The 43,812-nt window shown below is 73.1% G+C and carries 35 protein-coding genes; 14 read left to right on the top strand and 21 right to left on the bottom strand.

The window, feature by feature from the left end:
- Positions 1–194: 194 nt before the first annotated feature.
- Entirely contained in the window at positions 195–1,580 is a 1,386-nt protein-coding gene (locus ACFQ53_RS13840) for an ABC transporter permease (protein ID WP_377860626.1), read from the bottom strand.
- A 143-nt stretch (positions 1,581–1,723) separates the two neighbouring features.
- Between ACFQ53_RS13840 and ACFQ53_RS13835 the strand changes: the two genes are divergently transcribed.
- On the top strand, positions 1,724–2,326 hold the full coding sequence (locus ACFQ53_RS13835) for a TetR/AcrR family transcriptional regulator (RefSeq protein WP_377860624.1): 603 nt from the start codon (positions 1,724–1,726) through the stop codon (positions 2,324–2,326).
- A gap of 72 nt (positions 2,327–2,398) precedes the next feature.
- Here the strand turns inward: ACFQ53_RS13835 and ACFQ53_RS13830 are convergent, their stop codons facing one another.
- The gene (locus tag ACFQ53_RS13830) at positions 2,399–3,742 is read right to left on the bottom strand and encodes a glycoside hydrolase family 76 protein (RefSeq protein ID WP_377860622.1); all 1,344 of its coding nucleotides are present in this window, start codon (positions 3,740–3,742) and stop codon (positions 2,399–2,401) included.
- Between the two features lie 206 nt (positions 3,743–3,948).
- Here ACFQ53_RS13830 and ACFQ53_RS13825 point away from each other — a divergent pair, with 206 nt between their 5' ends.
- Positions 3,949–4,941, top strand: coding sequence for an NAD(P)H-quinone oxidoreductase (locus ACFQ53_RS13825; protein WP_377860620.1), 993 nt, complete (start codon positions 3,949–3,951; stop codon positions 4,939–4,941).
- A gap of 25 nt (positions 4,942–4,966) precedes the next feature.
- Positions 4,967–7,582, top strand: coding sequence for an excinuclease ABC subunit A (locus ACFQ53_RS13820; RefSeq protein WP_377860618.1), 2,616 nt, complete (start codon positions 4,967–4,969; stop codon positions 7,580–7,582).
- A 12-nt stretch (positions 7,583–7,594) separates the two neighbouring features.
- On the opposite strand, the gene ACFQ53_RS13815 is transcribed toward ACFQ53_RS13820, so the two are convergent.
- Together ACFQ53_RS13815 and serS are read right to left on the bottom strand one after the other, a co-directional pair.
- Complete coding sequence (locus ACFQ53_RS13815) at positions 7,595–8,482, bottom strand: HAD family hydrolase (RefSeq protein ID WP_377860616.1); 888 nt, start codon at positions 8,480–8,482, stop codon at positions 7,595–7,597.
- Positions 8,483–8,603: 121 nt separating this feature from the next.
- Positions 8,604–9,866: a serine--tRNA ligase gene (gene serS, locus ACFQ53_RS13810; RefSeq protein ID WP_377860614.1), complete on the bottom strand. Its 1,263-nt coding sequence runs from the start codon at positions 9,864–9,866 to the stop codon at positions 8,604–8,606.
- A gap of 437 nt (positions 9,867–10,303) precedes the next feature.
- Between serS and ACFQ53_RS13805 the strand changes: the two genes are divergently transcribed.
- Positions 10,304–11,839, top strand: coding sequence for an HNH endonuclease (locus ACFQ53_RS13805; protein WP_377860612.1), 1,536 nt, complete (start codon positions 10,304–10,306; stop codon positions 11,837–11,839).
- A 47-nt stretch (positions 11,840–11,886) separates the two neighbouring features.
- A complete protein-coding gene (locus tag ACFQ53_RS13800; protein WP_377860610.1) occupies positions 11,887–13,128 on the top strand; it encodes a diacylglycerol/lipid kinase family protein in 1,242 nt (413 codons plus the stop codon).
- On the opposite strand, the gene pheA is transcribed toward ACFQ53_RS13800, so the two are convergent.
- From pheA to ACFQ53_RS13780, 4 genes are read right to left on the bottom strand one after another with little or no spacing between them, the layout of a single operon-like run.
- Positions 13,112–14,071, bottom strand: coding sequence for a prephenate dehydratase (gene pheA, locus ACFQ53_RS13795; protein WP_377860608.1), 960 nt, complete (start codon positions 14,069–14,071; stop codon positions 13,112–13,114). The two genes, ACFQ53_RS13800 and pheA, sit on opposite strands and share 17 nt — an antisense overlap.
- A 49-nt stretch (positions 14,072–14,120) precedes the next feature.
- The gene (locus ACFQ53_RS13790) at positions 14,121–14,693 is read right to left on the bottom strand and encodes a GNAT family N-acetyltransferase (protein WP_377860606.1); all 573 of its coding nucleotides are present in this window, start codon (positions 14,691–14,693) and stop codon (positions 14,121–14,123) included.
- The gene (locus ACFQ53_RS13785) at positions 14,690–15,460 is read right to left on the bottom strand and encodes a GNAT family N-acetyltransferase (RefSeq protein ID WP_377860604.1); all 771 of its coding nucleotides are present in this window, start codon (positions 15,458–15,460) and stop codon (positions 14,690–14,692) included. The genes ACFQ53_RS13790 and ACFQ53_RS13785 overlap by 4 nt, the downstream gene beginning before the upstream one ends.
- 49 nt (positions 15,461–15,509) lie before the next feature.
- A complete protein-coding gene (locus tag ACFQ53_RS13780) occupies positions 15,510–15,809 on the bottom strand; it encodes a Dabb family protein (RefSeq protein ID WP_377860602.1) in 300 nt (99 codons plus the stop codon).
- Between the two features lie 219 nt (positions 15,810–16,028).
- On the opposite strand from ACFQ53_RS13780, the gene ACFQ53_RS13775 reads away from it, so the two are divergent.
- Together ACFQ53_RS13775 and ACFQ53_RS13770 are read left to right on the top strand one after the other, a co-directional pair.
- Positions 16,029–18,239 (top strand): hypothetical protein, encoded by a 2,211-nt coding sequence (locus ACFQ53_RS13775; RefSeq protein ID WP_377860600.1) that lies wholly within the window; start codon positions 16,029–16,031, stop codon positions 18,237–18,239.
- Between the two features lie 211 nt (positions 18,240–18,450).
- Positions 18,451–20,343, top strand: coding sequence for a hypothetical protein (locus ACFQ53_RS13770; protein ID WP_377860598.1), 1,893 nt, complete (start codon positions 18,451–18,453; stop codon positions 20,341–20,343).
- A gap of 65 nt (positions 20,344–20,408) precedes the next feature.
- Here ACFQ53_RS13770 and ACFQ53_RS13765 read toward each other — a convergent pair whose 3' ends face one another.
- From ACFQ53_RS13765 to ACFQ53_RS13750, 4 genes are read right to left on the bottom strand one after another with little or no spacing between them, the layout of a single operon-like run.
- Positions 20,409–22,322 (bottom strand): glycosyltransferase, encoded by a 1,914-nt coding sequence (locus ACFQ53_RS13765; RefSeq protein ID WP_377860596.1) that lies wholly within the window; start codon positions 22,320–22,322, stop codon positions 20,409–20,411.
- The gene (locus ACFQ53_RS13760; RefSeq protein ID WP_249478625.1) at positions 22,319–23,149 is read right to left on the bottom strand and encodes a DUF5926 family protein; all 831 of its coding nucleotides are present in this window, start codon (positions 23,147–23,149) and stop codon (positions 22,319–22,321) included. Before ACFQ53_RS13760 ends, ACFQ53_RS13765 begins: the two co-directional genes overlap by 4 nt.
- Before the next feature lie 10 nt (positions 23,150–23,159).
- Positions 23,160–23,639 (bottom strand): hypothetical protein, encoded by a 480-nt coding sequence (locus ACFQ53_RS13755; protein WP_377860594.1) that lies wholly within the window; start codon positions 23,637–23,639, stop codon positions 23,160–23,162.
- Positions 23,636–24,175: a DM13 domain-containing protein gene (locus tag ACFQ53_RS13750; protein WP_377860592.1), complete on the bottom strand. Its 540-nt coding sequence runs from the start codon at positions 24,173–24,175 to the stop codon at positions 23,636–23,638. Before ACFQ53_RS13750 ends, ACFQ53_RS13755 begins: the two co-directional genes overlap by 4 nt.
- A gap of 201 nt (positions 24,176–24,376) precedes the next feature.
- Between ACFQ53_RS13750 and ACFQ53_RS13745 the strand changes: the two genes are divergently transcribed.
- Positions 24,377–25,159, top strand: coding sequence for a response regulator transcription factor (locus ACFQ53_RS13745; RefSeq protein WP_377860590.1), 783 nt, complete (start codon positions 24,377–24,379; stop codon positions 25,157–25,159).
- Positions 25,153–26,295, top strand: a complete 1,143-nt coding sequence (locus ACFQ53_RS13740; RefSeq protein WP_377860588.1) for a sensor histidine kinase — start codon at positions 25,153–25,155, stop codon at positions 26,293–26,295. The genes ACFQ53_RS13745 and ACFQ53_RS13740 overlap by 7 nt, the downstream gene beginning before the upstream one ends.
- A gap of 384 nt (positions 26,296–26,679) precedes the next feature.
- Here ACFQ53_RS13740 and ACFQ53_RS13735 read toward each other — a convergent pair whose 3' ends face one another.
- Entirely contained in the window at positions 26,680–27,135 is a 456-nt protein-coding gene (locus tag ACFQ53_RS13735; protein ID WP_152351466.1) for an Lrp/AsnC family transcriptional regulator, read from the bottom strand.
- A 136-nt stretch (positions 27,136–27,271) separates the two neighbouring features.
- Here ACFQ53_RS13735 and ACFQ53_RS13730 point away from each other — a divergent pair, with 136 nt between their 5' ends.
- The gene (locus ACFQ53_RS13730) at positions 27,272–28,306 is read left to right on the top strand and encodes an ornithine cyclodeaminase (RefSeq protein ID WP_377860628.1); all 1,035 of its coding nucleotides are present in this window, start codon (positions 27,272–27,274) and stop codon (positions 28,304–28,306) included.
- A complete protein-coding gene (locus ACFQ53_RS13725) occupies positions 28,303–29,334 on the top strand; it encodes an arginine deiminase-related protein (RefSeq protein WP_377860586.1) in 1,032 nt (343 codons plus the stop codon). The genes ACFQ53_RS13730 and ACFQ53_RS13725 overlap by 4 nt, the downstream gene beginning before the upstream one ends.
- Positions 29,335–29,391: 57 nt before the next feature.
- Here the strand turns inward: ACFQ53_RS13725 and ACFQ53_RS13720 are convergent, their stop codons facing one another.
- From ACFQ53_RS13720 to ACFQ53_RS13690, 7 genes are all read right to left on the bottom strand, one after another.
- Positions 29,392–31,530 carry an iron ABC transporter permease gene (locus ACFQ53_RS13720; RefSeq protein WP_377860584.1) on the bottom strand — a complete coding sequence of 713 codons (2,139 nt, stop codon included), beginning with the start codon at positions 31,528–31,530 and terminating at the stop codon, positions 29,392–29,394.
- A gap of 7 nt (positions 31,531–31,537) precedes the next feature.
- The gene (locus ACFQ53_RS13715) at positions 31,538–32,623 is read right to left on the bottom strand and encodes an iron-siderophore ABC transporter substrate-binding protein (protein ID WP_377860582.1); all 1,086 of its coding nucleotides are present in this window, start codon (positions 32,621–32,623) and stop codon (positions 31,538–31,540) included.
- A 164-nt stretch (positions 32,624–32,787) separates the two neighbouring features.
- Positions 32,788–33,693 (bottom strand): ABC transporter ATP-binding protein, encoded by a 906-nt coding sequence (locus ACFQ53_RS13710; protein ID WP_377860580.1) that lies wholly within the window; start codon positions 33,691–33,693, stop codon positions 32,788–32,790.
- Between the two features lie 137 nt (positions 33,694–33,830).
- Positions 33,831–34,808, bottom strand: a complete 978-nt coding sequence (gene glsA / locus ACFQ53_RS13705) for a glutaminase A (RefSeq protein WP_249478615.1) — start codon at positions 34,806–34,808, stop codon at positions 33,831–33,833.
- Positions 34,809–34,942: 134 nt separating this feature from the next.
- Complete coding sequence (locus ACFQ53_RS13700) at positions 34,943–35,782, bottom strand: GNAT family N-acetyltransferase (RefSeq protein WP_377860577.1); 840 nt, start codon at positions 35,780–35,782, stop codon at positions 34,943–34,945.
- Positions 35,783–35,793: 11 nt separating this feature from the next.
- Positions 35,794–37,122 (bottom strand): uracil-xanthine permease family protein, encoded by a 1,329-nt coding sequence (locus ACFQ53_RS13695; protein WP_377860575.1) that lies wholly within the window; start codon positions 37,120–37,122, stop codon positions 35,794–35,796.
- Between the two features lie 107 nt (positions 37,123–37,229).
- The gene (locus tag ACFQ53_RS13690) at positions 37,230–39,107 is read right to left on the bottom strand and encodes a hypothetical protein (protein WP_377860573.1); all 1,878 of its coding nucleotides are present in this window, start codon (positions 39,105–39,107) and stop codon (positions 37,230–37,232) included.
- 220 nt (positions 39,108–39,327) lie between these two features.
- Here ACFQ53_RS13690 and argS point away from each other — a divergent pair, with 220 nt between their 5' ends.
- Positions 39,328–41,067, top strand: coding sequence for an arginine--tRNA ligase (gene argS / locus ACFQ53_RS13685; protein ID WP_377860571.1), 1,740 nt, complete (start codon positions 39,328–39,330; stop codon positions 41,065–41,067).
- Between the two features lie 151 nt (positions 41,068–41,218).
- Positions 41,219–41,923 carry a lysoplasmalogenase family protein gene (locus ACFQ53_RS13680; protein WP_377860569.1) on the top strand — a complete coding sequence of 235 codons (705 nt, stop codon included), beginning with the start codon at positions 41,219–41,221 and terminating at the stop codon, positions 41,921–41,923.
- Positions 41,924–42,011: 88 nt separating this feature from the next.
- On the opposite strand, the gene ACFQ53_RS13675 is transcribed toward ACFQ53_RS13680, so the two are convergent.
- On the bottom strand, positions 42,012–42,923 hold the full coding sequence (locus ACFQ53_RS13675) for an alpha/beta hydrolase fold domain-containing protein (protein WP_377860567.1): 912 nt from the start codon (positions 42,921–42,923) through the stop codon (positions 42,012–42,014).
- Between the two features lie 70 nt (positions 42,924–42,993).
- Here ACFQ53_RS13675 and mtnN point away from each other — a divergent pair, with 70 nt between their 5' ends.
- Positions 42,994–43,773, top strand: coding sequence for a 5'-methylthioadenosine/S-adenosylhomocysteine nucleosidase (gene mtnN / locus ACFQ53_RS13670; RefSeq protein WP_377860565.1), 780 nt, complete (start codon positions 42,994–42,996; stop codon positions 43,771–43,773).
- Positions 43,774–43,812: the final 39 nt, after the last annotated feature.

Raw genomic sequence — 43,812 nt, 5'->3', positions numbered from 1 at the left:
GTCGTGCCCCTGCACGGGTGACCGAATCCGGCCGTGACCTGCGGTGTCGGGACAGTTTTCAAGACCACCACATTCGGCCGCTCTGTCATCCCTCCCGGAGGCGGACCCACGGGCCTCGCCGCCAGGAAACCTTATCGGATGATGACTGCGAGGCCGGGGCCGTCGACCCGGAGCCGTCAGCCCGGGCCGCACCTTCAGGCCGCCGCCGGCTCCTGCTGCGCGTCGCGCCGGCTCGGCTCGCCCTTGTGGGCGTGCCCTCCCGTGCGATGGTGTCCGAGAATGATCAGCAGGAGCCCGACGACCACCCAGCCGCCCAGGACGAGCCAGGGCTGCACGAGGCTCGCATCGGGGAAGTAGGAGAGGTCCCGGACCAGGGTCCCGGTCGCGCCGGGCACGAAGAGCTGGCCGATCTCGCCGAAGGGCCCGGGCAGGAACTCCTTCGGGGACTGCGCGCCGGAGATCGGGTTGCCGATGAGCATCGTGATCAGGGCGCCGACGCCGATGCCCGCGCCGCCGATCAGACTGTTCAGCCCCACGATGAGCCCGACCGTGCCGGCGAGGCTCAGCGTGACGGCCGCCCAGAGCTCGAAGGCGGGGGCCGGCGCGAAGCCGAACCAGGCGTCGAGGATGAGCACCATGGCGAGCCCGCCGACCACCGCGTAGACCACGACGCCGAGCAGTCGACGCCAGCTGCCCTTGAGCCCGAAGGACATGAGAGAGCCGCCCACGATGCCGCCGATGGTCAGCGGCAGGGAGGCCACGGCGAGGCCCGCGCCCTGCGGGTCGTCGTCGGAGAGCGGCACGGCGTCGGTGATCGTCGGACCCTGGAGACCCGCCTGCGCGGCGCCGATGATCGAGCCGAGCTGCTTCTGCATCTGCTCCTGCATGGCCGAGGGGTCGCTCGCCTGCTGCGTCTGCTGGTCGCCGGACTGCTGGGAGGATCCGTCGGACATCTTCTCCTGCGCCTGGGCGAGACCGGCCTGTGTCTGTGCGGCGACGATGCTGCGCCCGGTCTGGCCGAGCATCGTGGAGACCGAGGTGTTCGCCGCCGAGGCGGTGAGCACCTCGAGCTTGTCGTCCTTCGAGGCGGGCAGCACGAAGGCGCCGTAGGCCTCGCGCTCCTTGATGTGCGTCACCGCGTCGGAGCGGTCGTCCACCCGCGTGAACTCGAAGGGCAGGTCCTGGCCGTTCTTCTCCGCGGCATCGCCGACGGCCTGCGTGAAGTCCTCGAAGTCCGACTGGGAGGCGACCACGTCGACCGTGACGTCCTTGGCCTTCGACTCGTAGGTGGGCCAGAGGAAGGCCAGCAGCACCACGGTGATCAGGGCGGAGGCGATGAGACCGAGGCCGACGGCCTTCCCCCACGGTGTGGGGGCGGGCTTGGAGGGTGCGTCGTCCGAGCTCGTGGGGGCGGTGTCGACCGGCGCGACGGGTGCGGCCCCGTCATGGGCCGACGAGGTCTGCGACGAGGCCGACGACGACTCCGGCGCGCGGTGGGTCGCCTCCTCGTGCTGCTGCGCGGCGGCGTCGCGCTGCTGCTGCGCCGACACATCCTTGCGGTGCGTGTGCTCCTGAGCCATGCATCTCCCCTGATCTGCTGTCGAACGGCCACCACCGGGCCGACGCCGGGTTCCGGGGGGACCGTTCTTCGAATGAACGTTCTGAGTATGAGGTCTGTCCTGCGGCCGCACAACCAGAACGACCGTTCTCTATGATGGGCATCATGCCGAGGATCACCGAGGAGCGCCGTGCCGCCCAGAGAGCACGGATCGTCGACGCGATGCGGGACGCCGTCCGCGAGAAGGGCATCAGCTCGGTCTCGATGTCCGAGGTCATCGAGCGCTCGGGGCTCTCCGCCGGGGCGATCTACGGATACTTCCCCTCCAAGGACGACATCCTGCTCGCCGTCGCCGAGGGCCTTGCGGCCGATCGCCGCACCGAGCTCGAGCGCGTGATCGCCTCCTCCCCCATCCCTCCGCCCTCGCAGGTGCTGCGCCTGCTGCTGACGACGATCCCGGAGTTCGCCCGCGACGGCACGCTGGTGCTGCAGGTGTGGGCCGAAGCGGCTCGCGATCCGCGCGTGCGCGAGGTCTTCGTGGGCGTCCTCTCCACACTGCAGTCCACGATGGAGGAGTATCTGACCTCCTGGTTCACCCAGGAACAGCGCCCGGACCCGACGGCCGACGCGCGCGCCTCGACGCGCGTGATGGCCGCGCTCGTCCAGGGCTTCCTGGCGCAGTCCGCGCTGCTCGAGCAGACCGACGCCGTCGCGTTCTCGCGCGGCGTCGCAGCCCTCCTCGGCGAGGAGCCGACGGAGGCGGACTGATCCGACCTGCGAACCCGTCGTCCCGCAGTCCCTCGGTCCCACAGCCCCCTCAGCTCTGCAGTCCTCGCGCTCTCAGCACAGCAGGCGCGCGTGCTTCTCCCCGATGGCCGCGACGGCCAACGCCCGCGCATAGCCCGCCTGGTCCAGCAGGTGCAGACGGTCCCCGCCCTCGCGCTTCTCCCCGTCGTAGAGGTCCGTGCCGGGATCGCGGCGCGACCACAGGCGATCGGCATAGGCCTGGGCGATCGCGCGGCCGGGGATCCGGTCGCCGATCACGGCCTGCGCCATCACCAGGTTCGCGGTGAGGATCGCGGCGAACTGCAGGGGCTGGTCGTCCAGGCCGCCGCCGTCCTCGAAGGGCGCGTATCGGCGCACGACCGCATCGGCGAGGTCGACGGCCCGGTCGCGGTGGGCCCGCCGTCCGGTGATCTCGAAGAGAAGGGCCTCGGTGCCCAGCGGCACCCCCTGGTTGTAGCTCCAGAAGGTCCTGTCGATGGTGCCGTCGGGCGCGATGTTGTCCCAGAACAGCCCCTCGTCGGCCAGCAGGGTCCCGCGGGCCCAGGACACCCAGCGCTGCGCGTCGCGGAGCATGGTCACGTCCCCCGTGATCTGGTGAAGTCGCAGGGCGAGCTTCGCCGAGGGGATGGTGGAGACGGTGTTGCGACCGCTCTCGTCGCCGGCCTGGGTCCAGAAGATGCCGCCGGGGCTCGGTGCATCGGGGTCGGTGTCCTCCCCCGAGCGCAGCAGCTCGAGGATCGCCCGCGCCCGCTCGAGGTTCCCGCGACTGCCGCCGGCGATCAGATGCTCCTCGACGTCCTGCAGGCCCACCCAGGCGTTGTCGTCGTAGTACATGTCACCGTGCGGACCCTGCTCCCGATCGCACGCGGCGGTGCACCCGGGCAGGCCCGTCTCGCCGCCCGCCGCGTACCAGTAGGCCTGCTGGGCGTCCTCGAGCGCACTGCGGAACCGGCGGTCCTGCGCGGGTTCGGAGGCGAGGGCGTAGGAGAGCTCGCAGGCTGCGGAGCGGGCCTGGGACAGCGGCCAGCAGTAGGAGAAGTCGGGGTCACCGTCGCGGCGGGGGTAGAGCTCGGAGAGCATCGGGCTCGGCGCGGGGAGCGAGAAGTTCAGCTGCAGCGCGCGGACCGCACGGCGTGCGCGTCGACGGCGCTGTCCCGTCGAGAGGCGATCCCCGGATCTCTCCGGCCGATGCGGCGAGGCGGGGGCTGGACCGCCCGTCGGGGCCGCGCTGCCCGTCGGAGCCGCGACCGCCGCCGCAGCCGGCAGCAGGGCGCCCGCGCACACCGCGGCTCCCAGCAGGGCGCGGCGGCCCGGATAGCGGCCCGGACGGCCGCCCGCGCCGGAGGGCTCCTCGGCCCGGGGATCGTGCGGGGCGGGGTCGAAGGTCTGATCTGCCACGGCGGACTCCTCATCGAGTGCGCGGCGCACGGCCGGGCGCCGCATCGCCGCTCACGCTAGCGACCCGTCGGCCCGAGGTCCCGGCTTCGGGGGAACCGTTCCGATTCGTACCGATACGCCGGTGCTCGGATCGGAGCGCGCGGGCAGATCGACTTCCCGTGGCCCGGCATCGGCCGACGCCGCGGCCGCCGCGTACCGTGGATCCCATGCGCGCGATCACGATCACCGAGGACCACCGCCTCCAGCTCAGCGACATCCCCGAGCCCGTGCCCGCCGACGGCGAGATCCTCGTGGACGTCGTCGCGACCGGCGTGAACCGCGCCGACCTCGCCCAGACCGCCGGGCACTACCCTCCGCCTCCCGGGGCCTCGGAGATCCCCGGCCTCGAGGTCTCCGGTCGGTGCCGGGACACCGGGGAGGAGGTCGTCGCGTTGCTGGCCGGCGGCGGATACGCCGAGGTCGTCGCGGTGCCCGAGGCGCAGGTGCTGCCCGCCCCGTCGGCCCTGGACCTGCACGACGCCGCCGGTCTCATCGAGGTCGCGGCGACCGTCGTCTCGAACCTCGTCGTCGAGGCGGACCTGCGCCCCGGCGACCGCACGGACAACCCGTGGCCACGACTGCAGGGCGAGCCCGCTCCCGGCCCGCAGACCCTGCTGGTCCACGGCGGCACGGGCGGCATCGGCTCGTTCGCGATCCAGTTCGCCCACGCGCTCGGCGCGCGGGTGCTCACGACCGTCGGCTCCGACGACGCCGTGCGCACGGCGCAGGAGCTCGGCGCGGACCTCGCCTGGAACCGGCACACGACCGACGTCCCCGCCGCAGTGGGCGAGGCCGGCGGGGCCGACGTGATCCTCGACGTCGTCGGCGGGCCGACCCTCCGCGACAACGTCGGGATGCTGCGCGAGCACGGCCGTCTCGTCGTGATCGGCACGATCGGCGGGCCCCGCGGCGAGCTCGATCTCGGCGCCCTGATGGGCCGACGGGCCCGCGTCATCGGCACCACCCTGCGCTCGCGACCGGTCGCGGAGAAGCACCTCATCGTGCAGCTCACCCGCGAGCTCGTGTGGCCGATGCTCGAGGACGGCTCCGTGCGCCTGCCGGTGCAGGCGCGACTCCCCCTGGCCGATGCCGAGAAGGCCCACCAGATCCTGAAGGACGGCGGCCACCTCGGCAAGGTCATCCTCGACGTCAGGGACTGACGGCCCGCCCTGTTACGGTCCGACCATGCCCGATGCCCACGATGACCTGGTCCGCGTGCACGACGCGCACCTGCACAACCTGCGCCATGTGAGCACGTCCTTCCCGCGGGGGACGCTCGTCGCGTTCACCGGCGTGTCAGGTTCGGGGAAGTCCTCCCTCGCCTTCGGCACGATCCACGGCGAGGCGCAGCGCCGCTACCTCGAGTCGATCGCTCCGTTCGCACGCCGCCTCATCGGCAGCGCGATGGACCCCCGGGTCGAGAGCCTCCACGGCCTGCCGCCCACGGTCGCCCTCGAGCAGCGCACGAGCGGCGGCGGCGCACGCTCCACCGTCGCCACCCTGACCACGCTCTCCCACGCGATCCGCCTGCTCTACGCCCGCGCCGGCGAGCATCCCGCCGACGTCCTCACCCGCGGCCACCCCGCTCACGGCGGCCGGCTGCTCGCCGAGGCGTTCAGCCCGAACACGACCGAGGGCATGTGCCCCGTCTGCCGCGGCACGGGCGTGCTGCACGAGCCCACCGAGCGCTCGATGGTCCCCGACCCCTCGCTCAGCATCGACGACGGCGCGATCCAGGCGTGGCCGGGCGCCTGGATGGGCAAGAACTTCCACGACATCCTCGCCACGCTCGACGTCGCGCCGATGGACGTGCCCTGGCGCGACATCCCCCGCGAGGCGCGCGAGTGGATCCTGTTCACCGACGACCAGCCCGTCGTGACCGTTCATCCGGTGCGCGGGGTCGACCAGGTGCAGCGCACCTACGAGGGCCGCTGGCAGTCCGTGGCCCGCTACCTGCGGCACGCGGTCTCCGCGGCCGGTTCCGAGAAGACCCGCGAGCGGGCCCTGCGCTACCTCGACACGTCCCTGTGCCCCGCGTGCGAGGGGCATCGTCTCAACGCCGACGCCCTGCGCGTCACCTACCTGGGTCTGCCGATCTTCGATCTGCTCTCGCGCAGCGCGCAGCAGGTGCTGGCGATGTGCGAGGAGCGTGCGACGCAGCTCGGGATGGAGCACGGCACGGAGGATGCGGCCACCGACCGCGACGACGTCTCCCCCGAGGCGGAGGCCGAGCGCCTGCTGCTGCCGAACCTACTGCCGGTGCTGCGCACGATGGTGGGCCTCGGGGTCGGGCACCTCACGCTGGACCGGCCGGCGCGCACCCTGTCCACGGGCGAGCTGCAGCGTCTGCGCCTCGCCTCGCAGCTGCGCGCGGGCCTGTTCGGCGTCGCCTACGTGCTCGACGAGCCGTCGGCCGGACTCCACCCGAGCGAGAAGGGGATGCTGCAGGACCTCTTCGACCGCTTCCTCGAGGAGGGGAACTCGGTGCTGCTCGTCGAGCACGACATGTGGCTCATCGAGAAGGCCGACTGGGTGATCGACATGGGCCCCGGGGCGGGCGTCGAGGGCGGCAGCATCCTGCATTCGGGCCCGGTCGCGCAGCTCGCGGACGCCCCCGGATCCCGCACGGCCGCGCACCTCAGCCGACCCCTGCCGCCCCTGCGCACCCGTGATCAGGCCCGCCGGCCGACGGGCGGACTGCTCCTGACGGGCGTCGAGGCGCGGACGATCCATGACATGGACGTCGAGGTGCCCCTGGGCTCCTTCACGGCGATCACCGGCGTCTCCGGTTCGGGGAAGACCACGCTGATCAGCAACGTCATCGCGCGGGTCCTCGCCGGGACGGTCCGCACCAGCGTGGACGACGACGAGGAGGTGGGCGGCGCGGAACCGGGCTCCCGGCTCTCCGGCGCCGAGCTCCCTGGTGCTGAGGTCCCCGGTGCTGAGGCCCCCGACGCCCAGCTCCCCGGCTCCGAACGGCCTCCGCGCGTCCGGGAGGTCCGCGGTGCAGAGCAGATCGATCGACTGGTGCGGATCACGCAGAAGCCCATCGGACGCACTCCCCGTTCATGCCTGGCGACGTACACGGGCCTGTTCGACAGGGTGCGCCGGCTGTTCGCGGACACCGACGAGGCGCGGCGGCGCGGCTGGGGCGTCGGCCGCTTCTCCTACAACGTCACCGCGGGCCGCTGCCCCACCTGCCAGGGCGAGGGCCAGATCGAGGTCGAGCTCGTGTTCCTGCCCGGCACCTTCACCCCGTGCCCCGACTGCCACGGCGCCCGGTACACGGACGAGACCCTCGAGGTCACGTGGAACTCGCTGACCATCGCCGAGGTCCTGGACCTCTCGGTGCGCGAGGCCCGCGGGGTCTTCGCATCCGACGCCCGCATCATGCGCGCCCTCGACGCCCTGGAGGCGATCGGACTGGGCTACCTCACGCTCGGCCAGAGCGCCACGGAGCTCTCCGGCGGCGAGGCGCAGCGCATCAAGCTCGCGACCGAGCTGCAGCGCACCGCGCGCGGGCACACCGCCTACCTCCTGGACGAGCCGACCGCGGGCCTCCATCCGGCGGACGTGGACCTGCTGGTCGCCGAGCTGAACAGGCTCGTGGACGGCGGCTCGAGCGTCATCGTCGTCGAGCACGACATGCGCGTGGTCGCGCAGGCCGATCACGTCATCGACCTGGGCCCGGGCGCCGGCGAGGACGGCGGGAGGATCGTCGCCTCGGGCACCCCCGCGCAGGTCGCGCAGTGCCAGGGCTCCGCGACGGGGCGGTGGCTCGCCGCGCACACCGCGGGCTGAGGGGGCCCTCGCTCAGTCGACCACGGTGCGCAGGACCTCGGCGGCCCCGTCGTTCCAGACGTCGAGGGTGACGAGATCCGCGCTGTCCTTGACCCCGTCGACCGCCTGGCCCATGGCGATGCCCACGCCGGCCCAGCGCAGCATCTCGACGTCGTTGAAGCCGTCGCCGATGGCGACGGTGCGCGAGGTCCCGATGTCCAGGCGCGACCGCACGGACTCCAGCGCGGTCGCCTTGGAGACGCCCGGCGCGGCCATGTCGAGCCACGCCGTCCAGCCGATCGCGTACTGCACCCCGTGGACGCCGGACTCGTCGATGAGCTGCGCGAACTCCTGCGGGGTGAGGTCCGGGACGTGGACGACCACGCGCACCGCCTCGAGGACCAGCAGCTCGTCGAGGTCGGTGGGGATCGCCTCGACGCCGAAGCTCGCATCCTGGAACCCGGGCGTCGCGTAGAAGGCGCCACCGACCGTCTCGACCGCGTAGTGGGCGTTCGGCGCGACCTCGCGCAGGGTGCGCAGGGCCTCCTCCGGCTGGAAGGCACGGGTCTCGAGGACGCGCCACCCCTCGTCGGCCGACGGGTCGAGCTCGATCGTCACCGCGCCGTTCGAGCACACCGCGTACCCGCGCTCGACGCCGGCCATGCGGGCGATCGGGAGCGTCGCGCCGAGCGAGCGCCCGGTCGCGATCACCACGCGCTGCGCGGACGCCGCGGCGACCAGGGCGTCGTGCACGCCGGGCGACATCTCGCCGTCGTGGTCCACGAGGGTCCCGTCGACGTCGAGGCCGAACAGGACGCTGCCGTCCTCAGCGCCCCGCAGGGGCGCGAGCGCCTCGCCCAGCCGGGTGCGCACGTGCTCGACGCGGGCGATGCGGTCGTTCTCGGTCTCCGTCACGGTCATGGCCTCGAGCCTGTCAGGTGCGTCTGACGAACGGGTGAAGGGCAGGCGACGCAGGCCCCTGCCCAGGCGCCGGAGCGCGCTCGGCAGCAGCCCCGAGGTGCGGGAGCGTCCACGCCCCATGTCAGGACTGCACCTCGAAGACCTCGCGGCCGCCGAGGTACGGGCGCAGACCCTCCGGCACCACCACGGAGCCGTCGGCCTGCTGGTGGTTCTCGAGGATCGCGACGATGAAGCGCGTGGTCCCGAGCGTCCCGTTGAGGGTCGCGACGGGCCGCAGTCCGTCCTCGGTGCGCTCGCGGATGTTCAGCCGGCGCGCCTGGAACTGGGTCGTGTTCGAGGTCGAGGTGAGCTCGCGGTAGGTGTCCTGGCTGGGCACCCAGGCCTCGCAGTCGAACTTGCGGGCCGCGCTCGTGCCGAGGTCGCCGGCGGCGGTGTCGATGATGCGGTAGGGCACGTCGATCTTCGCCATCATCTCCCGCTCCCAGTCCAGCAGACGCTCGTGCTCGGCGTAGGAGTCCTCGATCCGGCAGAACGAGAACATCTCGACCTTCTGGAACTGGTGGACGCGGATGATGCCGCGGGTGTCCTTGCCGTAGCTGCCGGCCTCGCGGCGGTAGCAGGTCGACCAGCCGGCGTAGCGCAGCGGCCCGTCGGAGAGGTCGAGGATCTCGTCGCGGTGGTAGCTCGCGAGCGCGACCTCGCTCGTGCCCACGAGGTAGAGGTCGTCGTCCTTGTCGAGGTGGTAGACCTCGTCGGCGTGCTCGCCGAGGAATCCGGTGCCCTCCATCGACTCCGGGAGCACCAGGGTGGGGGTGATCATCGGGGTGAAACCGGCCTTCGTGGCCTGGTCGATCGCCGCGTTGAGGATCGCGAGCTCGAGCTGCGCGCCGATGCCGCGCAGGAAGTAGAAGCGGGCGCCGGAGACCTTCGCACCGCGCGCCATATCGAGCGCGCGCAGGCCCTCGGCGATCTCGAGGTGATCCTTCACGGGGAAGTCGAAGGTCGGGTTCTCGCCCACGACCTCGCGGACCGCGAAGTCCTCCTCGAGGCCCTCGGGGGCGCCCTCGGAGATGTTCGGGATCACCCGCAGGGCGGCCTCGCGCTCGTCGGCCGCGGTGTGGGCCTCGGCCTCGAGGTCCTTCACTCGAGCTGCCAGGTCCTTGACCTGCGCGAGGAGCTGCTGCTTCTCCTCGCCCTGGGCCTTGGCGACCAGCTTGCCGAAGGCCTTCTGCTCGGCGCGCGCGTTCTCGAAGGACGTGGTCGCCTCGCGCCAGCGCGAGTCGGCCGCGAGCACGGCATCGACGGTGGAGGGGTCGCGCCGACGGGCCTTCTGTGCGTCACGGACCAGGTCGGGGTTCTCGCGCAGGAGCCGCAGATCGATCATGCGCTCCAGGGTACCGGGGCTCGGCGGCGCTGCCGTGCGCCGAGGACGGGATGGGATGCGGGGAACAGGTCGGTGCGGCGGGGAGAGGGGCGAGGGCTGTGCGGCCGAACGGGGCTGGGGGCGGGGCGCGCGAGCGCGGGGTCGCGGCGCGCCCGCGGCCGGGGTCGCCGCGAATCCCGCCCGCGCGTTCGATCACGCCATGGAATGTGGAGGACTGACGGAGAGCAGGTCAGGGGCTCGCGACCGGTGCCGTGCGCCCGCTTTCTCCGAGTTGTGCACATTCTTGAGGGTGCTGTTCCTATGGGGGCGGAGGCTCGGTAGGCTCGAGGTCTCAGGAGGATCACCGCAGGTGAAACGGGCTTTATGAGTGTTCACCGCGCAGCACGGCGAGCACGAGAGACCGACCTGGGACCGGACCGGGAGAGGAGGTGTGGACGATGACGTCGACGGCGACGCGCGATGCAGACATGGCAGCGCCCTCGCTCGCGCTGGTGCGATCGGAGGATCCATCGCAGCTGCTCGCCCAGGCCCATGCGATCCTCACGCGGGCGTTCTCCCTCCTCGATCCCCCACCGGATGACGCGCTTGACGCACCTGTCAGGGGCGACTCCGCAGCGCCCGTCGGCGTCGAGTCCCTGCTCGCGTCGATCGAGATCAGCGAGCAGATCCTCGCCCTGGCGGGCGCGACCCAGATGAGCGCCTCGGTCGCCTTCCGCGCCGGGCGCATCGCCCAGCAGCGGGCCGACGGCGTGCCCCGCAAGGACCTCGGGAAGGGAGTCGCGGAGGAGATCGCGCTCGTGCGCCACGCCTCGCCCGCCCGCACCCGGAACCATCTCGCGCTCGAGCGGGTGGTCGTCGAGTCGATGCCGAGGACCCTGGATCTCCTCGCGCGGGGCAAGATCTGCGCCTGGGCGGCCGATGAGGTCGCCAAGGCCGCCATCTGCCTCGAGGACGAGGATCGCGCTCGCGTGGACCGCGACATCTCCGCGCAGCTGCCCGAGGTCTCCCCCACCCGTGCCGGGGTGCTCGCGCGGGCGCGCGCCGACGAGCTCGACCAGGCCGCTGCCCTCGCACGCCATGAGCGCGAGGTCTCCGATCGGCACGTCTCGATCCGCCCCGCCTCCGGCTCCACCGTGCGGCTGAGCGCCCTGCTGCCCCTCGCCGAGGGCGTCGCCGTGTACAAAGCGCTGGACCAGGCCGCCTCGACCGCCCGCTCCCAGGGCATCGAGGGCACCCGCGGCCAGCACATGGCCGACGCTCTGGTCGCCCGCGTCACCGGCCAGGAGGAGCCGGAGAGCACGAGCGTCGAGATCCAGCTGATGATGACCGACAAGGCGCTGCTGGACGAGGCCGACGACGTGGCCTGGATCGACGGTCACCCCGTGCCCGCCGGCATCGCCCGCCGCTTCGCGCTCCACGGCGACCCGGAGGACGACACCACCGCGCAGCGCTTCGTGCGCCGCCTGCTCACCGACCCGATCAGCGGACGCCTCACCGCGGCCGACGAGACGCGCCGCCGCTTCTCCGGCCCCGACCGCCGCTTCATCGAGATCGCCGACCAGCGGTGCCGCACCCCCTGGTGCGAGGCGCGCATCCGCCACATCGACCACGTCGAGAGCTACGCCGACGGCGGCGCCACCCGCATCGACAACGGCGCGGGCCTGTGCGAATCGTGCAACTACCTCATGGAGACCCAGGGCTGGATCGAGCAGATCGGGACGGGTGCTGCCGGCGGGCACGACGGGTCGGGGCCACCCGATGAGTCGGAGGGGCCGGAGCCCCCTCCGGATCGCACCCTCCGTCTCACGACTCCCACCGGCCGCACGTTCAGCGGTGCTCCTCCCCCGCTGCGGTGGCCGCGACCTGATCTGGACGTCGGCTCGCAGGACGAGGACCGCTCAGAGCATGACCACTCAGGCGAGCACCGCTCAGAGAAGGACCGGCTCGCCAGTCCTCCGGGGCCCGGTGGCTGAGTGCTGCCCGTCGCTCATCGCACCATCGGCCCAGGTAGTCTCGGCCCATGGATCTGAGCACCACCCTCGCGATCATCTCGATCGTCCTCAGCGTGATCGTCGTCGTGCTGCTCGCCGTGGTGCTCGTGCACGTGCGCGCGCAGCGCCGCCAGGTCGACGATCTCGCCCGCGCCCGCGCGGACCGAGCAGTGCTGGCGAACGAGGGCCCGTCGTTCTCCCACGTGGCCGTGGTGATGAATCCGTCCAAGCACGACGATCCCGAGCAGTTCCGCGAGCGACTGCGCACGATCGCCGAGCGGCTGCTCGGCATCGAACTGCACTTCCACGACACCACGCGCGAGGACCCCGGCCGTGGCCAGGCCGAACAGGCCCTCACGGACGGCGCCGACCTGGTGATCGCGGCGGGCGGCGACGGCACGGTGCGCGAGGTCGCCTCGGCACTCGCCCATTCCGGTGTGCGGATGGCGATCCTGCCCGTGGGCACCGGCAACCTGCTCGCCCGCAATCTCGACCTCCCGCTCGACGACCTCGAGAAGGCGCTGCGGGTCGCCCTGCTGGGAGCCGACAGCATGGTCGACATGGGCTGGATGCGCACCGGCGGCTCCTCCTCGGAGATCTCGACGGCTCAGAAGCGGGCGTTCCTCGTGATCGCCGGTGTGGGCGCGGATGCCGAGGTCATCGGCGCGACGAACCCGAAGATGAAGAGGCGCATCGGCTGGCCCGCCTACGTGGTCGCGGGCCTCGACAAGATCGCGGGCCGCGCGTTCTCAGCGCGGATCACGACCCCCTCCGGCCACAGCGTGGACGTCGATGCCCGCACCGTGCTGATCGGCAACGTGGGGCGTCTGCCCGGCGGCATCGTCCTGATGCCCGACGCGACGGTGGACAATCATCGCCTCGACGTGCTCGTGCTCTCCTGGCGCGGCGCCGCGGGACTCAGCCAGATCATCGCCCGTCTCGTCCAGCCCGCACTGCACCCCAAGCCCCAGCTCTCCACGATGGAGCAGGCGCTCACCACGAGCGTGAGCGTGGTGACCACCAAGCCGCAGCCCGTCCAGCTCGACGGCGACACGGAGGGGAAGGCGACCCACCTGCTCGCCGAGGTCGATCCCGGCGCGCTGATCATGCGCACACCGGCCAGCGTCGCGGACCGCGCGGTCGAGACCGACAAGCAGCAGGTCGGCCCGCACGTCACGGAATCAGATCAGATCGACGGCGGGGAGGACCCGATGGACCCCAAGGACTCCGAGCCGGCGCCGTCGGACACGTCCGTCACGGGACGGGCGTGATCATCCTGCTCAGCTCGCCCACCCAGCGGCTCGCGTCGTCGTAGGAGTCGTCGGCCGTGGCGACATCGACGGTCGAGCGCTGCCGGTCCGCGCGCGGGTAGGACCCGAGGTAGATGACCTGCGGGCACATGCGGTGCAGACCGCGCAGAGCGCTGGCGACGCGGCGGTCCTCGAGATGGCCCTCGGCGTCGATGGAGAACGAGTAGCGGCCCAGGGCGTCCCCGATGGGGCGGGACTCGATGCGGGAGAGGTTCACGCCGTTGGCGCTGAACTGCTCGAGCATCTCCAGCAGCGCGCCCGAGCGGTTGTGCGGGAGGTGGACGACGAGCGTGGTCTTGTCCGCCCCGGTGCGCGCCGGGATCCGGCTGTTGCGGGTGACGATGACGAAGCGGGTCTGAGCGCCCTTGGTGTCCTCGATGCCGCGGGCGAGGACCTGGAGCCCGAAGTGCTCCGCGGCCAGCGGTGAGCAGATCGCGGCGAGGCCTTCGGCCTCCTCCTCGCTCGCCTCGGCGATGGCCCGCGCCGCCGCGGCGGTCGAGGAGGCCGGCTCGATCGCGGCGCCCGGCAGGCTCTCGCGGATCCACCCCTGGACCTGCGCCTGCGCGTGGGTGTGGGAGGCGACGGCGCGCACCTCGGACAGGTCCATCTGCCGCTTGGCGACGAGCACGAAGGTGATCGGGACGATCTGCTCGGCGACGATCGTGATGCGGTCGTGCGAGGCGAGGACGTCGAGCGTGCCGGACACCCCGCCCTCGACCGAGTTCTCGATCGGCGCCGTGATCGCGTCGATCTCACCGCCGACGAGCGCCGCGGTCGCGGTCGCGACCGACGTGAAGGGGATCAGCTCGGCCCCGGCGCGCAGGTCTTCGGGCGCCTCCGCGAGGGCCTGCAGGAGCGCCTGGTGGGTGAAGGTGGTCTCGGGGCCGAGGAATCCGTACCGCATGGCTGCAGGGTATCCGCGGCGCGCGTGCGGCGTGGGCGCGGTCCAGGGCTCAGCGGCCGGGTGCTCCCTGCGCATCCGGCTCCTGCGGCCAGGGGCCCGGCCCGAACCAGTACCGCCTGTGCTCGGCGATCGAGCTCTCGTACCGCCCGCCGTTGCGCTCGATCGTGCGCCGCGAGGCTTCGTTGGTCTCGGCGCAGCAGACGAGCACGGGATCGATGCCCAGGTCCGCGGCCTCCGAGAGGCCGACGGCGAGCGCCGCACCCGCGACGCCTCGACGACGGGCGGAGGGCCGCACCGAGTAGCCGATGTGCCCGCCCTGCGCGAGCAGGAACTGGTTGAGGTGGTGGCGCAGGGCGAGGAATCCGAGCAGCGGCCCGCCGTTCTCCCAGGTCTCGTCGACGATCCACCGGTACGAGCAATGCACCCGCTCGGGCGCTGGCGGGGTCGACGTGTCGCCTTCGGCGAGGCGCTGCCCGATGTAGCGCGCGAACTCCTCGGGCGCGGGTTCGGGGATCGAGCCCGTGACATAGCCCGAGCCGTCGATCGGCCCGTCCTCGAAGTCCCGCACGCACGCCGCCCAGGACTCGAAGCGGGCGGGGTCAGGGGCGGTCAGCCGGATCATCGGGCCAGCGTAATGGGGCCGTCGCGGCCGTCTTGGCCGTCTTGGTCGTCGCGGTCGTCGCGGCCGCAGCGGCCGCCGTGCTCGAGGTCGAGATCGCGCTCGAGACCGAGATCGCGCTCGAGACCGAGATCGAGTTCGAGACCGAGATCGAGTTCGAGACCGAGATCGAGTTCCCAGCGTTCGACGCTGCGACCCGGGTCGCCGGGGTGGCGCTCGCTCCGGCCCGTCGGCCGTGCGCCCGCTCCCCTCGCGACGTGCTGGGACGCCGCGTTCTCCGGCGCGATGCGCAGGACGAGCTTGCGGATGCGCGGATCTGACTCCGCGGCCTCCCGCAGCGCGCGAACGATCGCGGCGCCCCACCCGTGCCGTCGATGCGGGGCGAGCACCCAATAGCTCATGTCCGCCTGCCCGCGCTCGAGGCCGGGACCGAGCAGGTGCAGCCCTCCCCCGCCGACGATCTCGCCGCGGGCACTGGCGGCGCCTGCGCCGGTGCCCGCGTCCGTGCTCGCGTCCATGGCGGTGTCCGTGTCGGAGTCGGCGCTCCCGTCGGCGACCTGGCGCGCGGCGAACTCGCGCAGGGGCCCGTCCGCGCTCCAACGCTTCGCACGCTCGAGGAACTCCGCGAGCTCTCCGGGCTCCCAGCGGCAGCCGAAGACCTCTTGGGCGAGAGCGCGGTCCTGACCGGCGAGGATGGCGCCGGCATGCGAGCTCCCGAGGCGCTCGAGGCGCACGGACCCGTCGCGCCGACCCGCATCCACCCGTCCCACTGGGCCCTCCGGACCCACCGGACCCACCGGACCCACCATCAGAGCGTGGTCATCCCTCGAGGGGGACGAAGTCGAACTCCTGGAACGCGGCGACCTCGGTCTTCCACCGGCGTGCGACGAAGCCCTGGTGGTCAGGGTGGGCGTCGTAGGCGGCGTACGCGTCCCGGTCGGCGAAGCGCATGGCGAACTGGAAGCGGAAGTCGCTCTGCTCCCCGACCTGCCGTGACGCGGTGAACTCCTCGACGCCGGGGACCGCGGGGAGGATGCGTCGCGCGTCGTCGAGGAAGGCCTGCTCCTCGCCGGAGCCGGGCTCGTGCACGAGGGTGAAGCAGACGGTGTGGAGGATCATGCGGGGCTCCTCGAAGGTGGGCCGAAGCGGAGGTCGGCGAAGCGGAGATGGGCGAAGCGCACGTCGGGCACGGATCGCCGGCGATCCTGGGCAATCTACCGGCCTGCCTGCCGCTGCCACCGCGCGGTCTCACGCGGCGCCGCGCGGACTCGCCGCGCGCCGCCTCGCCCGGAACAGCAGTGTGAGCGGCCGCCCCGCGTCGCCTTCTACGATCATCCGGTGACCTTCCCTCCGTCGGCCATCCGCCCGAGCTCGGCCCAGGCACGCGCGCCCCGATGCCTCGACCGCGCTGCCCGCCCGTTCGCGCTCGCCCTCGCGCTCGCCCTGTTCGTCTCCGTGCTGCTTCCTGCGCTCGCCCCCGCGTCGGCCCGAGCGGACGGCACCGCAGCACCCGCCGCACCCGCTGCGCAGGGCCCCTCGGAGCAGCCCGTCGAGCTCGTCGTCGCGACCGCGGGGCTCAACTGGGAGGACGTCTCCGAGGCGACCCCGCACCTCATGTGCCTCGCCGAGCGCTCGGGGGCCGCCGCGATGAGCGTCGGCTCGATGACGCCGGTGACACCCACGCGCCGCCAGGGCATGGAGACGCTGACCAGCGGTTATCTGGGCCTCGCATCCCAGTCCCACCGCACCTCCCGCTCACCGCAGCCCGCAGAGGACCTGGTCTCCGCGCTGCCCGACGCCCCCGAGGTCGTCTCCCTGGACTCGCTGCCCGCGCGCGGCGGGGACGAGGACCCCGTCGACCCCGACTCGGCGCGCGGCCGCGCCCTCGCCGCGCTCGACGAGGAGGTCGGGAAGCGACTCGATGCCGTCGGCGGCTGCGACAGCGCATCGATGGGGCGGGTGCTGCTGGTCTCCGTCGCTCCCTACGATCCCGAGGACTCCGCAGCCGTCGAGGAGGGCCGCTCCCCCGCGCCCGGACCTGACAGGCTGCAGGTGGTGATGGACTCCGGCTTCGCGAGCGGCTCCCTGACCAGCGGATCCACCCATCAGGAGGGGGTCGTGCTGCTCACCGACGTGGTGCCGACGATCCTCGCGAGCCACGGGGAGAGCGCCCCCGATGCGCTCCCCGGGCAGGTCTTCGAGGGCACGCCGGCGAGCGCCGACGGGTCTGCCGGCGACGGGTCGGGTGCCGACGGGTCGAGCACCGACGCGTCGGGAACCGACGGATCCGATGCCGTCGTCCGCGACACCGCCGGCGTCCGCCTCGCCACCGACCGCTCCGCCGCGAACGTGCTGGCCGACGGCGCGACGTGGTGGGCGCTGGGGTCCTGGCTGGTCCTGCCTGCACTCGGTCTGCTGGTGCTGCTGATCCCCCGCCTCGCGGGGCGCCGTCGGCTGTCCGCCCTCGGGCGCGCCGCGGCGGTGTGCCTTCCCCTCGGGCCGGCGGCAGGACTGCTCGCAGGAGCCGTGCCCTGGTGGAGGGCCGCGCACCCTGCGCTCGCACTCACCGCCGTGGTGTGGGGATTCGCCCTCGTGCTGTCGGCGATCGCCCTGCTCGGTCCCTGGCGCCGCGTCCGGTACGGACCCGCAGGGGCTGCGGGGGCGCTGCTCGCCCTGGCCATCCTCGCGGAGTCCGCGACCGGCTCCCAGCTGCAGCTGGGCTCCCCGCTCGGGGCGCAGGCGATCCGCGGCGGACGCTTCTACGGGATCTCCAACCACCTGTCTGGAATGGTGCTGGCGGGCACGATGATCGCGCTGCTCGCCGTGTGCGCCCGGCTCACGCGTCCGCGCTCGCGCGTGCTCGCGGTGATCGGGATCGGGATCGTGGTGATGGGCGTCAGCGCGGCGCCGACGATGGGCGCCGACTTCGGCGGCGTGCTCGTGCTGGTCCCCGCGCTCGGACTGCTCGCGCTCATGCTGAGCGGGATCCGAGTGCGCTGGTGGCATCTGCTCGCGGTCGGCGGGGCGGCGGTGGTGGCCGTCGGCGGCGTCTCGGTGCTCGACTGGCTGCGCCCGCCCGCGCAGCGCACGCATCTGGGACGGTTCGTGGACCAGGTGCTCTCCGGCGAGCTGCTCGACGTGGTCGCCAGCAAGGCGCAGCAGAACATCGACCAGGTCACCACGTTCTGGCCGCTGCTGGGTGTGCTGCTGGTGGCCGCCGTGCTCTGGCTGTGCTCGCTCGTCCCGTCCCGCACGCGCATGCGGCGCCTCGCGGCCTTCGACGCCCGGCACCCCGCCGTCCGGCCGGTGCGCATCGCGCTCGGCGTCGGCGCCTGGATCGGCTACGCGACGAACGACACCGGGGCGATGCTGCTGCTCGCCGCGCTCGCGGTCTCACTGCCGCTGATCGCGGCGATGCTCCCGGATCCTGAGGTCGGCGCGTGCGGCGAGACGCGCGGAGACGGCGCGCGTCTCGCCGCCGACGCACGCGGACAGGTCGGCGCGGCCGACGGTGAGGCTCCTCCCGGGACGGCCGCATACCATCGCTGACGTGCTCTTCCCCCGTCGGCCCCTTCCACGCGCGGCCCTCCGCGCGAGCGCACGGACGCCCTCGAGAACCGCGCGACGCGCCCTCCCCCGTCCGGTCGTCCTCGCCGCGCTGTGTGCGCTCCTGGCGACGGCGGCCGCCCTCCTGGGACCGATGGGATCTGCGCGGGCGGACGACGGAGCCGACGCAGGAGCGCAGACGGCACCGGTCCGCATGGTCGTCGTGACCTCGGGACTGGCCTGGGAGGACGTGTCCGAGGAGACGACGCCGCATCTGCAGTGCCTCGCCGGGAACGCCGGTGTGGGAGCCATGAACACGACCTCGACCACCGTGGTCTCCACGAAGCGGCAGGGCGAGGAGACGCTGCGCACCGGCTTCCGCGGGCTCGCCGCGACGGCCCCGGCGAGCGCCGGGGTCCCGAACCCGCCCGTCGACCAGCTCGCCCGCATCCCCGGCGGCACCACGGAGATCGACGCGAGCGAGGACGTCCCCGTCGGCCGCATCAGCGCGGCGCTCGAGGGCGATGGCGCAGGAGACGACGGCTCCGGCGTCCTCCTCGTCGATCTCGGCTCGGCCACGTCCTCGGATCTCGCCGCGCTGGACGAGCGCGCCGGGGAGGTGCTCGACGCGGCGGGCGGCTGCGCGGCCGGCTCCGCAGATCTCCCCCGCACGCTCCTGGTCTCCGTCGCGGCGACCGACCCGGCCGATCCCGCCGCCGTCGAGACCCAGGGGTCGATCGCCTCGCGCACCGCCGGTCTGCAGGTCGCGATGGACACCGGCCGCCCCGGTGAGGCGCTGTCCAGCGGATCGACGCATCAGAACGGGCTCGTGGTGCTGACCGACGTGCTGCCCACCGTGCTCGAGAGCCACGGCGTCGATCCCACGCTCACCCTGCCCGGGCAGTCCTTCGAGGGGTCGGACACCCGCGTCGGTCCCCAGCAGCTCGCCCTGGATCGCTCGCTCGCCGCTCGGCTCGTGGACGGCGCGTCGCCGCCCGCGTTCCTCTCCTGGCTGTCGTTCGGAGCCGCCGGGCTCGTCCTGCTGCTGATCGGCCCGCTGCGCCGCCGTGATCGCGTGCGGCATCTGGCCCGCTCGCTGCTCGCGATCGCCCCGCTGTGCTTCCCGGTCGCGCTCATGTCCACGCTCGTGCCGTGGTGGCGGGCCGAGCATCCGGCGCTGGCGCTGACGGGCGTGGTGTGGGCCGGGTCGGCGGTGCTGGCCGCCGTGGTCCTCGCCGGGCCCTGGCGGCGATCGCGCTTCGGCCCTCCGGGGGTCTCGTTCTGCCTGGTCGCAGGGCTCATCCTGCTGGAGTCGGCGCTCGGCTCGCCGTGGCAGACGGGGTCCCCTCTGGGCGCGAACGCCATCTCCGGCGCGCGCTTCTACGGACTCTCGAACCACCTGTTCGGCATGGTGCTCGCGGGCACGCTCGCCTCACTGGGCTGTCTGTTCACGCGCGTGCGCGCCCCGCGCGCCCGGGTGATCGCGACGGTGACGACGGGGGTCGTGGTCTCGGCGGCCTGCGTTGCCCCGTCGATGGGCGCGGATTTCGGCTCCATGCTCGTGTGCGTGCCGACGTTCGGTCTGCTCGCCCTGCTCGTCTCCGGGATCCCGCTGCGCTGGTGGCACGTGCTGGGGCTGTATGCGGCGGGCGTGGTCGCCGTGGTCGGGGTGTCTGTGGTCGACTGGCTGCGTCCGCCCGCATCGCGCTCCCACCTGGGTCGATTCATCGACGACGTGCTGTCGGGCGGGCTCGGGACCGTGGTGCTGCGCAAGTTGGGCCAGAATCTGCAGATGCTCGTGGACTTCCCGGGGCTCGCGCTCGTGGTGCTTGCGGCGCTGCTCGGCTCGGTCGCGATCCTCATGCCGCGTCGCCTGCACTGGCGTGCGCTCGAGCAGCTGGACCAGGAGCATCCGAGCGGCCGCACGGTGCGGATCGCGCTGGTCGCGGGCGGATGGCTGGGCTACGCGGTCAACGACACGGGCCCCGTGCTGATCGCCGCCGTGCTGGGCCTCAGCATCCTCGCGCTCGCGGCCATGCTGCCCGCCCGGGAAGATGCGCCGGGTCGCAGGGTGGAACAGCGAACGGGTGGAGCGCCGAGCAGGTGAGGCGCCGCGCAGCGTGAGCGGCTCCGGCTGATTCGGCTGACCTGAGCCCGCGCCTCGGGTGGGCCTCAGTCCTGGTGACCGCGATCCCGTTGCCCCTCGGCGTCCGCCTCCTCGACGGCCGACTGGACCACGAGCGAGGTGTACTCGCCGGCGTCCATCGGGAGCTCGATGCGCTCGGGCACGCGCGGCACGCTGCGCTGGAGATGGGCGGCCATGATCACCGCGTGCTCGGGAGCGAAGGGGCCGTCCACGGGGGCCTCGTGCATGCGTCGTCCCAGTTCATGGAGATCGGAGCCGGCCAGCAGCACGACGTCCTCGGGCTCGAACGGCCCGTCCACGGGCAGCGCCCGCAGGTCCGCGTCGAGGGCCGCGATGTCGACCTGCTCGAGCTCGCGCGCGTCCTCGGCATCGAAGGGCCCCGACGCGGGCAGGTCCGCGAGAGTGCGGGCCGACGGGGCGTCGCCGGTCGACTCGTCCGCGGAGTCGGGGGCCGACGAGGATTCGGGGACGGGCGCGCTCGTCGGCTCCGGCTCCGGCTCCGGCTCCGGCTCCGGCTCCGGCTCCGGCTCCGGCTCCGGCTCCGGCTCCGAAGGATTCTCGTCCACGGCTGCTTCCTCGGACGACGCCATTCCCCAGGCGTCGACGTCATCCGGATAGTTCGTGGGTGCGGGACGCGGAAGCGTGGACTCCACCGCTGCCTCCCGGTCGCCCGCGGCGGCAGGATCGGTGTCGTCGATCAGCTCCGTCGTCTCTGACGGTCGGGCCTCGTCCACCGGCGCGATCTCCTCGGCAGGCTCGGACGGCTCAGACGGCTCAGACGGCTCAGACGGCTCAGACGCAGCGAACGGTGCGACCTCGTCGACCTGCTCCGCGGCGTCCGTCCGGTCGGCCTCGTCAGCCCGCTCAGTCTCGACGTCCTCGACGTCCTCGACGTCCTCGACGTCCTCGACGTCCTCGACGACACTGTCCCTCGCATCGTCGTGCGCTGCGTCCTCGGTGTCCGCGTCGGTCTCCTCGAGTGCCACCGCCGCCGGAGCCGATTCGTCCGCGACCACCGACTCGTCCGCGACCATCGAGTCCTCCGCGACCACGGACTCCTCGGCGGCGACGACCGGTTCCTCGGCGTCGACCGCCATCTCGTCCGCGACCTCCGGCGGGTGCACGGTGCGGCGGCGCAGCAGCGCGCGGGTGACGTCGCGCAGCTGGGCGGCGCGGTGCAGTTGTCCGGAGAGGTCCTTGCCGGTGGCGCGATGGCGCAGCTCGCAGGGCACCTCCTTCACCCAGAACCCGCCGGTCAGCGCGTCGATCGTCAGCGACGTCTCCACACCCCAGCCGGGGGCGAGCGGCTGGCACGCCTCCCAGGTCTCGCGGGTGATGCAGCGCGTGCCCGAGAGCGGCTGCTGCGGCTCCCAGCCGGTGATGCGGCGGATGCCGTTGCGGGCGGTGCGCACCACGATCCCGAAGCCGGCGGCGCCGTTCTGCGGGGGCAGCAGGGCGATCGCCATGTCGACGCCGTCGTCGAGGACGGCGTCCACGAGCGGGGCGGCGTTCTCGGCGCTGTCCTCCATGTCGCCGTCGAGGAACAGCAGCGCGCGGGACATGAGGTCCGACGGGGAGATCACGGGCAGCGGGCCCGTGTGGCCGGGCATGCGCGGCTCGGCGTGGAGCTCCTCGCGGAAGTCGACGCCGCCGTCGGCCGCCTCGGTGTCCTCGCGCATCGCGATGACGCGCGCGCCGGTCGCCATCGCGGCGGCCTTCCCGCGGTTGGTGCGGTGGCGCACCACGAGCGCGCCGGCACCGGTGGCGACCGCCGCGGTCGCATCGCTCGAGCCGTCGTCGACGACCACCACGGTGTCCACGCGGTCGATGCGCTGGGCGGCGCGGATCGTCGCCTCGATGCGGTCGGCCTCGTCCTTGGCGGGGATCACCACGGCGACCGCCGTGGGACGGTCCGCCGCGAGCGGCCCCGCCGCGCTCATCGCAGGGTCACCTGGCGCGCGACGATGCCGCCCCGGGCGCGCCGCTCCGCGACGGTGAGCGGCGCAGTGGTCTCGAGCGCCTCGAGGAAGCGGGCACTGAACGCCTCCGCACGGGCCTCGACGCCCTCGGCCCCGAAGCCGGAGGGCAGGTCCCAGACGGGGATGGTGAGGCCCTCGGCCCGGAAGGAGCCGACGTACTTCGTGCCCTCGTCGATGCCGGACTCGCGGCGCGCGTGCAGGCGGGCCACGGCGTCGACGACGCGGTCCTCGTCGGCATCGAGGACCCAGCGCAGGTGCTCCTTGGGGCCGGCGTCGACCCAGTAGGCGTGCTCGAGGCCAGCGACGGGACGGGTCGGCATGATCTTCTCGTTCGCCTCCCGCAGGGAGGCCTCGACCTCGGCGGTGCGATCAGCCTCGGGATCGACCCAGAACTCGAAGGAGTCGTGGACCTCGATCGCGAAGTCGCCGTCGAGGTCCAGCACGTCCTGGAGGCGCGGGGAGTCGTCCTCGAGGGCGACCGTGGGGACCGGCGATCCGGGCTCGAGCGCGAGGGCCTGCACGATCGCCTGGCCGAAGGCGCGCGAGAGGTCCCCGCCGGGGACGCTCGCCTGCAGGCCCACGACGACCGAGCCGTCGGAGCGGCGGATCGCGGGCCAGTTCATCGGCAGGATCGTGGCGAGGGTGACCGCCTCGCTGCCATATTCGGCGGTGGTCCGCGCGCTGATGGTCGCGGCGGGGATCAGCTGGCGCATCGCCACCAGATCCTGCTCCTGCGGCAGACCCTCGAAAGGACGGCGGACCAGCGCGTCTCGTGAGCTCGTCGACATGCGCGCCAGTCTACCGATGCGTCGGCCCGACGGAGGAGCGGGGCGCGCGGGCCCGTACCGGGACCCGTGCCAGGCACAGCACCACGGCGCCGAGCAGCATCATCACGGGATACTGCACGACGAGCTGGTCGGACATCCAGTACAGGGCGAGCGTCGCACTCGAGGCGAGAGCGAGCAGGCGCCTCCCCCACCCGAGCGCGAGCCCGGCGCCGAGGGCCAGTTCGAGAACGGGGATGCCGATCCCGAACGCGCCGGACAGCGGGGCCATCACGTGCTCCGCGAACAGGCCGAACACCTCGGGCACGCGCGGATCGGACCGCGCCCCCTCGACGACCAGGCCGATGTCCGCAGCGCCGAACCCGGCATGCACCTTCACCGCGCCCTCGACCAGCCAGAGCGCGGCCAGGACGAGGCGCGCGACCAGCGCCGCGCCGGCGGCGCCCGACGCGGCGCGCCCACTCCCGTGCGCCCGCTCGCTCCCGGGGCTCACGACAGCGCGGCGCTGCCGAACACGGCCTTGGCCTTGTCGCAGTGGACGACCACGTGGTCGTACTGCGAGAGATCGACGCCCCCGACAGAGAACGTCTGCTCGGCCGAGTCGTACGCGACGTCGCCGAGCTCCATCCCCGAGCCGACGGCGGCCTCGTCGTCGCCCTTCGCGAGGTAGAGGTGCAGGTCGGGCCCCTCATCCGAGGAGAATCCGCTGAGCATGAGCTTCCCGTCCTCGATGCTCACCTTCCCTGCGACGCTCTTGCCGTTCGCCCCGGCGAAGCTGCCGTGCGCCATGGACATGGCCATGTCGCCGCCCATGTCTCCGCCCATGTCGCTGCTCATGTCCCCTCCGCCGTCGGACGCCATGCCTGCGTCGCCGCCTCCGTCGCTCGTCTCCATCGCCGACGAGCCGTCCTTCGCCGCGCCGTCGTCCATCGAGCCGCCCGAGCCGGAGCCGCAGGCGGCGAGGCCGGCGGCGAGCGCGAGTGCTCCGGCGCCGAGGGCGGCGCGCTGCAGGGTGCGGGTGATGCGCATGGGAGTTCCTCCTGTGTCGAGGGCCGGGATGCTGCCCGGCCCGGGCGTCGGCCCGATGCCGACCCCGATGACGACCAGTCGACCCGGCCCGTCGGCCGCGGAGAAGGAGGATGACGGCTCCGTGAGCGCGATGACGGAACCGTAAGGGCGCGTGACGGATCCGTAAGGTCCGCGGCCGCTCCCTGCGCCTACGCTGGCTGCGTGGCCGGCAGCGAGAGGACGAGCGCGGGCGCACGGGTGATGATCGTCGAGGACGATCCGGCCGTGCGCACGGTGGTCGGCGACCATCTGCGGGCGGCCGGTCACCGGGTCGAGCCCTTCGCGGCGGGAGATGCGGCGTGGGAGGCGATGCGCACGCGGCTCCCGGACGTGATCGTGCTGGATCGGATGCTGCCGCGGCTCAGCGGCGACGAGCTGTGCCGCCGGGTGCGCGGGATCAGCGACGTGCCGATCCTCATGCTCACCGCGCTGGGCACGGTCGACCACCGCATCGAGGGGCTCGAGCACGGGGCCGACGACTACCTGCCCAAGCCCTTCTCCCTGCGCGAGCTGCAGCTGCGGCTCGAGGCCCTGCTGCGTCGACGCCTGCCCGATGCGGCGCCCGTCGCGTTCACGGCCGGCGCGTTCCGCGTGGACCCGGCGCATCGGCGGCTGCGGATCGGCGATCGCGAGATCGCGCTGACCTCGCGCGAATACGAGCTGTTCCTCTTCCTGCTGGGTCGCGAGGGCCAGGTGGTGCGGCGGGACGAGATCCTTCGCGAGGTCTGGGGCTGGCGCGAGGGCGACGCCTCGACGGTGACCGTCCACGTGCGCCGCCTGCGCGAGAAGATCGAGCCCGACCCGACGACCCCGCGGTTCCTGCGCACCGAGTGGGGCGCCGGGTACCGCCTGGAGACGGGGGACGCCGCGTCGACGCGACGGGCGCAGCCGCCACAGACGGCACGGCCGACACCACCGTCGCGATCATCGGGGCCCACGTGCTGAGCGCGATCGACTACCTGCTCATCGTCGCGACGACGATCGTGTGCACGGGCGTCGTGATGGGCGGCGCCTGGTGGGCGCTGCATCTGAACCGGCGCGGCAGCATCGTCTCGCAGACGGTGATCCTGCTGGTCGCGACGGTGCTCTCGATCGCGGCGACGACCCTCGCGGTGCTCGTGGAGATGTACTTCACCGCGCACGACCTCACGGTCCTGGCCTGGGTGCTCGCCGTCTCCGGACTGATCTCGATCGCGGCCGCGCGCCTGCTGCTGGGCCGGCGGGTGCGCACCTCGATCACGGCTCTCGCGGACTCGGCGCGGCGGCTCGGCGAGAGCGCCGACGGGACGGGGAGGGCCGACGGGCCCGGCTGGAGGGAGTTCGAGACCCTCTCCGCCGAGCTCGAGGAGACGTCCCGCCGGCTCAGCTCGGCCCGTGCGGAGATCGAGGCGCTGGACGCGGACCGTCGGCAGTCGATCGCGTGGATCTCCCACGACCTGCGGACCCCGCTCACGGGTCTGCGCGCGATGGCCGAGGCGCTCGAGGCGGGCACCGCCGACGATCCCGTCGCCTATGCGCGCGGCATCCGCGGCCGGGTGGACACCCTCAGCTCGATGGTCGAGGACCTCTTCGAGCTCTCCCGCCTGCAGTCCGGCACCCTCGTGCTGCGGCGGGAGACGGTCGAGCTCCTGGATCTCGTCTCCGACGCCGTGGCCGACGTGATGCCCGTGGCCCAGCAGCGCGGCATCCGGATCGTGCACCGCGGCATCGAGGGCCGCGTGCTGCGGGCGGATCCGCGCGAGCTCACCCGCGCGCTCGCGAACCTTCTCAGCAACGGCGTGCGCCACTCCCCCGAGGGCGGGGAGATCGTGGTCTCTGCCGATGTCCTGCCCGGCGACCGGCTGGTCCTCAGCGTCCTGGACCAGGGGCCGGGCGTGGCGAGCGAGCACATCGGGCGGATCTTCGAGGTCGGCTGGCGCGAGGATCCCGCGCGCACGCAGTCCGACGACCTCGGCGGATCCGGCGGCGCGGGCCTCGGTCTCGCGATCGTGCGCGGCATCGCCGAGGCCCACGGCGGCGACGTCTCGGCGCAGCGGGTCGACGGCGGCTTCCGCCTCGACCTCGTGCTGCCCGCGGGGTGAGCTCGAGCTGCGCTCGGGAGAAGACGCCGCCCCTCTGCCGGCACCGGTGGAACCCGTGACGCGCGCTCCTGTTGATCTCGTGCCGCCCGCTCCCGTTATTCCCTTGCCGCCCGCTCGAGTCCGGTCCTACGCTCGTCGGACACAGGGAAGGAGGTGATCCGACAGATGAAGTTCTCTCGGACATGTGAGGTGGCTCGCCGCTGAGGCGACCATCGACCTGACCGGCGGCAACGCCGCCGACCACCAGATCGAGGGACGTGCAGCGAATCCCACCGAGCTGCCCGGACCCGCAGGCGCCGGACCGCGTCCATCCGGCAGGCGCACGAGCGCAGCCTGCGGGTCCGCCCATGCCCGGGCCACGACGACGACGACGTCCCGGCTCCCTCAGCGCACCACCGAGCTGAGCAGCAGGCTCGTCTCCGAGTTGACGACACCCTCGATGCCGCGGATCCGGCGCAGCACGCCGTCGAAGGCCGCGAGGTCCTCGCAGGCGATCTCGGCGACCAGGTCCCAGCCGCCGTTGGTGGTGTGGAGGTTCTGGATCTCGACGAAGCCGCGCAGGGCGTCGATCGCCCGATCCGTCGTGCGGCCCTCGACCTCGATGAAGGAGATCGCGCGCACGGGCGCCGCCTGCGCGTAGTCGCGCACGCGCACCGAGAAGCCGACGATGACGCCCCGGGCGGTGAGCTTCTCGATCCGGTGCGAGACCGTGGCCCGCGAGACGCCGAGCCGCTGCGCGAGCGAGGCGATCGGCGCGCGGCCGTCGGTGCGCAGCGCCGCCAGCAGCCTCCGGTCCAGATCCGTCAGCCGGTCCGCAGAACCGTCCTGTGCAGTGTTCATGCGCAGAATGCTAGATCCCTGCTCGCAGACTGCGCACGCACTTGGCAGATCTCGCGCGATCCTGCTCTTCCGCCTGCCATCTGCGAAATCTACTCTGAGCTTCACCAGGCACACCGCGAGAGACGGAGCGATGACGATGACGCAGCTGCTCGACGTGGCTAACATGGCCCGCTGGATCGTGCGGGACGGCGCCCAGAACATCCTCACCACCATGGTCGGCTACCTCGACCACGACTTCCGGCGCTGGCAGAGGTTCGAGCGGATCCCCCGGATCGCGAGCCACACGCCCTTCGGCGTGATCGAGCTGATGCCGACCTCCGACGGCGAGACGTACGCGTTCAAGTACGTCAACGGCCACCCCTCGAACCCCGCGCGCGGCTTCCAGACCGTGACCGCCTTCGGCGTCCTCGCCGACGTCGACAACGGCTACCCCGTGTTCCTGTCCGAGATGACGCTGTTGACGGCGCTGCGCACCGCGGCCACCTCCGCCCTCGCCGCCCGCACCCTCGCCCGGCCCGACTCCCGCGTGCTCGCCCTCATCGGCGCGGGCTCGCAGTCGGAGTTCCAGGCGCTCGCCTTCCGCGGGGTCCTCGGCATCGAGGACCTGCGTGTGTTCGACGTCGACCCCGCGGCGGTCGACAAGGTGCGCCGCAACCTCGAGCCGCTCGGCTTCCGCATCCACGACGCCGCGACCGCGGCGGAGGCGGCCGAGGGCGCGGACATCATCACGACCTGCACCGCCGACAAGGCCCAGAACCAGGTCCTGGACCTGGCCGACGTGCGCCCGGGCGTGCACGTCAACGCGATCGGCGGCGACTGCCCCGGCAAGACCGAGCTGGACCCGCGGATCCTCGAGGCGGGGGACGCGTTCGTCGAGTTCACGCCGCAGACCCGCATCGAGGGCGAGATCCAGCAGATGCCGGAGGACTTCGCCGTCACCGAGCTCTGGGAGGTGCTCACGGGCACGGCCGCGGGGCGCACCTCGCCCGAGCAGATCACCGTGTTCGACTCGGTGGGCTTCGCGATCTCCGATTTCTCGGGCCTGCGCTGCGCACGCGACGCGACGAAGGGCACCGACCTGGTCTCCGACGTGGACCTGGTGGCCTCCCCGAGCGACCCGAAGGACCTGTTCTCGCTGGTCAGCTCGCTGTCTCCGGTCGGCGGGCGATGACTGCCCCGGCCCTCGCCGGCGCTCGGACGTCGCCCCCGCTCCCCGTGCAGTCCCCGTCTCGGGCCCTGCTGGTGCGGCCCCACCACTTCACGGCGAACCCGGAGACGGCGCTCGACAACGCTTTCCAGCACCTCGGCGCAGCACGTGCTGTGGACCCCGCCCTGCTCGCCCGGCGGGCGTACGACGAGGTGGGGCGCCTCGCGGACGCGCTCGAAGCGGCGGGCGTCGCGGTGACGATGTTCGACGACCCGGGCACGGCGACGCCCGACAGCGTGTTCCCGAACAACTGGCTGAGCACGCACGCGGACGGCACGCTCGCCCTGTTCCCCATGTATGCGCCCAGCCGCCGCGCCGAGCGCCGCGCGGACATCGTCGCCGCCCTGCGCACCCGCTTCCACGTGCGCAGGGTCGTCGACTACTCCGACGGCGAGGCCGACGCGCGCTATCTCGAGGGCACCGGGGCGATGGTGCTCGACGACGTCACGCGCACGGCCTTCGCGTGCCGCTCGAGACGCCTCGACGAGACGCTGCTGGCGGAGGTGTGCGCGGATCTCGGTCTCGAGCCCCTCGTCTTCGATGCGGCCGACGCCGCGGGCGTGCCCGTCTACCACACGAACGTGCTGATGAGCGTGGGGACCGAGGTCGCCCTCCTGGGCGCCTCGATGATCCGGGACCCGGCGCGGCGCGCGGCCGTGCGCAAGCGTCTGCGTGCGGGCGGCCGGGAGGTCGTCGAGCTCGACGAGGGCCAGGTGCGGGCCTTCGCGGGGAACTGCCTCGAGGTCGCGGCGGATGCCGGCCCGTCGGCTGCCGGTCCGGCGGGCGGCGCCGCGGGCGCCGCCGCGAGTGACGCCGTGGGCGAGCGCTCGCTGATGATGTCCGCGACCGCCGCGGCGGCGCTCACCCCGGAGCAGGTCCGCCGGATCGAGCGCTCGTGCCGGGTGCGCGCGGTCGAGGTGCCGACGATCGAGACGGCGGGCGGCTCGGTGCGCTGCATGATCGCCGGGATCCACCTGGCGCCGCGCGTCTGAGCTGCTCGCCGACCCGTCGGCCCGATCGACCTCGTCAGCCCCGTCGACCCCGCCTCCTCACGCGCGCGAGCGCCAGAGCAGCCACACGAAGTAGGGCGCCCCGATGATCGCCACCACCAGACCTGCGGGGACCTGGGCGGGGGCGATGAGAGTGCGGCCGATCGTGTCGGCGATGCTCACCAGCAGCGCGCCCAGCAGCATCGCGACCGGCACGGAGCGCACGTGCCGCGCGCCGACCAGAGCCCTCGCGAGGTGCGGGGCGACGAGCCCCACGAACCCGATCGTGCCCACCGCGATGACGCTCACCGAGGCGAGCACGGCCGCGCACGCGATCACCGCGAGACGTGTGCGCTCGAGGCGCACGCCGAGGATCCGCGGGGAGTCCTCGTCGAGCGCGAGCAGGTCGAGCTCGCGCGAGCGGGAGAGCACGAAGGGCGCGATGAGGACGAGGGCGATCGCGACGATCGCGACGTCGACGAGGCTGCGGCCGTAGGTGGTGCCGGAGAGCCAGGTGAGCAGGCGCGGCGTGTCCCACGGGTTCTGCCACAGCAGCAGGAACGTGGAGAGGGAGGAGAGGGCGAAGCCCATGCCGATGCCCACGAGCACGAGGCGCTCGGGTCGGATGCCGCGCCGCCAGGCCAGCAGGTAGATGACGGCGAAGGTGACGAGGCCGCCGACGATGGCGGCGCCCACCATCACGGGCCTGCTCGCGCCGCCCGCGCCCCCGGCGCCGATCGCGAGCACGGCGCCCAGGCCCGCCCCGGCGGTGATGCCGAGGATGCCGGGCTCGGCGAGCGGGTTGCGGACGGTGGACTGCACGACGCTGCCGGCGAGCGCGAGGGCCGCCCCGCCCACGATCGCGGCGGTGGTCCTCGGGAGACGCTCGTCGAGCGCGAACCGCACGGGCGCCGGCGCCGCGTGCCGGATCCACAGGAGCACGTCGCCCGTGCGCAGCCAGAGGCTGCCCGCGAGCAGCCCGACGAGTGCGGCACCGGCGAGCGCCGCGAGGACGACCACGCCGATCACGAGGGCGCGCCTTCCCGAGCGGGGCGGGGTGCGGGCCTGCGGCGGCTCCTTCGCGGGCCCCGAGTCCCGCAGCCGACGGGCCAGGACGATCATGATGATCGCGCCCAGCAGGGAGGTCGCGATGCCGGTGGGGATCTTCGCGGCGGCCTCGGCGCCGGCGATGCCCCGCAGCAGCGCGTCGGCCGTGATGACGACGAGCGCGCCCAGCAGTCCCGAGGCGGGGATGAGCAGCACGTGGCGGTGGAGGGCGGGCAGGAGCACCGCGAGCAGGCGGGCGAGCACCGGGGCGCCCAGGCCCACGAAGCCGACGGGTCCGGCGACGGTCACGGCGATCGCGGTGAGCAGCACGGCGCCGAGGATCCCGAGCACGCGGGTGCGACGCACGGGGATTCCGAGGGAGGAGGCGGCGTCGTCGCCCAGTCCCAGGATGTCCAGGCGCCGGGAGATCAGCAGCATCACCACGAGCACCCCGGCGATCACCGGGATGGCGCGCAGGGAGGCGTCGAGGTTCAGCTGGGCGAGGGAGCCGCTCCCCCACGCGAACAGGCCTGTGGTCTGCACCTCGAAGAGGATGAGCAGGGCGGAGGTCGCGGCCTGCAGGGCGAGCGCGACGGCGGACCCGGCGAGCACGAGCCGGGTGGTGGAGGTCCCCGCACCGCCCGAGATCGCGAGCACGAGGCCCGCGGCGGCGAGCCCGCCGGCGAAGGCCACGGCGCCGGAGGCCCAGATCGGCACGGCCAGTCCGAAGGCGGCGACGGCGACGATCGCGAGGTAGGAGCCGGCGGTCACCGCGAGGGTGTCGGGCGAGGCGAGGGCGTTGCGGGAGATGGACTGCAGGACGGCCCCGGCGGCACCGAGAGCGAAGCCGACGGCGATGCCGGCGAGCAGCCGCGGCAGTCGCGAGGCGGAGAAGATCGCGGAGACGGGGACGCCGCCCTCCCCCGCCCGGTCGGCGGGCTCCGCCCCGACGGCGGCGCGCAGCAGGTCCCCGAGGCCGATGCCCGAGGTCCCCTGGGTGAGGTGCCAGGCGCCGACGATCACGAGCGCCACGGCGAGCACGGCGAGCCCGCCGCCGACCGCGAGCAGCGCGCCGACGCCCGGGCGCCGGGGCGCGGTCGGGGTCCGCTCCGCGCCCTCGGGGGTGGTGGTCGGGCTCGCCGTGGGGCTCACGGGCGGGTCACTTCGTGAGCGCGTCGACGTAGGCGTCGACCGCCTGCTCGGAGGTGCGGGGACCGCCGAAGGTCCAGATGCTCGAGGGGAACGCGTGGGCGCGGCCGTCCTCGACGGCGGGCAGCGAGGTCCAGATGTCGTTCTTCTCGAGCTCGGTGACGTAGTTGCCGGCCGGGTCGTCGGTCGACGTATAGAAGAGGTTCGCGTCGCCCACGGAGGTGAGGCCCTCGATGTCGGTCTGGCCGAGCCCGTAGATCGCGTCGGTCTTCCCGGTCCAGGCGGGCTTCAGCCCGAGCTCCTCGCCGAGCGCGCTGAACAGTGCGCCCTTGCCGAAGGGGCGGATGGAGACGTTGCCGCCGTCGACCCAGCCGTCGAAGTAGACGAAGTCGCGCGTGGGCAGGTCGACGTCCGCGACCTTCTTCTTGGCCTCGGCGAGGTGCTGGTCGAACTCCTGGAGGACCGCGTCGGCCCGCTCGGTGCGGCCCGTCGCCTTCCCGATCAGGGAGAACAGGTCCTTCATGTTCCCGATGGGGTCCTTCGCGTCGGCGCCCTGGGTGGCGAGCACGGGCACTCCGCGCTCCTCGAGCTGACCGATGATCTCGTCGTCCTTGCTGGAGGCCTCGACGATGATGAGGTCGGGGCTCGTGCCGTAGAGGGTGTCGAGGTCGGGCTCGCCGCGCTGGCCGACGTCGGTGACGCCGTCGGGCAGCTTCTCGGCGGTGTCCCAGGTGCTGAAGCCCTCGGCGTCGGCGACGCCCACGGGGGTCACGCAGAGGCTGAGGAGGTCCTCGGTCTGCTGCCATTCGAGGACGGCGACGCGCTTCGCGGGCTCGTCGAGCTTCACGGTGCGGCCGAAGTCGTCGGTGAGCTCGACGGGGCCGGTCGCCGTCGAGGTGGAGTCGTCGGCGCAGGACTCGGACACGGCGGAGGCGTCCTTCGTGGCGTCCGTGGACGCCTCGACGTCGGTGGTGCCGCAGGCGGCGAGCGAGAGGGCCGTGAGGCCCAGGGTGAGGACGGCGCCGAGGCGGCGCAGCGGGGACGGGCGCGAGGAGGCGGACGTCGGCGCGAGGGTCCTGAGCGAGGTGGTGGTCATGGTTCTCCGGGGGATGACGGCCGGTCGGCCGGGTGGACGGGACGGTGTGCGGCCGGGTGGCGGCTGCGGCGGGGCGAAGCGCGGGGTGGGGCGGGGCGAAGTGTGGGACGCGGGACCGGGGTGCAGAAGGGGTGTGCGGGGGCGGCGCTCGGGACGACGGGAGTTCAGCGGGCGCGCGGGCGTCGCTCGGCGACCTCGATCCGGCGGCGTCCGCTGGCGGGATCGGTGCTGCTCTCGATGGGGATCTCGTAGACCTCGCTGAGATGCTGCGAGGTGAGGACCTCGTCGACGGTGCCGGCGGCGTGGACGTCGCCGCGGCGCAGCAGCACCACGCGGTCGGCGATGCGGGCGGCCTGGGCGAGGTCGTGCAGGACCACGCCGATCGCGGCGCCGTGCTCGGTCGCGAGGTCCTTCACGAGGTCGAGGGTCTCGATCTGATAGCGCAGGTCGAGGTGGTTGGTGGGCTCGTCGAGCAGGACGATGCCGGTGTCCTGGGCGAGGCAGGAGGCGAGCCAGACGCGCTGGACCTCCCCGCCGGAGAGCTCGCCGACGCCGCGCGCGGCGAAGGCCGCGGTGCCGGTCAGCTCCATGGCGCGCTCGATCGCGGCCTCGTCGGCCTCGGAGAGACCGGCGAAGCGGCGGCGGTGCGGGTGGCGGCCGAAGCCGACGACCTCGCGCACCGTGAGCCCCTGCGGGGTGCCGCGGCTCTGGGCGAACAGGGTGAGGGTGCGCGCGAACTCCTTGGCGCCCATCAGCGCCGCGTCGCGCTCGGCGATGCGCACCTCGCCACGGGCCAGCGGGTGCAGGCGGGAGACGGCGCGCAGCACGGTCGACTTGCCGCTGCCGTTGGGGCCCAGCAGCACGGTGACCTCGCCGGGACGGATCTGCAGGTCGACGCCGTGGACGACCTCGCTGCGGCCGTAGCGCAGCACGAGGCCCTCGGCGTCGAGCCGGCGCGCGGGGTCCAGGGGTGCGGGGTTCCGGGAGCGCTCGCCCGCTCCGTCGGCGGCGAGGTCCTCGGCGGGGACGGTGCTCTCCTCGACGGCGGTCGATCGGAGATCGGTCTTCATGAAGGAGAGCCTAACCGTGCCCCATGTCCGACCACACCCCCGGACCGCCCTCAGAGATGTGCACTGCGGCACAGCGGGAGAGTGAGGGAGCGAGGGGCGAGGCGGGAAGGCGGGGGCGCGAGCGAGGGACGGCGCCCTCAGTGCTCCCCGCTCACCTCGACGATCTCGGCGGCGCGGCGCTCGAGGTCCATGGGCTCGACGCCGTCGAGCATGTGCAGGGCGAAGTCCTCGCTGAAGCGCTCGAACAGGAGGGTGCCGCGCACGGAGTTGCCGTGCAGGTCCAGCTGCGGGGCGTAGGTCGCGATGCCGAAGCGGGAGGGCAGCGCGGCGATGATGCCGCCGGCGACCCCGGACTTCGCGGGCAGGCCCACGTCGCTCACCCAGTCGCCCGCGTTGTCGTACATCCCGCAGGTGAGCATGACGGAGAGGGTCTTGCGGGCGGCGACGCGGGAGAAGACCTCCTCGCCCGTCAGCGGGTTCGTGCCGCCCGAGGCGAGGGTCGCGGCCATCACGGCGAGATCGGTGACCGAGGCGAGGACCGCGCACCCCTCGATGTACCCCTCGACGACCTCGTGGGCCTCCTCGGTCATCGAGCCGGCGGCCCGCAGCATGTACGCGAGCGCGAGATTGCGGTCCGCCGTGCGGGCCTCCTCGCGGCGGGTCGCCTCGTGGAGGGCGAGGGTGTGGCCGGCTGCGGCCTCGAGCACGGAGCGCAGGCGCTCGGTGCGCTCGCCCTGGGTGGGGCCGAGCATCGCGTGCGTCCGGATCGCCCCGATGTTCACCAGCGGGTTCTTGGGCTTCTTCGTCCACACGTCGAGGCTGAGGGCGTTGAACTGCTCGCCCGTCGGCTCCTCGTCGACGATCGAGTTCACGTACTCGAGGCCGTGCAGGTCGATCGCGGCGCCGTAGGCGAAGGCCTTGGAGATCGACTGGATCGGGAAGCAGTGGTCGGTGCCGGCGGTCATGATCTCGCCGTCGGTCATGCACAGGGCGACGCCGAGGTGGTCCTCGCGGGCACCGGAGAGGCGGGCGAGGTCGGGGACGTCGCCGTCGGGCACGGCGGAGCCGAGGACGTGCATCTGCCGGTCGAAGTAGGTGCTGAGCGCGCTGGTCACCCTTCGGACCGTACACGGGGCGCGGCGAACTCCCCAGCCCGGCGCTGCGAGCCGGCCGACGGGGGCGGCGGTGGCGGCCGACGGGGGCACGACGGGTCGGTGCGGGGGACGATTGCTCGCGCCCCGTCGGCCCCTCAGTCGGGCTGCACGCTCGCGAGCGCCTCCTCGAGCACGGCGAGATCCTCGGGGCGCATCGGTCGGGCGTGCTCGGGGCGGGGGCTCAGCAGCCGACGAGTGACGTGCACGGGCACCTGGGCGAGGCCGAGGCGCAGGGCGACGGCCACGCGGTGGTTCCCGTCGAGCGTCGCGAACTGCTCGTTGAAGGCGAGGTCGAGCGGGGTGCGGATGCCGTGCTCGCGCGCATCGGCCTCGATCGCATCGAGGTGCGAGGGGGTGTCCAGGTGCGGGGAGCCGACGACCTCCCGGTCCACGGCCCGATAGCGGGCGACGAGCGCGGTGGGCAGCAGCACGGCGGGGAGGGCGCGGCCCGAGCGGCGCTCCATGACGAGCTGCGTGGGGTCCTCCGGATCCGCTCCGATCTCCCCGAAACCGCAGCGCTCGTAAAACCGTCGGGCGGCCGGGTTCTCCCGCATCACGTGCAGCCGGAGCCGCACCCCGGGAAGGTGCTCCTCGGCCCAGTCGATGCAGGCATCGATGAGAGCCCGGCCCGCACCGGTCCCGCGCGCCTCCGGGGCGACCCACACCGAGACGATCATGGCCGGCTCCCCCGGCTCCGTCGCGGGGACGACCCGAGCGATGCCCCGTGGGGCCTCACTGCCCTCGGGGGTCGCCAGGATGCATGCGCCGAGGGCGAGGAAGCGGTCCCAGAAGGTCGGGTCCTCGCGCTCGCGCTCGAGGGTTCCCTCGTACGTCGATCCGAACGCCTCGGGTTCCTCCTGCAGGGTGCGCAGGCGCAGGGTGCGGACCAGGGCGCGGTCGGCGGGGGTGGCGAGGCGGGTGAGCGGGGCCGTCATGTCGTCGCTCCTCACTGCTCCGGATCGACGGGCCGCGACTGCTCGCGGTCCGTCGACGTCGCCGGCCCATCCGTCGGCGCCGCCGCCCGATCCGTCCCGGTCAGCCGTCCGATCCCGGCCATCAGGTGGTAGATGACGAGCGCGGCGAGGGTGCCCAGCGCGATGCCCGTGAGCTGGATGCCGCCGAAGGTCCAGGTGACGTTCGCGATGCCCACCACGAGGGCGACGCCCGCGGTGATCTGGTTCTTGGGGCGGGAGAAGTCGACGTTCCCGTCGACCCACATGCGCACGCCCACGATGCCGATGAGCCCGTAGAGCACGAAGGTCACGCCGCCCAGCACGCCCGGCGGGATCGTGTTGATGAGGGCGCCCACCTTCGGGGAGAGCGAGAGCAGGATCGCGACGACTCCCGCGACCCAGTAGGCGGCGGTCGAGTACACGCGGGTCGCGGACATGACGCCGATGTTCTCGCCGTAGGTGGTGGTCGGCGAACCCCCGAAGCAGGCCGAGAGCGCCGTGGCGATGCCGTCGGAGGCGAGCGTGCGCCCCACCATGTGGTCGAGGTTCCGCCCTGTCATCAGCCCCACGCTCGTCACGTGGCCGACGTTCTCCGCCAGCAGCACCACGATCACCGGCAGGAACATCGGCAGCAGCGAGAGGTCGAGGGTGGGGTGGTGGAACTGGGGCAGCCCCAGCCAGTGGGCCTCGTGGAAGGCGGTGAAGTCGACCTCGCCGCGGGCGACGGCGACCAGGTACCCGATGATCACGCCCAGCAGCACGGAGACCCGGCCCAGCATGCCCTTGAACAGGGCTGTGCACAGCACCACGGCGAACAGAGTGATGGTCGCGGTCACCGCGGACTTCTGGAAGTTCCCGTAGGCCGTCGGCGCGAGGTTGAAGCCGATCAGGGCGACGATCGAGCCCATCACCACGGGCGGCATGAGCAGCCCGATCCAGCGCGTGCCCACGGCCTGCACGAGCAGGCCGAGCAGCGCCATCGCGATGCCGATGACGAGCACCCCGCCGAGGGCGGCGGACATCGACCCGGCCTGTGTGGAGGCCGTGATCGGCGCGATGAACGCGAAGGAGGAGCCCAGGTAGCTGGGCACCCGGTTGCGGGTGATCGCCAGGAACAGCAGGGTGCCGATGCCGCTGAACAGCAGCGTCGTCGAGGGCGGGAAGCCCGTGAGCAGCGGGACCAGGAACGTCGCGCCGAACATGGCGACGACGTGCTGGGCGCCGATGCCGATCGTGAGCGGCCACGCCAGGCGCTCCTCGGGGCGCACGATCGCATCGGGGGCGACGGAGCGGCCGTCGCCGTGCAGGGTCCAGACGGGCATGGGGGCTCCAGGGGTCAGGAGGGCGGGTCGGGGACGGTCGGCGGGTCAGCGTGGTCGGCCGGCCGGCGGGTCGGCACGGGCGGCGGATCGGCGCGACGACCGCCGGATCAGCGCCGCGCGGCCCCGGGGAAGACCTTGATCCGTGCGCGCTCCGCGGAGACGTCGGGGATCAGGTCCGGGGACGCCGCGGTGGCGGGCTCGTTGCGGGTGCGGAAGTCGGCGAACATGCGGCTGAGGTCCGGTGCGCCGTACTCGTCGCGCACGGGGGCGGGAACGGTGAGCATGAGGGCCGCGACGACGCCGACGGCGAGCGCGACGCCGCCGGTCATCAGCCCCGCCCCGGCGCCGGTCGCGAGCGAGTTCACAATGACGTCGAGGAAGCCGACCACGAGCATCACCACGCCCGCGATGACGGCGCTCGAGCGGGCCACGTCGGCCGGACGCTCGAGCAGCGAGCGGCGCGCGAACAGCGAGATCGCGACGAAGCACGCGGAGATCACCGCATCCATCACGTGGATGACGGGCCCGCCCATGCCCGCTCCCCCAATCGCGGCGACGGCCGCGATCAGGTTCCAGACGATCGCCGCGGCGTGCATGATCGCGCCGAACTCGAAGGCGCGCACGGCGTAGACGATCCAGTCCACGCGCTGGAAGTTCAGCGGCATCGTGCGCACGAACGAGCGCGAGACCATCACGCCCCAGGCGGCGAACACGAAGGGCAGGTACACGAAGTCCGTGGCGAACGAGGTGGGGGCGGCGAACTCGAGGCGCAGGGAGTTGTCGGCGATCGCGAGGATCACCAGGCCCGAGGCGGCGCCCGCGCAGAACACGAACCAGGAGCGGTCGCGGCGCAGCGCCGCGCCGATGAGCAGCGTCAGCAGCAGCGCGGAGACGAGCGCGCTCGCGAAGGTGATGAGCGAGTACGCCCAGCCGGTGACGAACACGCGGCCTACGAGCATGACCACGGCGAACACGAAGGATGCCGCGGCGGCCAGGGCGATCACGGCGATCACCGTGCGCGAGCGCCGCCGGGCGAGCGCCGAGGGCAGATAGCCCTCGTGGGCGCGGGGCTCGATGCCGACCACGGCGCCCGCGAGCAGCAGGGAGACACCGGCCCCGAGGCCGAGGGGCGGCCCCTCGGGCAGCGGGGAGAGCATGACGGGGATCGAGGTCACGAGGTCGGCGATGATCGTGCCGACGGCCACCAGCAGCACGGGCGCGAGGCCGATCACGCGGACCGTCCGCACGAGCCGAAGCGGCGAGGACTTCGGCAGCCAGCGCAGCACGAGGACCACCACGAGCACGAGCAGGCCGAAGCCGACCGCGATGCGGCCGACGAGGTCCACCGGGGTGTACCCGGCATGGGTGAAGGAGGTCGACAGCGCGGCGACCAGGCACACGAACGCGGTGACGTCGCGCAGGGCGTCGAAGGCGCCGAGGTCGGCGAAGCGCGCGGGGATCGCCGGGGAGCGACCCGGCGCGTCGGCCGCGTTCGGCGTGGTGCCGGAGCGGGCGTAGGTCGCGGCGGAGCCGTTCTCCGCGCCCGGGGAGCCGCCGACGGGCGCGGGGGCGTCCTCACCGTGCGGGGCGAGGGAACCGGGGTCCTCGTCGGTGCTCTCGCGGATCCAGTCCGCGTCGTCCCCGGCATCGGTCCCGACGTCGGTTCCGGCGTCGTCCGCGGCATCGGTTCCGGCGCGGTTCCCTCCGGTCGCACCGTCCTCGGTGACCTCGCCGTCCTCGTCGAGCGCGGGGAGCGCGCCGGTGCGGGTGTCGCGGAGGTCGTCGCCCGTCTGCCCGTCCTCGTGTGCGCCCGCCGGCCCCGCCGGGCGCACGGGCCTGCGGTGCCGCGGGTGGCCGGCCCGCTCGGCGGCGAGCAGCTCGACCTCCTCGCGGCCGGGGAGCTTCTCGGTGGGGACCGTCCCGGGATCCGCGGAGAAGATCCAGTCCTCGTCCCCGCCTCGTGAGCCACGGCGGTCGCGCGCCATCCGGTCCCTCCCTGCTCCTCGACCCTGCGGCCCCGATCCTGCCCGATCCGTCGTCCTCGGACGACGCCGGGCTCCAGGGCCTTCTGCGGGCCGATTCTAGGCGGGGAGGCCGTGCGTCCGTCCGGGGCGCGCCGTCGGCCGACGGGCCGGGAGCGTGGCCGCGGTCGCATGCCTGCTCGCGGGCGTGCTCCCCCGCGCGTGCCTGGGTACGCTGGGAGGCATGCCAGCACCCGAGCTCGCGCTCACCGAGCGCTTCCAGTCCGCCTTCGCCCAGGCCTTCGGGGAGGAGTTCCGCGACGCGGATCCGATCATCCGCCCCTCGCAGTTCGCCGACTTCCAGTGCAACGCGGCGATGGGCCTCGCGAAGCGCGTGGGCTCGAAGCCCCGGGACGTGGCCCAGCAGATCCTGGACGCCGTCGACCTCACCGGCCTCGCCGAGACCCCGGAGATCGCGGGGCCCGGCTTCCTCAACATCCGCCTGCGCACGGACTGGATCGGGAACCAGGCGGCCGAGCTCGCCGCCCCCGAGTCGCACCTGGGCATCCCCGCGCCCGATCACGCCGACACCGTGGCCATCGACTACTCGGCGCCGAACGTCGCCAAGGAGATGCACGTCGGCCACCTGCGCACCACGGTCGTGGGCGACGCCCTCGCGCGCACCCTCGAGAAGCTCGGCCACACCGTCGTGCGCCAGAACCACATCGGCGACTGGGGCACGCCCTTCGGCATGCTCATCGAGCACCTGCTGGACGTGGGCGAGGACGGCGACGAGGCGAAGCTCCTGGAGAGCGACCCCAACGCCTTCTACCAGCACGCCCGCGCGAAGTTCGACGGCGACGCCGCCTTCGCGGACCGCGCGCGCTCCCGCGTGGTCACCCTGCAGGCCGGGGACCGGCAGACCCTGGAGATCTGGACCCGACTGGTGGAGCTGTCCAAGCAGTACTTCCACCGCATCTACGACATGCTGGACGTGACCCTCACGGACGACGACCTCGCCGGGGAGTCCAGCTACAACGACCAGCTCGAGATCGTCGCGAAGCAGCTCGAGGCCGACGGGCTCGCCCGGATCTCCGACGGCGCGCTGTGCGTGTTCCCCGAGGGGTTCATCGGCCGCGACGAGAAGCCGCTGCCGCTGATCATCCGCAAGTCCGACGGCGGCTACGGGTACGGCACGACCGACCTCGCCGCCATCCGCCACCGCATCCAGGACCTGCGCGCCGACCGCATCGCCTATGTGATCGGCTCCGCGCAGGAGCTGCACATGAACATGGTCTTCGAGACCGCGCGCGAGGCGGGCTGGCTCACGGACGACGTCGAGGCGACGCACGTGAAGATCGGTTCGGTGCTCGGCGAGGACGGGAAGATCCTGCGCACCCGCTCGGGCAGCTCGCTGCGCCTGATGTCCCTGCTCGAGGAGGCCGTGCAGACCGCCCGGGGCGTCATCGACGAGCTGCGCCCCGACCTGCCCGAGGACGAGCGCGCCGAGATCGCGCACGCCGTGGGCATCGGCGGCGTGAAGTACGCGGACCTCTCGACCGCGCACGACTCCGACTACGTCTTCGACCTCGAGCGGATGCTCGCCCTCACCGGCAACACCGCCCCCTACCTGCAGTACGCGGTCGCGCGGATCCGCTCGATCTCGCGGCGCGCCGCCGAGCAGGGCATCACCGCCGGCCCGGCCCCGCGCGTCGAGAACGACGCCGAGCGGGCGCTCGCCCTCGAGCTGCTGCAGTTCGGCCCCACGCTCGTCCAGGTGGGCGCCGCGTACGAGCCCCACCGCCTGTGCGCCTACCTGTTCTCCCTCGCGCAGGCCTTCACGGCCTTCTACGACGCGTCCCCGATCCTCAAGGAGTCCGACGACGAGGTGCGCGGAGGTCGGCTCGCGCTGGCCGAGCTCACCGAGCGGGTCCTCGTCGAAGGGCTCGACGCCCTGGGGGTGCGCGCGCCCCAGCGCATGTGAGGACCGGCCCGGGAATCCGGCATGTCCGGTCATGGGTGCATGTCCACCGACGTCGTGACGGAACCGTGTCCGTTCGTGACCGAACCGTGTCCTGCTGCGGTACAGAAGTCGCTGGTCATCACGCGCCGGCGCTTCGTAACCTGTGACGGTGGTGAGAAGCCGGAGGACGCATGCGGCCGCGTGGGCGGTCTACATCGTCGCGGCCGTCCTGCACATGATCGCCCTCGTGACGAACACCGGGGCCCTCGCGCTGGCCACCAAGGCCCTGCTCGCCCCCGCGCTCATCGTCGCGGTCCTCAGCGCGCTCTCGCTCACGCAGCGCATGACCAAGCGCCTCACCTTCGCGCTCGCCCTGGCGTTCCTCGCCGACATCGCCCCGGGCTTCACACCGTGGGCGCACGGCGCGACCTCCGTGCTCTTCCTGCTCGCGCTCGTCGTCTACGCGGCGACGCTCGCCCCGTACTGGCTGCGTGAGCTCGACGGGCTGCACCTGCTGCTCGCGATCCCCTACGGCGGGGTCGTCATCGGACTGTTCCTCGCATGCGCGGGGGGCGCCGGGAGCCTGCTGCCGCTGCTGGTCGTCTACGCGCTGGTGCTCGCCGCCGTCGCCTTCCTCTCGGCCGGCGTGAACCCGCTGACCTGGATCGGCGGCACCCTGCTGCTGCTCTCTAGCTCCGTGCTGGGCATGTCCTGGTTCCTGCCGGGCGCCTGGATCCCCGAGTCCGACCTGTGGGTGATGGGCTCCTACATCGCGGGCAACGCCCTGCTGGTGCTGGGACTGCTGCGCACCGTGCCGGCGCGCCGCTGGGCCCCTCAGCCCAGCAGCGGCGCCTCGCTCGTGATCATCGAGGGCTGATCGCCGCGGGTCGTCGCCCGCTCGTTCGGCGGGTCGCTCCCCCGGACGGGACGTCGCCGACCGGCACGCCACTCGGCCGGCCAGCCGATCAGTCCGTGCCCAGCGCCTTCGCGATCGCCGCACGCTGCTCGGTGAGCAGTCGCCCCATCTCCTCGCCCGGACGCAGCCCCGAGAGGAACGCGAGGCGTCCGTGGATCTCCCGGTAGGAGACCTCGGGGCCCGCCTCCTCGAGCTGCAGGCGCAGCACGCGGGCGTCGGTGAGGAAGATGTCGTCCGTGCCCACGCTGAGGTGGATCGGCGGGAGGTCGTGGAGGTGTGCGTTGACCGGGGAGAGGTCCTGGTCGTCCAGGGGCGTGCGGCCCGCGTAGGACTGCGCGGCGAGCGTGAGCAGGCGCCGCTCCTGCGGGAAGTCCCGCCGACCGGTCTCGGTCATGCCGGTGTTGGCGAGCTCGAGGTCCGTCCAGGGGGACATGAGCACGAGCAGCGCCGGCTCGGGGATGTCGGCCAGCGGCCCGACGCCGTCGCGGATGCGACGCACGACGGCGAGCGCGAGCGCGGCCCCCGCGTTGTGGCACGAGAGCACCCAGGGCGCCTCGCCGAGCGCGCCGGAGCCGGCGAGCTGCGCGAGCACGGCCTCGACGTCCTCGAGCGCGACGGGATGCCGGTGGTCCGGCGCGGTGCGGTAGTCGACGAGCAGTCCCGCGCACTGCTGGGCGTCGGCCTGCCGGGAGAGCCACCCCCAGTCGCCCGGGAACGGGCCGGAGAGGAAGGCGCCGCCGTGCAGGTGGACGATCACGCCGTTCGAGGCGTGGTGGCGGTCGAGCCAGACGCAGCGGGTGCGGTCGATCATCTCCACGTCCACCGCGTGGCGCTTGAGGACCCCGCCCCCGGGCATCGGGCGGCGGGCCTCGCGCAGCGTATGGGTGTAGAAGGCCTTCGGCAGAGGCAGCCGGCGCAGAGTGCGTCCTGCCATGATCGCGGCGTCGCGGATACGACTCATCACGTCTCCTGTGCGGTGGGCTCGGTCCCCTCCAGCCTAGCGACTCCGAGCCGCAGGTAGCCTGCACGTCATGACGTCCTCCACCACACCCTCGGGCGCGCACTCCCCCGCCGCCGAGCGCTCGGTCCTGCGCGGGAGCGGGCCGGTCCTGATCCTCGCCGCGATGGACGAGGAGGCCTCGCCGCTGGTCGAGCGCATGCTCTCACCGCGCCGCGCGGACCTCCCGCTGTCGGCCCCGGCCCACGCCTGGGCGGGAACCCTGGGCGGGCTCGACGCCGTGGTCGCGACCAGCGGGATCGGCATCAGCGCGGCGACCGCCGCGGCGACCTGGGGCATCCTCACCCAGCATCCGCGTCTGGTGATCAGCGCGGGCTCGGCGGGTGGCCTCGCGTCCGGGATCGGCGTGGGCGCGCTCGTGATCGGGGAGTCCTTCACCTACTCGATCGCCGACGCGACCGCGTTCGGCAATGCGCCCGGCCAGGTGCCCGGCGGCCCCGAGCGCTTCCGCACCGATCCGCGCCTGGTGGACCTCGCGGCGCGCGCGGCCGAGGACACGGCGACCGCGCACGGCGTGCGCCGCGGCCTCATGCTCTCCGGCGACGCCTTCGTGACCGCCGAGATCGCCGCGCCCATGCGCGAGCGCTTCCCCGGCGCCCTGAGCGCCGACATGGAGTCCACGGCGATCGCCCAGACCTGCTCGTCACTGGGGGTGCCGTTCCTCGCGATGCGCGCGATCTCGGATCTCTGCGGGCCCGCGGCCGACGAGCAGTTCCATCTAGAGCTCGACGTGGTCGCCGAGACGTCGGCCCGCGCGGTCTGCCGGCTGCTGGAGGACGTGGCGGCGGGCTGAGCCGGCCGGACGCACAGGAGCCCCCGATCCGCCGTGGCG

It is taken from the genome of Brachybacterium sp. NPDC056505, from assembly GCF_042794925.1.
GTDB lineage: Bacteria > Actinomycetota > Actinomycetes > Actinomycetales > Dermabacteraceae > Brachybacterium > Brachybacterium kimchii.
This window is presented reverse-complemented; position numbering and strand designations above follow the sequence as displayed.

What these genes read in the sequence shown, in the direction of transcription:
- ACFQ53_RS13750 (WP_377860592.1), bottom strand. Translation starts at nt 24,175, where the DNA reads ATGCGCATCACCCGCACCCTGCAGCGCGCCGCCCTCGGCGCCGGAGCA.
- ACFQ53_RS13695 (WP_377860575.1), bottom strand. Translation starts at nt 37,122, where the DNA reads ATGCCCGTCTGGACCCTGCACGGCGACGGCCGCTCCGTCGCCCCCGAT.
- ACFQ53_RS13815 (WP_377860616.1), bottom strand. Translation starts at nt 8,482, where the DNA reads ATGACCGTGACGGAGACCGAGAACGACCGCATCGCCCGCGTCGAGCAC.
- argS (WP_377860571.1), top strand. Translation starts at nt 39,328, where the DNA reads ATGCCAGCACCCGAGCTCGCGCTCACCGAGCGCTTCCAGTCCGCCTTC.
- ACFQ53_RS13715 (WP_377860582.1), bottom strand. Translation starts at nt 32,623, where the DNA reads ATGACCACCACCTCGCTCAGGACCCTCGCGCCGACGTCCGCCTCCTCG.
- ACFQ53_RS13825 (WP_377860620.1), top strand. Translation starts at nt 3,949, where the DNA reads ATGCGCGCGATCACGATCACCGAGGACCACCGCCTCCAGCTCAGCGAC.
- ACFQ53_RS13800 (WP_377860610.1), top strand. Translation starts at nt 11,887, where the DNA reads ATGGATCTGAGCACCACCCTCGCGATCATCTCGATCGTCCTCAGCGTG.
- ACFQ53_RS13700 (WP_377860577.1), bottom strand. Translation starts at nt 35,782, where the DNA reads ATGACGGCCCCGCTCACCCGCCTCGCCACCCCCGCCGACCGCGCCCTG.
- mtnN (WP_377860565.1), top strand. Translation starts at nt 42,994, where the DNA reads ATGACGTCCTCCACCACACCCTCGGGCGCGCACTCCCCCGCCGCCGAG.
- ACFQ53_RS13805 (WP_377860612.1), top strand. Translation starts at nt 10,304, where the DNA reads ATGACGTCGACGGCGACGCGCGATGCAGACATGGCAGCGCCCTCGCTC.
- pheA (WP_377860608.1), bottom strand. Translation starts at nt 14,071, where the DNA reads ATGCGGTACGGATTCCTCGGCCCCGAGACCACCTTCACCCACCAGGCG.
- ACFQ53_RS13690 (WP_377860573.1), bottom strand. Translation starts at nt 39,107, where the DNA reads ATGGCGCGCGACCGCCGTGGCTCACGAGGCGGGGACGAGGACTGGATC.
- ACFQ53_RS13840 (WP_377860626.1), bottom strand. Translation starts at nt 1,580, where the DNA reads ATGGCTCAGGAGCACACGCACCGCAAGGATGTGTCGGCGCAGCAGCAG.
- ACFQ53_RS13770 (WP_377860598.1), top strand. Translation starts at nt 18,451, where the DNA reads ATGGTCGTCGTGACCTCGGGACTGGCCTGGGAGGACGTGTCCGAGGAG.
- ACFQ53_RS13760 (WP_249478625.1), bottom strand. Translation starts at nt 23,149, where the DNA reads ATGTCGACGAGCTCACGAGACGCGCTGGTCCGCCGTCCTTTCGAGGGT.
- ACFQ53_RS13780 (WP_377860602.1), bottom strand. Translation starts at nt 15,809, where the DNA reads ATGATCCTCCACACCGTCTGCTTCACCCTCGTGCACGAGCCCGGCTCC.
- serS (WP_377860614.1), bottom strand. Translation starts at nt 9,866, where the DNA reads ATGATCGATCTGCGGCTCCTGCGCGAGAACCCCGACCTGGTCCGTGAC.
- ACFQ53_RS13730 (WP_377860628.1), top strand. Translation starts at nt 27,272, where the DNA reads ATGACGCAGCTGCTCGACGTGGCTAACATGGCCCGCTGGATCGTGCGG.
- ACFQ53_RS13675 (WP_377860567.1), bottom strand. Translation starts at nt 42,923, where the DNA reads ATGAGTCGTATCCGCGACGCCGCGATCATGGCAGGACGCACTCTGCGC.
- ACFQ53_RS13835 (WP_377860624.1), top strand. Translation starts at nt 1,724, where the DNA reads ATGCCGAGGATCACCGAGGAGCGCCGTGCCGCCCAGAGAGCACGGATC.
- ACFQ53_RS13765 (WP_377860596.1), bottom strand. Translation starts at nt 22,322, where the DNA reads ATGAGCGCGGCGGGGCCGCTCGCGGCGGACCGTCCCACGGCGGTCGCC.
- ACFQ53_RS13790 (WP_377860606.1), bottom strand. Translation starts at nt 14,693, where the DNA reads ATGATCCGGCTGACCGCCCCTGACCCCGCCCGCTTCGAGTCCTGGGCG.
- ACFQ53_RS13725 (WP_377860586.1), top strand. Translation starts at nt 28,303, where the DNA reads ATGACTGCCCCGGCCCTCGCCGGCGCTCGGACGTCGCCCCCGCTCCCC.
- ACFQ53_RS13710 (WP_377860580.1), bottom strand. Translation starts at nt 33,693, where the DNA reads ATGAAGACCGATCTCCGATCGACCGCCGTCGAGGAGAGCACCGTCCCC.
- ACFQ53_RS13735 (WP_152351466.1), bottom strand. Translation starts at nt 27,135, where the DNA reads ATGAACACTGCACAGGACGGTTCTGCGGACCGGCTGACGGATCTGGAC.
- ACFQ53_RS13820 (WP_377860618.1), top strand. Translation starts at nt 4,967, where the DNA reads ATGCCCGATGCCCACGATGACCTGGTCCGCGTGCACGACGCGCACCTG.